Below are 57,671 nucleotides of genomic sequence, written 5' to 3'. Positions count from 1 at the left end.
CCCTGCAACTTAACTGAACATCTAATTTGCAGACATTTGCCGACTTTGCCAGTCACCTATTGAGGTAACCCTGCCTTCAACCAACCTTCACGCCAGTTGTTTGCGGAGGCTGGAACAGTGAAGATTGGTATCTGGGTTTCCTGTGAAGCGGCAGTCAAGCCCGGGCGCAAAATCTGCAGGTCTTTAACCGCTTTGCGAGCGACTTCTTCATCAGTCAGGTGCCCCAGAGAAGCGATCAGCATGAGGTGACTCATGACGAAGCTGGATCGCACTGACAAAGCATCCCGACAAGCTCCAGCCGCTTCCTCATATCGCTCAAGCTGAAAGAGTGCGCTTGCCTGAGCAAGGTAGGCGGCGTGGCGCAACGGATCATGTGGGCTAAGGTCGACAGATTGAACCGCGTGTTTCAGAGCCTCCTCCGGCCTATCAAGCAGGCATAGGTTAATGGATGCTAGCATGTGAACTGTTGCAGCGTTTGGATTTTGCTTGAGCGCTTGTTTGAAAACGTCCCGCGCACGCGGCAGGTCTCGCGCGAGCATTGAGATGGAATGCGCCGCATACGCCATTGCGATCCCGTCTGCACGATCGCTCATGAGGACCCGTTCAGCGGCCGTGACAGCTTCCTTTGGCCCGTCACCAATAGGTTCAAGTCCTTGAACCATTCGTTGAATATGCAACCAAGCCAAAAGCCCGGATGCGGACGTATAGTCTGGATCACGATCCAGTGCGAGTGTTGTGAGTTGTATGGCCTTGCGGTTGTCTTCGTCCGTCAAAAGATGGAAGTGCGATTGCGCCCGAAGGTACAGTTCGTAAGCTTCCAAATTGTCCGTTGGTTTCGCTCGTGCTCGGTTTGTTTCAGCGTGCCTCAGTGATGGCTCAATCGCTGTCACGACCTCAACGGTGACTTTGTCTTGAAGGTCAAAAATATCATCAAGCACGCCGTCAAATCGATCTGCCCAAAGATGGCTGCCGTTTTCTGCATCAATCAGCTGCCCTGTAATGCGGACGCGCTGACCTGCACGTCTGACCGAGCCCTCTAGAACATACCGCACCCCAAGAGTGCGCCCGACTTCACGTATATCCGTGCTTTTGCCTTTGAACGTGAATGACGAGTTTCGGGCCAACACCATAAGCCAGCGGAAACGAGACAGCTCTGTGATGATGTCCTCGGTAATGCCGTCTGCAAAAAACTCCTGTTCAGGGTCACCGGACATGTTGTCGAACGGAAGTACGGCAATCCCGGGTCTGACATCTGTTGTTGTGGAAAGATTGGCCGAAGTGCCTTTGGGCCAGTGCCAAACACCAATGCGGCGTGTGATGTTCTTCAGTTCAGTTTGCTCGCCGCCTTCGAAGTGAGATGCATCACCACGGTCCAAACTGTTGTGCGAGGTGTCTGACATCAGAACTTGATCCGGCTCGGCCAGCGCTTCGAGACGGGAGGCGACATTTATTCCGTCACCAAAAATGTCATCACCATCCGTGACGACCTCTCCGGTATGAATGCCAATTCGAAGTTTGATACCGTCCGGTTTCTGAGCTGACTGTATTGCGATTGCGCAATCTGCGGCATCTGATGTGGATTTGAACTCGGCAATCCAACCATCGCCCATACTTTTGATCAGCGTTCCGTCATGGTCCTCCAACAGACACTGAAGCGTTTCTTCACGAAATGATCTGAGCGCTGCAATCGTGCCCTCCCGATCACGATCCATCAGTGCAGAGTAGCCAACAATATCAGCTGCAAGCACCGTGGTAAGCCTTCTGTCCATTCGTTAACCCCCGTTTCTACGAACTTAACGCGACGCTCAGGTTCTGTCAGCCCGACAAGGTCACCTTGGGGCTCAGTGGCGACCTCGGTGACAGCGCGGCATCCTGTTATGCCCTATCTAGTCAACTTCAGGTCTTCGTTGTGGGCGTGCATAGCGGATCGGAGGATCAGTTGTGGAAACACAAAACTCACCTGCCATTCGTGCTCTTCGTTCCTCTTGGAAAAAGGGACGCATCGTCGGTCAGAAACGACCTTTGAAACCTAAACACGTCTGGGCAATTCGAGTAAGATTAGAACTCGCAACGAACTATCGCCGCTCGCCTCTCTTTAAAATGGCCATCGCCAGCGAGTTGTGCGGCTGTGACGTGGTGAAGATGAAAGTCGTTGACATCATGGCGTCAGGTTAGATCAACGAGCTGTTTTCGGTGCTACAAAGCAAAACTTAGCAACCGGTCCGCTTAGAGATTTCTGAAGCAATTCAGATCTTAGCCGAGAGGTGGATGGAAGGCGAACTGATGGTCGGGTCTGAATACCTTTGGATAGGGCGTTTCCATGAGTCTATACACATTTCAAAGCGCCAGTATACGCTGACCGTGAGCGCTTGCGCGGCTGCCTTTGCTGCACCTTTCGGCTTGAGTTCACGCCAATGACTGGGAGACGTATGTCAGAGGAACGAACACTTCACTCCCGGTGCTTCGATTCGAACAATGCTTCACCTCATTCATAGTGTGCCTCCAGGCTGCGAGAAATGGTGATGCGTGATCCTTGGCTGGTAAATGTTCTTTCAAAACTTGATTGATCAAGGACAACTGGTGCGCGTGGCGAGCAGGAGCGTCCGAACCGAACGGAGATACTTCGCCTTTTTGACCGAGAGAGCTTCGAAATACGCCGCTTAAAAGAAAGTTTGGGAATGGCTGGGCTCCCTGTCCGAAGCCGCACCGTGACAAGGACGAAAACCTAATGAAGGGCAACTTCCGCGGCCCATTAGCTAGGAACAGCCCAAAGCTGTCGTTGATACATTAGTCCTATTGCTGCGCTGCGGTCCGTCAGAGAAGACATTTGCCGCAGGCGCAATATTGCGAACTGATTTAGAGTGCGAAGCGCACTTTCTGCTGTAGTACTGGCGGATCTTACAGTTGAGTTGCTTGATCAATTACCCAACTGCAGAACTTTCTTGTGTCTTCTCTGTCTGCAGCAGCGTTGATTAAATAGAAATAGTCGCGTTCGATTTCCAAGAATCCTTCCAACTTTATCAAAGTTCCGTCAGCGAGATATGGGTCGACCAATGGGTTTCCCGCCAAAGCGATACCTTGTCCCGCGATCGCGGCCTGCAGCATGTTGATATAGGTATTCATAGCCACGCCGCTGGAGTCCGCTGACAGCACCAAATCGTTGGCTTTAAACCAATGTGGCCAACGCGCCCCAGCCCGATAGATACCAGACAGGTAAAGCAAATTCTCCTTCATCAGATCCATGGGTTCTGACAGAGCAGTACTGGGAGAGTATTTTGGGCTCATCACTGGAAAAATGCGCTCGCGCAACAGCGGAATTACGTTGTCTCCGGTTGGCTTTTCCTTGGAATAACGGATCGCAACATCGACGTTTTCCGCGGCAAGGTCCAGCTTACGATCAGTGACTACAAGGTTCAGTTCAACCTCCGGGAACTGATTGCTGAAATCCACCATACGCGGCATGAGCCAGTAGGTCGCAAAGGCAGTCGTCGTGGTTACTGTCAGTGGGGTATCACCTGACGTCTTTGAGACATTCAGAACGGCGTTTGCAATCTGATGCAAAGCCGGAGCCACCTCAGCCTCCAGCATCCTGCCCGCCAGAGTCAAAGATACTTTTCTGTGGTCCCTGACAAACAGCGTCGTACCAAGTGCTTGTTCAAGCTCGGCAATCTGGCGACTAACCGACACGCGCGTGACGCCCAGCTCTTCTGCCGAACGTGTAAAGTTGGAATTTCTGCATGCTGCCTCAAAGGTTATCAGATGCGGCAGCTTAGTAAGTGTTTTGCGAAGATTTACCATAACGTTCTGGTTAACAAACTGGATGGTATTTTGGAACTTCACAACTGCATTCAGATGACAAAAAATTACCCCAAGAGAAGAAACCGGCCAAATAGGCTCTTGTAAATTTCAGGGAGGAAAACATGACAAACTTCTCCAATTTTGCGCGCACCGCAGCGATGACAACCGTGCTTGGACTTCCGGCATTTGCGGCCGATCAGCCCGGCGCAGGTGTTGATGTCTCGCCAATTAAGGGATCGCCCGCCAACGCATGGTTTCAGCATATGGTCGTGCAACAGGGTTTGGAGGCTTTGGGCTACAACGTCGAAGAAACCTTGGAAGCAGATTTCCCGGCTGTGCATCTGGCTGTCGCGTCTGGCGACGCCGACTACACCTTCAATCACTGGAAACCCCTCCATAACGACTTTTTTGACAAGTCCGGCGGCGAAAGCACAATGACGCGTGTAAAGGCCGGGATTACCGGGGCAGGCCAAGGGTTCTTTATCGACAAGAAGACCGCCGAAGCGAACGGCATAACCAGCGTTCAACAGTTTTCCGATCCTGCCGTTGCTGCCCTGTTTGATGCAGATGGCGATGGTCGTGCCAACCTGTCCGGATGCAATCCCGGTTGGGGATGTGAAATCGCAATCGAGGATCATCTGGACAATTTGAACCTGCGCGAAAACGTTCAACATGATCAGGGTAGCTATTTCGCGATCATGGCGGACACTATTACGCGATATAACGAAGGTGGCGCCATCCTGTATTACACATGGACGCCAAACTGGATCAGCGATGTCCTGATCCCCGGTGAAGACGTAGTGCAGATCGGTGTTCAAAGCGACGGCGAGATGGACGCGGGTTTTGCTGTGAACGACGTCTATATTGTCGCGAACAATGAATTCCTTGAAGAGAACCCCGCCGCCGCCAAGTTCTTTGAACTGGTCGATATCCCGATCAGCGCCGTCAACGCGGCGCAAGTAAAACTGCGCGACGGGGAAAATACGCTGGAAGACTTCCAGCGCCACGCCGCCGATTGGATTGCCGAAAACCAAGCGCAATTCGACGGTTGGGTGGCCGAGGCCGCGGCTGCCGCAAACTAACTCTCCCCGAAGACTTTGGGGCGGCTTGTCCGGCCGCTCCGGTTTTTTGAAGGAACAAGACAATGGCTGACGCACAGATCGAATGTCGTGACCTCTGGAAAATCTACGGCAACCGCTCGGACGAAGCCATGAAGGCGGTCCTGGCTGAGGGGCTGTCGAAAGAGGACGTAAGAGACAGATTTGGCTGCGTTCTTGGCGTTCGGGATGCGAGTTTCAGCGTCCGGAAGGGCGAGATTTTCTGCATCATGGGACTGTCCGGGTCAGGCAAGTCCACCCTTGTGCGCCACGTCAACAGGTTGATTGAACCGACGTCTGGCCAAATTCATGTGGCTGGCCAGCGTGTGGACACGATGGGCGAAGAAGAACTTCGCCAATTGCGAGCCGAAACGATTGGCATGGTCTTCCAGCATATGGCGCTGTGGCCGCATCGAACCTTGGGCGAAAATGTCGGATTCGGGCTCGAAGTTCGCGGCATTGATTTGCCAACACGGCGAGAGGCGGCAGTCAAGGCGCTCGAAGCCATGGATCTAGGCGGTTGGATTGATCACTACCCCGATCAGCTTTCGGGCGGCATGCAGCAACGTGTCGGTCTCGCCCGCGCATTGGCAGCCGACCCAGAAATCCTGTTGATGGACGAGCCATTCTCGGCGCTTGATCCTCTGATCCGCCGCCAATTGCAGGACCAGTTCCTGAACCTGTCGGCGCATATGCACAAAACCACGCTGTTCATCACCCATGATCTGGATGAAGCCATCCGGATGGGAGATCACATTGCCATCATGAATGACGGTGAGATCGTGCAGATTGGTACACCCGAAGAAATCGTGACCAGCCCCAAGGACGACTATGTCGCAGAGTTTGTGAAAGGCATCAGCCGTGTCGCGCTGGTCCGGGCGGAAACCATCATGGAGCCGCTGAACGGGCGGGAGACAACGGAAAAGACCGTGCGCGTCGACGCTGAACTGGGTGAGATCATTGATCTGTTCATGGAAGATCAGTCTCCAGTCACCGTCGTTAGTCCGGATCATGCCTCCGTTGGGCAGATCACCATCAAGGACGCGTTGACTGCGTTGCGCGGGTAAGGGGCGAAATCATGGATATCTGGAATGTTTTTGACACCGAATGGGTCCCCGTTGGCACATGGGTTGAATCCTTCCTGCAATGGGTGGTGACCAATTTCCGCTTCATCTTTCAGGCGATCAAGGTGCCGTTTGAAATCGTTCTGACCGGATTGGAGGACGCTCTGACCCAGGCCCCAGACTTGGTGGTTCTGGCATTAATCATTTTGGTGGCCTGGCAGGCAGGCGGTCGCCGTCTGGGCCTGATCTCGGCGGCCTGCATGCTTGCCATCGGTCTGATGGGTGCATGGGAAGAAAGCATGACCACCCTGTCCATCGTTCTGACATGCGTTGTGTTCTGTTCACTGATCGGCATTCCGCTGGGTGTTTACTCGGCCAAGAATGATCGGTTCTGGACGGTTCTGCAGCCCATGCTTGATCTGATGCAAACGATCCCGTCCTTTGTCTACCTGGTGCCAATCGTGATGTTGTTCTCGATCGGCAATGTCTCAGGTGTAATCGTGACATTCATCTACGCCCTGCCGCCAGTGGTGCGCCTGACCAATCTGGGCATCCGACAGGTTCGGGGCGATATGGTCGAGGCCGCGCGCGCCTTTGGTGCTTCGAACCGGCAAACGCTGTATAAGGTCGAGCTACCTTTGGCGATGCCGACCATCATGGCAGGCGTGAACCAGACCATCATGATGGCCTTGAGCATGGTCGTGGTGTCTTCGATGATTTCCGTGACTGGTCTGGGCCAGATGGTTCTGCGGGGCATCGGGCGTCTGGACATGGGTCTGGCGACCGTCGGTGGGCTGGGCATCGTATTTCTGGCCATCGTCATTGACCGTGTATCGCAAAGCTTCGGCATTTCATCGCGTGAGCGTGGTCACAAGAAATGGTACGAAACCGGCCCGGTTGGATATGTCCGCAGCCTGATGGGACGGTGGTAACATGACCGAATCTCGCCCAAATATCCTGTTCTTTCAGGTCGATCAGCTGACGGCGTCTGCCCTGCAAACCTACGGAGACACCATCTGCCACTCCCCGACCATTGATGATTTGGCCGCGCGTGGTGTGGTGTTTGAGAACGCCTATTGCAACTATCCGCTTTGTGCACCATCCCGCTTTTCGATGGCAACAGGGCAGCTGGCGTCGAAAGTTGGCGCTTATGACAATGCAGCAGAGTTTTCGGCCGAAATCCCGACCTATGCGCATTACCTGCGCGCAGCGGGCTATCAAACGGCCCTGTCCGGCAAGATGCATTTCATCGGCCCTGATCAGTTCCACGGGTTTGAAAAGCGCCTGACAGCGGACCTGTATCCGGGTGATTTCGCCTGGGTTCCCAATTGGGAAAACGAGGGCAAGCGCGACACCAACGATCCTCGGGCCGTGCGCATCGCCGGGATCTGCGAGCGATCGGTCCAGATCGACTATGATGAAGAGGTCACGTTCAAGGCAATACAACACATATTCGATATGGCGCGCGGTGACGACAAACGCCCGTTCTTTTTGCAAGTCTCTTACACCCATCCGCATGAACCTTACCTTTGCCGGAAAGAGTTCTGGGATCTCTACGAAGGAAAATACATCCCCATGCCCGCTGTCGGGGCATTGTCGGAAAATGAGCATGATCCTCACTCTGTCCGCCTACTCAAGGATTTTGGTATGTTGGGCATCCAGTTCAGTGACGAGGACGTTGTCCGCGCCATCCGCGCCTACTATGGATCTATAAGCTATATCGATAGCCTGATGACTCGGATCATAGATGCCCTGAGAGCAACCGGCGCGGACCAGAACACCGTAATTGTTTTCACTTCGGATCATGGTGAGATGCTTGGTGAACGTGGCATGTGGTTCAAAAAGCATTTCTTTGAAAAGTCCCTGCGCATTCCCCTTATCATCGCTGGCCCCGGTATCGCGCCGCAACGGGTTCAGGAGTTGACATCTCTTGTCGATGTCGTCCCGACCCTGAACACAATTGCCGAGATTGAGAACGCTGTAGAACCGCTGGAAGGTGTGGATCTGTTGTCACTCGCAGACAGGGGTAATCCGCCACCTGAACGCGCAGTCTATGCCGAGTATCTGGCCGAGGCGACCAAGGTTCCGATGTTCATGATCCGCCGTGGGAACTTCAAATTCATCTCGTCTTCCCATGACGGGATCATGCTCTTTGATCTATCGGACGACCCGAATGAGCGCACAAACCTTGCACATGCCGAGAGCCATCGCGAATTGGTCCACGGATTCATCCAAGAAGTCGAAGAAAAATGGAATGAAGCTGAGTTGATGGAAAGCATCGTTCTCAGTCAGAAACGACGCGCTCTGGTTCGCAGGGCAATGGGGCAAGGCGTCAAGCAGCGTTGGAACCACGGTGAGTCTGAAGCCGACAAAGTTCTATGGTACCGCGGAGAACAGGGCTACAACGAATGGGCGTTCGACTATATCTGACGCCAAACCAATGAGCCGCCATTTGTAACGGCTGTCTGGGCCCAAACCTGCCTTTGTTTAAAGCTTGATGACGCTGCAGTGCGGCCGGCAGAAGGAGACTTTCGCTGCGGTTCAGAGTTGCCCGGGAAGATGGGGTCAGTCCCGCGGAACACAGTGTGTCGCCGCCCTAAGGTTCACAGAAAACCCGAGACAATGTAGGTTTCTTTTGAAAGCTTAACAGCAATGGGAGTGGACTAAAATGGCACGACAGTTCCCACTCGAAGGTCAAAAGACTTATCTGGTTTATGCTGGCACTGGCACCGACCTGATATTTAATCATGGAGTTGAGTTGCCTGGTTTCGCGTCGTTTCCATTGCTGGAAGAGCCTGACACAAGGGCAATACTGGCCGGTCAAATGAAAGCTCTTGTCGATCTCGCGCGTGAAATGAATGTCGGATGCATCCTTGATGCGCCCACATGGATGGCGAACGCCGACCGGGCAGCGCCCTTGGGGTACGATGCAGAACGGCTCGTTGAAGTGAACAAAGATGCGGTCAGTCTAATGGAGGAATTACGCCAAACTTCCGCTCGCGATGATGTACTGGTGTCGGCCTGTATCGGCCCCCGCTATGATCCTTACGCCGATATCCCACCAGTACCCCTCGAAGATGCACGTCAGTATCACGCCGCTCAAATGCGAAGCCTGAAAGACACAAGCGTCGACCTGGTCACCGCTTATACATTCAACCGTCCAAGCGAGGCAGCGGGATGCATCTTCGCCGCCCGAGACGCTGATCTGCCGATCATAATGTCTCTGGCCGTTGAGACAGACGGGTGCTTGGCAGACGGAACCAAACTTGTGGACGGAGTAGACCAGATCGATGCGGCAACCGACTCAGCGGCGCTGTTTTTTATGGTTAACTGCGCCCATCCGACCCATTTCGGCGGAGCGCTTGGCAATCACCCTCGACTTAAAGGACTGGTGGCGAACGCTTCAAGTTGCTCGCATGCGGAGCTGGACGAGGCAGATGAGCTGGACGAAGGCGATCCAATTGAACTTGGTAAGCAGATTGGCGCGATTGCGCGGCAGAATCCTTCGATTAAAGTATTTGGAGGGTGCTGCGGTACCGACATGCGTCACTTGAAGTCAATGGCCCGCGAATTGTTGTAGCCAACATAGTTGAATCTTAGCGTTAGCGTTGAGATCTGCGGTGATACTGTGAATTCTGTTCGTAACTTTCTATGAGCGGCCCAATCCGAACCTTGAGCCAAGGATCGTGGTGCCGCGGTGCGGTCCGTCAGACCGGCCATTCGCTGCACTTTCGAACCCTGGTTGGTGTCGGAAGTGTGCGGACGAAGCGGTCATTTATTCTCCTGCGGCGATATTTATAGATCTAGCCGTGAACGAAGTGCACACTTGCAAAATGACAGCGCCAGTCAGCCACTTCGGCGGCGATATCGTCGCCCTTCAATCCGCGCGCAATCAGAGAAGACAGTCTGTCGGCGTGATCAGACGTCATGCCCCATCTCACCAACTCGGGCGTACCGATGCGCAGACCATTCATGTCACCTTCGATTTCCGTCACCGGCAGGCCAATACCGCAAGCCAGGAACCCGGCTTTGCGCAGGGTCTTGGATGCAGCCTGTCCACCGCCAAAGCGTTCTGCCAGAACAGCGAACTGGTGAGAGGCAGTGAAGCCCTCGCGTCCGGCAAAAACCGGAACACCTCGCGCATCGAGGCCCTGGGCCATTGCGCGGGACATTGCGATCATCTCGGCAGCGTAGTCCTGTCCATAGTCGCGCCAATCAAGCATCGTCACAGCAAGCGCAGCTGACTTCGCAGCATCAAAGTTTGCCGTCATGCCTGGGAATGCTATGGCATCCAAAGCCTTTGCGATCTCCGCATCGTTTGTGACAATCAGCCCCCCAGCAGGACCGCCGAGGCTCTTGTACGTACTCATTGTTATGAAGTGTGCGCCCTCGACCAAGGGATTGCGCCAAGCTCTTCCTGCGATAATACCGCATTGGTGCGCGGCGTCGAACATCACCTTGGCACCGACTTCATCTGCAATGGCTCGTACATCTTTGACCGGGTGCTCAAAAAGGTTGAGACTTCCGCCGATCGTGATCAATTTGGGACGCTCCCTTCGCACAAGCGCGCGCAGCTGGTCGAGATCGACGGTGTAGCCATCGGCATCAGTTGGTGCATCTATTGTTTGCAAACCAAACAAACCGGCGCATCCTGCGATGTGATGTGTTACGTGCCCACCGATCGATGCCGGCGGTGCAATGATCGTATCGCCTGCTTGGCAGGTGGCCATGAAGCCATAGAGGTTCGCAATCGCGCCAGAAGGCACGCGGATTTCTGCGAACTTTGCGTCGAAAACTTCCGCGCAAAGCTCGGCTGAGATGACCTCGATCTCTTCGATGGCTTCAAGTCCCATCTCATATTTTTCGCCCGGATATCCAAGCGACGGGCGCGAGCCGATTCCTGAAGACAGCAGTGCTTCAGCTCTCGGGTTCATTACATTGGTTGCAGGATTCAGGTTGAAGCATTCGTGCTCGTGGATTTCCCGGTTTCGGGTGGCTAAATGGTCAATCTGATCCAGCAGAGCCTTGGATGAGGTGCGAGACGTTTCGGTTGCGATCTTCTGGACTAGTGCTTCGCTGTCGGCCGGCACCCAGTTTCTCATTTCTATGGTCATCGCAATTTCCTCCTTGGCTGCACACAGATTGGACAGATCGGAATGACAACGCAAACTAGTTTTGCTATTTCTGGGCTTAGAAAAACTTAGGCTGAGATCTATGGCTGTCGCTCCACGTCGCCCTAAAGGGCCGCCCCTCAATGCTCTGCGTGCCTTCGAAGCTGCGGCGAGGCTAGAAAGTTTCGTTTCTGCGGCCGAGGAGTTGGGCGTCACGGCAGGCGCGGTCTCACAACATATAAAAGCTTTGGAAGGCTGGGCCGGAACTACCTTGTTTGAAAGAGGTGCTCACGGTGTTTCGCTATCCTCCTCTGGTCGCAAGCTAGCAGTAGAGTTCACGCATGCCTTTGATCTTCTCGCGGCGGCGACGCAGAGTTTACGAACCCTAGCACCCAACCCCGAGATTCATATTGCCGCTTTGCCCTCAATTGCGCAGCTATGGTTGCCAGCGCGATTGGGCAAGCTGCGCGAGAAGCGTCCCGACCTGAATGTCTCGGTGACAGCGATGGAGAGGCCTCCCAGCCTATCGAGAGAACTATTTGATCTGTCGGTTTTCCTTTCCGTCCCGGCTGAAACACCGGATCAGATCGTGCTTGCGGAAGACGAAATCCTTCCCGTTTGTTCAGCAAAGATAGCAGATGGTCTTGATCTAGAGACCGCGCAGTTGCTGCACGACCAGACGTGGCAAGAAGACTGGTCCATGTGGTCAGAGGCGACAGGTGTTTCAGTTGGTGATCCCCAAAGGGGGCCGAGGTATTCGCTATACGCCCTTGCCGTAGAAGAAGCGAAATCCGGTGCGGGTGTACTTATGGGACACAGTTGCCTGGTTGAGCAGGCGCTTCAGTCTGGACAACTCAAAAAAGTTTCATCGGAAAGTATCGGAACGGGTCGGGTGTTGGCCCTCGAGCTTCCACATAGATCGAGACGCCATCCTGCGATTGATGAGGTCGTTAGTCTACTTCGAGAGGAAGGACAGCAATTTACGGATGAAAACTGCTGACATGTCGAGTGTTTCTGCGTTGGGCTCAAAACCGATTTCGGTGAAGACACAGAACCTGGGTTTTTCAGGCGTTGCATCTTCGGTTGAGAACGGGCGTGAGTTGACCTTTGCAGATCATGTGAGCCACTTCGATTCCATCTAGCGTTGCAGCTGCTGATGCTTCGGCGTTTGACCCAAGCATCGGTCGTATTCGCCTCTTAATGGATTGGTGGTCTTGTTCGATGATATTGTTCGAGTTCTTTCGCCTGACAATCTCTATTAGTATAGGGCAACCAAAGCCTTTGAGCATTCTGTTGATTGCTTTGTTACCCGCAGTGTTTGCGCCGCTTTTGTCGATGACAATCTTTCGTAGAAGGCCGTTGATGCTCCTGCATTTTGGCGAAGAACTTTGTGGCTGCCAGTTTGTTTCGACGTTCTGAAAGCATGAAATCAAGCATTTTGCCATGTTTGTCTACGGCGCGGTAATGACAGACCCAAGTTCCTTTCACCTTTATATGTAAGTCTCGTTCATTCTCCAGGAGCGGTCGCATGGCTCTTTCCGCCGAAGTTCTGCTTCAGCGATTGCACCGGAAAATTGCGTACCCCAACTGTTCAGCGTGTTGTGGTCGACCGGAACATCTCGTTCGTACTTGATTTCTTACAAATCGCGGCAGGAAACACCATAGCGAACATAAAAGAAGACCGTGAACTGGATAACGTCTCTCGGATACTTCGCTCCTTTGAATGAAATCATGATTAGGATTTCAACTGGTTAAGACCCGAAGTCATACACTTCGCAGCCGCTACACCGCCAATTGCTAAAAGCTTGCAACAGAGCTCAATAGGCCGCGATTATCTTGGCCTGCGCATATCTAGTCCCTGAAGGAGCAGATTTATAGTAGCAAGACTTACGACCAATTATCTTCGTTTGTAGCAAACCAGGGTTGTAACTATTGGAAGATTCTGGGGATGACTGAAATGTTCCGTGTACTGCTAGTTTTGGCGTACCTGCTCCCTTCGACCATAGTGGCTAACACATTGGCGACGGACGCATTGAATTCACTTCGCGAACGCCAAGGTCTTCACGCCTTGCTATATAGCGAAAAACTGGAGAAAGCTGCGAAATCTCATGCAGAGGACATGGCTAAGAGAGGTTTCTTTTCGCACACCGGATCAAACGGGTCTGATGTAGGAAGGCGGGTTCTCGGGGCAGGCTACAAATGGTGCTTCGTCGCTGAAAACATCGCAAAGGGGCAGCAAGGGTTGGATGCAGTTGTGTCGGCTTGGGCTCGATCACCCGGACATCGAGCGAACATGCTCTCTCGCGAGGCTAGGGAATTCGCGCTCTACGAAGCCGCGGATCGAACTTGGGTAATGGTTTTGGCCGCCCCTTGCTAGTTTCGCGCAGGATCAGCGGGTCAGTTGAAACAATGGTGACGGCCAATCCATTTGTTCGACACGGCCCAATTGAACGCTATGCGCATCTAATCTTCTCAATTTTATCCATATTGGGCATTGAACGGCTAGCGAGCGAGGCGTCTCCAAGGCTGAGGTGCATATGGTAGCATGGCAAGAGTTCGTGTGACGCCGCATACCACTGCGAGTGTTTTCTGCCGCGGCCCGAATTCCAACCTCCATAAAAGCACTGCCGGTGTCATTCTCATTGGCTTTAAACGTCACCAATTGCCTGACACGTACTGGCTCTTGAAGGGTGACCTGATCAACACTCAACCTAGCAGAACACAAGCCCGAAAACCGCGATGCTTAAGACAACGCGATGCGATCCAAAAGGTTGAGAAATGCCCGGCCATGTACTTTCCCAATGAAATTTGCCATTTTGGGTGTTTTAGATACGGTCATTTATACTAGTTGAACAGCCCAGCATCTGGTTTTCTCCTCATTCGAAATGCCAGTAGTCTGCGATGAGGAATCTCCCTTGAAGCCAATGAAAAGCCGTCAATTGAAAGAAGAGTGCTTCCCTCCTACAGCTTTCGAATGCCGTGGACCGTCAGTGTGCTGACCAGATCAGCGTAGTCTTCACGTGCCTTGGTTCCTGCTCCCGTGTTCCACATGTAATACCAGTTCAGCATGCCGAAGACTGACATTGTGGCTCCGCGCAGCTTGGCCTTGTCATCACCCAATGTCTCTGGAGACAGCTCCTGTAGGATATTGTTGATGAAGCTGACCATATCACGCTGGTACTCGCGCAGTTTCTTTTGCTGGTCGTCGGCGAGGGCGTTCATACCGCTGATCTGAACCCGGTGCTCGTCATCAGCACCTTGATAGGCGAACAAGATTTCGCGGACTGCCTTTCGAAGTTTCTCTTCAGGCTCAAGCCCTTCGAAATCAACGTTGCAAATGCGGTCACGTAAATCACGTAGATAGGTCTCAAGGATGTCATACAAGATGGCATCCTTACTGTCGTAATAATGGTATATGTTCGCCTTGGATATCCCGCACTCTTTTGCCAACAGGGTCATCGAGGCGCGGTCGAACCCCTGATCCGCAAAGATTTTCGCAGCTCTTTTGAGAATCTGTTCCCGCTTCTGGTCGTGGTCTTTGGCGATTGTCCGGGCCACGGCTTATTCCTTATCGCGGTTGTCGATGACGCGCTTCGCCTTGCCCTGAGAGCGTTCGACGTCGCCTGGATCACCTACAACAATTTCCGTTGAAACGCCAACAACGTCCTTGATGCGCTTAGTTAGCATTCGGGCTGCGGCTGTCTTTGACATCTCGTCGGTTGAGTCTGCTGACGCTTCGACAAACACCCGCATCGCGTCCATTCGGCCGGATTTGTAAAGTTCGATCTGATAGTAGGGGGCCAGACCGCCCGTCGCCATGACCTGCTCTTCGATCTGGCTGGGGAAAACATTCACGCCCCTCAGGATCATCATGTCGTCGCTGCGGCCGGTAATCTTTGCCATCCGGCGCATCGAGCGCGCCGTTCCAGGCAGCAGACAGGTCAGATCGCGCGTTCGGTAGCGGATCATTGGCAAACCTTCTTTTGTCAAAGTGGTGAAAACCAACTCGCCGGTTTCGCCGTCGGGCAGTACTTCGCCTGTGGCCGGGTCAATGATCTCTGGTAGGAAGTGATCCTCCCAGATCACGGGACCATCTTTTGTTTCGACGCACTCGCTCGCGACGCCGGGACCCATGATTTCAGACAGGCCGTAGATATCAACCGCGTGCATGTCGAACGCGGATTCAACCTCCGTTCGCATCGCGTCTGTCCAGGGCTCTGCTCCGAAAACGCCGACCTTGAGAGAGCTTTTTCTCGGGTCGAGCCCGGATTTGTGGAACTGTTCAAGGATGTTGAGCATGTATGAGGGCGTCACCATGATCCCGTCGGGCTGAAAATCATGTATCAAGCCGACCTGTTTCTCGGTCTGCCCGCCGCTCATGGGGACAACGGTCGCACCCAATCGTTCGATACCGTAGTGGGCGCCCAGACCACCAGTAAACAGGCCATAGCCATAGGCGTTGTGGACCAAATCGCCCTTACGCAAACCTGCCGCCCGCAACGAACGCGCACCCAAATCTGCCCAGTTATCGATATCAGCTTTGGTATAGCCCACCACAGTTGGTTTGCCGGTTGTCCCGGAAGACGCGTGCAGTCGAATAATCTCACTGCGTGGGACCGCGAAAAGGCCGAAAGGGTAGTTGTCGCGCAGATCGTTTTTATACGTGAACGGGAACTTCGAAATATCCGAAAGCTGTTGCAAATCATCCGGATGGACACCCGCCTCATCAAAGCGCTGCTTGTACATCGCCACGTTTTCGTAGGCATGTCGGACCGACCATTTGAGGCGTTCAAGCTGTGTCGCACGGATTTCGTCGATCGATGCGATTTCGATCGGGTCCAATTCAGCTTTGTTGGGGGACAGGGCGTCCATTGCGTTGCTCCTCCAGCGTATTTCTATTCGACAAAATTCTGACCACCAACCGCGCGGGACATACCCCGGAATTCGGCGATAGTGATGCCATCTTGATTTGTGATGCGCACGTCATAGACACCGCTACGACCTGCAACAGCAGTTTCTGTTGCGGTTGCGGTCAGGCGGTCTCCCAGGCGGCCCGGTGCGAGATAGCTCATCATTGTATGTTGGCCGACGGTCGCCACGTTGCGACTGTTGCAGGCAAAGGCAAACGCGCTGTCTGCCAGGGCATGGGTGACGCCGCCGTGGCATATGCCATGGCCGTTGCAGTGATGAGTTGCGACGGTCAGTGCCAGAACGGCGCGGCCTTCGTCGACGTTAACGAGTTCCATGCCGAACCATTTGCTGGCCTCATCATTGGCCCACATAGCAGCGGCAGATTTGGCGGCGCGTTCTTGCGGGGTCATCGTCATTTGCCCTGAAAACTTGGCGCGCGTTTTTCGAGGAAGCTGGACACGCCTTCGGCATAGTCCTCGCTTTCCCCGCAGATTTTCATAGCGTCCGCTTCGATTTCAAGATGATCAGAAAGGCTGGTGGTCGCCGCGGTCTGAATGCACTGCTTGGTCTTACCCAACCCAACGGTCGGACCGTTGGCAATTTGGTTTGCCAAGGCGCGGGCTTCGGCCATCAACTGCTCATCGGGCAGGGCTTTCCAGATCAGGCCCCAGTCTTCTGCTTGTTTTGCTGGCAAGGGTTGCGCCGTAAGCGCCAGTCCTTTGGCTCTGGCCTCTCCCAACAAGCGAGGCAGGTGCCAACTGCCGCCGGTATCAGGGATCAGACCGACCTTGGCGAAACTCTGAATGAACTTGGCGCTTTCACCTGCCAAAACCATGTCGCAGGCCAGTGCCAGATTGGCCCCAGCTCCGGCAGCAACACCGTTCACAGCACAAATAACCGGGAAGTTCAGCGACCGGATCAATCGCACCAAAGGCGCATAGAAGGTCCGCACGGTTTTGCTCAGATCAGGCGGGCCGTCCATTTTCGATGGATCGCGGTCACCAAGATCCTGTCCGGCGCAAAATCCGCGACCTGCACCGGTCAAAAGGACGGCGCGCGCGCCGTTGTCTCGGGCGGATTTCAACGCGTCTTGCAGCGCGTAATGCATCTCATCATTGAATGAGTTCAGTTTGTCGGGACGATTCAGTGTAATCTCAACCCAGGTCCCGTGATCTTCTACAAGAATCGTATCGTTCATGACTGCTCTGCCAGATGTCGTTTCATTTTTATCATTGCATTAACCGAACGGTTGGTCAATATATAAACAAGACTCGAATCCAGAGCGCTTGAAGGGCACACCCATGTCTCAGACCTCACTTGTGAATGTTGAACTCAAAGGCGATGTTGCCTGGGTCACCATTGACAACCCGCCGGTCAATGCGACCTCGCAAGCGGTCCGGCAGGGGCTTGCAGATGCTGTGGACGCGGTCAAAGACGCCCGGGTGGCTGTGCTGCGATGCGCTGGCCGGACCTTTGTCGCGGGCGGGGACATGTCCGAATTCGACAAGCCGCCGGTCGAGCCGCACCTGCCCGAGGTCGTTCAAATGATCGAAGACAGCGAGGTTCCCTTTATTGCCTGTATGCACGGGAACGTTCTTGGTGGCGGGTTCGAAATTGCGATGGCCTGCGCATGGCGCATAGCAGCGGCGGGCACGGGATTTGGTCTGCCAGAGGTCAATGTTGGATTGATCCCGGGCGCGGGCGGCACACAACGTCTGCCACGCCTTGTAGGGATGGAAGCGGCAATCGACCTGGCCTGTAATGGCAAAATGCTGAAAGCCGAGGAGATGCTGCAGCTTGGTGCCGTCGATCTGGTGGCTGACGATCTTGAAAAGGCGGTCGAGAGTTTTGTGGCCGATCTGCCGGACCGTCCTGTGCCGGCCAGCCAACGTATTGTTGCTGATTTTGCGCCTGATCTGATCGAGACCTCTCGGGCATCGCTGAAAAAGCGCGCCAAGGGGCAGCAGTCGCCGTTGGAGAACCTGACCGCGCTAACCTGGTCCCAAATGCCGTTTTCCGAAGCTCAGCCGATGGAGCGGACGCGCCATCTGACGCTTCGCCAAACTGCGGAAAGCCGCGCGCTGCGTCATGCGTTCTTTGCAGAACGCAGTGTCTCCAAGCCCTCTCTGATCAAGGATGTCCAGCCGCGCGATATCAGCCGTATTGCTGTGGTGGGCGGCGGCTTGATGGGGGGCGGAATTGCAACCGCCGCTCTGACGGCTGGCCTGTCTGTCAAGTTGATCGAGCGCGACTCCGAGGCCGCATTGGCAGCCCATGATCGGGTTGAAGACCTGTTGAAGGGCGCGGTCAAACGCGGAAAGATGACCGAGGCTAAATACCTGAATTGCCTGTCCCGATTTCGCGCCGTTGACAGCTATGCCGAAGCAGCCGACGCGGAATTGGCCATAGAAGCCGTGTTCGAGGACCTATCGGTCAAACAGCAGGTCTTTGCCGAATTGGCCAAGAACATGGACGTCGACGCAATTCTTGCCACCAATACATCCTATCTAGACCCGGCTGAAATCTTCTCGGGCATCGAAAACCAGTCACGGTGCATAGGGCTGCATTTCTTCAGCCCGGCTCATGTGATGAAACTGCTCGAGATCGTGCACACCCCCCAAAACACCCCCGAAGTGGTTGCCACGGGATTCGCACTGGGCAAGAAGCTTCGCAAGGTCTCGGTTCTGTCAGGCGTTTGCGACGGTTTCATTGGCAACCGTATGCTGGCCGCTTATCGGCGCGCGGCAGATTATCTGCTGGCAGACGGGGCACTGCCGCATGAAATTGATCAGGCGATGCGGGATTTCGGCATGCCGATGGGGCCCTACGAGTTGCAGGACTTGACCGGGCTGCAGATCGCCTGGGCGAATAGAAAACGCAACGCCGCCAACCGCAACCCGAGTGAACGCTATGTCACCATTGCCGACCAGCTATGTGAGTTGGAGCGGTTTGGTCAGCGATCCGGCAAAGGCTGGTACCGGTACGAAGATGGAAATCGCAAACCGATCCGCGACCCCGAGGTTGAGGCTTTGATCGAAGGGTATTCCGCTGCGCAGGGCATTACCCGCCGGACCTTTACGGCCGAGGAAATATCGTCTCGCCTTCTGGCTGTCATGGCAAATGAGGGCGCTTTGATCATCCAAGAAGGGATCGCCGAAAACGCAGAAGCCGTCGATATGGTTCAGATCCATGGCTATGGCTTTCCGCGTTGGCGCGGGGGGCCGATGAACTATCGCAAGGAAATTGGGAGTGACGTGTCCCAGTCGGTTATGCTGGCTGTGGCTAAAGAAAGTCCGGCGTCTTGGGCCATCGCGGCCTAAACGAAGGCGCTTTAAAAGTGTTGATGGTTACAAAAGCAACCATTAACGCATTCAAAATGCATGTTTCACAGGGAGGAGACAGAACATGAAACTCAGCAACTTGAGCACCTTGCTGGCTTCGGCAGCACTGGCCATTTCGGGTACGGTTGCGATGGCGGCAGACTATACGCTGACCATTTCCAGCTGGGCACCGCCGACTCATGGCATCAACGCCAAGATGTGGCCGAAATTCGTCGAAATGGTTGAAGAAGCCACCGATGGCCAAGTCACCGCCGAACTGAAACTTGGCATCGCACCGCCACCGGCCCAGATGGACCTGATCATGGATGGCGCGGCGGATGCCTCGATCATTTTCCACGGCTACCAGCCGGGCCGCTTTGTCACCACCAAGATGATCGAACTGCCCGGATATGAGGGCTCGGCCGAGGCTGCATCGGTGGCCTATTGGCGCGCCTATGACACGCACCTGAAGGCGGCCGACGAACATCGTGGCGTCAAGGTGATCGCGCTGCATACGCATGGGCCGGCCCAACTGCATTCCAGCAGCCCTGTTACCACGCTGGACGAGGTATCAGGCCTTAAGGTTCGTATCCCCGGTGGCGTGGGTGGCGATGTCGGAACAGCACTGGGCGCAACCGGTATCCAGGTGCCTGCTCCGAAAGTGTACGAAACACTGGCTTCGAAAGCAGCCGATGGTGTCGTGATGCCATTTGAATCCCGCAAGGGCTTCAAGCTGACCGAAGTGGCTCAGAACGTGTACGAAGTTCCGGGCGGCCTGTATCGCGGCTCTTTCGCGTTCATCATGAACGAAGACACATTTGCCGACCTGCCTGCCGAGCTGCAGCAAGCGCTGGAAGAGCAAGTCTTTGGCGAGCCGCTGAGCCGTGAAATCGGTAAAATTTGGGACGAGATTGATGCCATTGGGCGCGAAGCCACCGAAGGCACAGACGGCAACGCGATCAACACTGCATCTGCCGAAGACCTGGAAAAATTCAATGCGATTGCTGTCGATGTCCGCGCCAAGGTCATTGACGAGGTTAACGGCGCCGGGGTCGATGCTCAGGCCGCGTATGACATGATCGTCAGTGAAATGGCCGCGCAATAACGCGAGCTGGTTGGCGGTCTCGCACCGCCAGCCGTTTCGACCGGGCGGGAATTCCTCATGCAATCTCTGGTATCCTTCGCGCGCCGCATCAGTGTTTTTCCGACAGTGATGGCCTGTGTGGCGCTTTTTATCCTCATGGTCATGACGTTTTGCGACGTCATTCTTCGGTCCATGTTCAACGCGCCGATCGAAGCGGCGACCGAGTTGACGCGTATTCTGATGGCGATCCTAGTATTCTCGGTGCTGCCGATGATTTCGGCTGGAAAGGGTCAAATTGCAGTCGACCTGACGGACGGGTTGTTTTCGCGACTGCGCCTAAGCCGCGCCCGGGATGCGATAGTCTATCTGGTCTCGGGCATCATGCTTTTCTGGCCAATACAGCGGGTCTGGATCCTTGCCGAACGGGCGCGGGACTACGGTGACGTGACCGAGTACCTTTCGATCCCCGTTTTCTATGTCGGCTGGTTCATTGCCGCGTCTACGGCGATCACGGCCGTCGCTATGATCACAACTGGTCTGCTACACATCTTCGCCCCCCATACTTTGTCGGAGCACCCTCAATGACTGCCGCACTGATCGGCTTTGGCCTTGTTCTTGTTCTCGTGCTTCTGCGCCTGCCGATTGTCTTTGCAATGGGCCTCGTTGGAACGCTGGGTTTTGCGTATGAACGCGGAGGCAGCACTCTGTCCGAACGCGGCTTGAAAGCGGCGATGTCGATGGTGGGTCGTCAGATTACCGACACGGCACAGGACTACGGCCTTTCGGTTATTCCGCTGTTTATCCTGATGGGTTTGTTCGTGAACAAAGGTGGGCTGGCGCGCGAACTTTACGCCGTATCAAACGCGTTTCTTGGCCATTTCAAAGGCGGGATTGCAATGGCTACGGTTGCGGCCTGTGGTGGGTTCTCGGCCATCTGTGGCTCGTCCCTGGCAACGGCGGCAACGATGTCCAAGGTCGCCATGCCGGAAATGCGCCGCTATCGCTATTCAGATGAGCTGTCGACGGCGTCGATCGCGGCAGGCGGCACGCTCGGCATTCTAATCCCGCCCTCCGTGATCCTTGTAATCTATGGTCTGCTGACCGAGACATCCATCGGCAAGCTGTTTGTTGCCGGTATCATTCCCGGCGTGCTTGGCATCCTTCTGTACCTGTTTGCCGTTCGCTGGACCGTCTGGCGCAAACCCGACTCCGGACCCGCAGGAGAAAAACACGGCTGGGGCGAGAAGCTGAGGGCGTTACGGTCGGTTTGGGCGGTGTTGCTTTTGTTTTTTCTGGTCATCGGCGGGCTTTACGGCGCGTTTGATTTCCATCCGCTGAACCTGACCTTCAGCCCGACCGAAGCCGCCGGCATGGGCGCCATGGGGGCGTTTCTGATCGCCTTGTCCCGCGGTGGGTTGACCCTGAGTTCGACCTTCGAGGTGTTGAAAGAAACAACTTATACCGCTGCCGCCCTGTTCTCGGTCCTGATCGGGGCTCAGATCTTTTCGAACTTCATCAACCTCGCTGGCCTGCCCGAGGCGCTGATCGGCTTGGTCACGGCCTATGACGTGGAACCGTTCGTGGTGATCCTGATGATCCTGGGCATCTACATCATCTTGGGCTGCGTGTTTGAATCGCTGTCGATGCTTTTGCTGACCGTGCCGATCTTTTTTCCGCTGGTGACGTCGCTGGGCTATGACCCGATCTGGTTTGGGATCGTGGTTGTTGTCGTGACCGAGATCAGCCTGATTACCCCGCCGGTTGGTTTGAACGTGTTCATCCTAAAAGGGGTGGTCGGGGACGTTTCGACCGCAACGATCTTCAGGGGTGTTACTCCATTTTGGATCGCCGACATTTTCCGTCTGGCCCTGATCGTGCTGGTGCCCTGGCTGGTACTGGTCCTGCCCGAACATATGGGGGCGATGGGTCACTGATGTTTTCCCTGACGGCGCTTCCCGACGGGTTTCACGAGGACCCTTATCCAGCCTATGCCGCGCTGAGAGAGGATATGCCGGTCTGCCCCCAACCCGATGGCTCTGTGATCCTGTCGCGATACGAGGATCTGGATCTGGTCTATCGGGATACGACGCGCTTCATCTCGGATAAAAAGGCGGTGTTTGGGCCCAAATACGGGGTCGACAGCCCGTTATACGAACATCACACCACAAGTCTGGTGTTCAACGATCCGCCTCTGCACACCCGCGTCCGTAAGGTGATGGTCGGCGCGATGAACCCGCGTGCCTTGGCGCAGATGGAGCCGGGTTTGATCCAGCTCGTCGATGGTTTGCTGGATCAGATGCAGGCCAAAGGTCAGGTCGAATTGATCGAGGATTTCGCCGGAGCGATCCCCATCGAAGTGATCGGCAACCTGTTGGGCATTCCCAGGTCCGAACGCGAACCCCTGCGGGACTGGTCTCTGGCTATTCTTGGGGCTTTGGAACCACAATTGACGCCTGAGCAGGAAGAGTGGGGTAATCGCGCCGTCTCCGAATTCAAAGAATTTCTTCGCCATATCATTGAGGATCGAAAAGCCAACCTGGGCAATCCGGAAACGGATGTTCTGACACGTCTGATGCAAGACGATGCGGATGGCGGCTTGACCGACGTTGAGCTGTATCAGAACTGTATCTTTATCCTGAATGCCGGGCACGAGACCACGACAAACCTGATCGGCAACGCGCTGGATCTGCTGGATCGGCACCGAGATAAACGTTCGGAATTGCTGAACAATCCCGACCTGATTGCCACGGCAGTGGACGAATTCTTGCGCCTCGAAAGCCCAAACCAGTTTGGCAATCGCCTGACCACCGAAGACGTGACACTCCACGGCCATACCATTCCGGCAGGCACGGATGTTCACCTGTGTATCGGCGCCGCCAACCGCGACCCAAGGCAGTTTGACCGGCCCGACGAAATGCTGCTGGACCGCCGCCCGAACAAGCACCACGCCTTTGCCGGTGGCCCGCACACCTGCGTCGGTCTGACTCTTGCTCGGATGGAGGGCAAGATTGCGGTCATTCGGTTTTTGAACCGCTTTTCCAACTATCAGGTCACAGAGGGCGCAAAGCGTGGTGGGCGAATTCGCTTTCGCGGGTTCGCCCAGCTTCCTGCACAGGTTTGACGTGACCGAACAAGAAAATGAGTCAGTCTTTTTATTGACCGACCGTACGGTAAATATTATAGCTACCATAACCGCGTACATAGGTCCGCGTAGATCATCTCAGGACTGAGGAGAGGCACATGACGATCCAACAGATTTCAAGTTTCGCGGCAGGTGAGTGGATCGCGCCGGGCGAAGGGGCCCGCAACATTGCCAGTGCTGTGACCGGAGAGGTGATCGCGACCGCTGGCAACACTGGTTTAGATGTACAGGGCATGTTGGACTATGCGCGCAACGTTGGTGGTCCGGCACTGCGGCAGATGACCTTTCATGAGCGCGCCAAGATGCTCAAGGCATTGTCAGTGCATTTGGGGCAGCACAAGCAGGCCCTGTACGACCTGTCATTCAACACGGGCGCGACCCAATCGGATCATCTGATCGATATCGATGGTGGGATCGGTACGATGTTCGTATTTGCCTCGAAAGGCCGCCGCGAAATGCCCGATGGTCACGTTTATCTGGATGGCGACGTCGAACAGCTGTCGCGGAATGGGACCTTTGTCGGTCAGCACATCTGCACCCCGCTGCAGGGTGTGGCGGTTCATATCAACGCGTTCAACTTTCCGGTTTGGGGCATGTTGGAGAAGCTGGCTCCGACCTTGCTGGCCGGTGTTCCAGCTATCGTCAAACCGGCGACGAATTCCTGCTACGTAACCGAATTGTGCGTGCGGTTGATGCTGGAGTCTGGCATTTTGCCTGCCGGGGTGCTCCAGCTTGTGTCGGGTGGTCTGGGTGACATGTTGGATCGCCTGACCATGCAAGACGTGGTCAGTTTTACCGGCTCGGCCAATACTGCGCTGAAACTACGGTCTAACCCCGTCATTCTGCAAAACTCCGTCCGTTTCGTGGCGGAACAGGACAGTCTGAACTGTTCGGTACTGGGCACTGACGCCCAACCGGGGACACCGGAATTTGACCTGTTCATCAAGGAAGTTCAGCGCGAGATGACCACAAAAGCGGGTCAAAAATGCACCGCGATCCGCCGGATCATCGCGCCCGAGCGGCATGTGCAGGCGGTGATCGAAGCGCTTTCCGCGCGGCTGGCAAAAACGGTTATCGGCGACCCTAGGCTTGAGACAACGCGCATGGGCGCGCTGGTATCGAATGATCAAAAACTGGATGTACTGGAAAAGGCTGCGATCATTTGCCAAGAAGCCGAACGTGTGTTCGGCAACCCGGATGATTTTGCCGTTGATGGCGCAGATGCCGATAAAGGGGCTTTCCTGCCGCCGATGCTGTTCCATTGCGCCGACCCGGACGCGGCACAGCGCGTTCATGACACTGAAGCCTTCGGGCCGGTCAGCACGATCATGGGGTATCGCGACACCGACCACGCGATTGAGCTTGCGAACAGGGGACAGGGGTCTCTGGTCGCGTCGGTCATTACCCACGACCTGGACGTGGCGCGCAAATTCGCCATGGGTGCCGGGGCGTATCACGGGCGTCTCTATTTCAACAACCGAGACTCGATGAAAGAGGCCACGGGCCACGGCTCTCCCTTGCCGCATATGGTCCATGGCGGCCCCGGTCGCGCGGGTGGCGGTGAGGAAATGGGCGGCGTGCGGGGCGTGAAACACTACATGCAGCGCACAGCCATCCAGGGCTCGCCTGACCTGTTGACGGCGATTGGCTCGAAATGGGTCTCGGGCGCGACCGAGATCAAAGGCCCGGCGCATCCTTTCACGCGGCGCTACCACGATCTGGCAATCGGTGAGACAATTCACACGGCGCCGCGCACCGTCACGCTCGAAGATATCGAGCACTTTGCGGAATTCACCGGCGACACCTTCTATGCGCACATGGATGAGGCCGCCGCGGAACGAAATCCGTTCTTCCCGGGTCGTGTCGCGCACGGATACTTGCTGCTGTCCTTCGCTGCCGGGTTATTTGTCGAACCGAACGAAGGCCCTGTCCTGGCCAACACAGGTCTTGACGGATTGCGCTTTATGAAACCGGTTGTGGCGGGCGACAGCATCAAAGTGCGCCTGACCGTTAAGTCAAAGAACAAACGCAACGATCAGTATGGCGAGGTTCGCTGGCATGTTACTATGACTCAACAGGATGATGACCTTGTTGCTGAATACGAACTGCTGACAATGGTGGCCTACTGACGAAACCGGGCCGGATGGTAATTCGATCCGGCCCGCCTATACTGCGGCCATGAAAGACGCTTCCACAGACTGGTTCGACCATTGCGTTCGTCATTTGGCCTCCGAAGGGTCTCTGCGGGTTTGGTCTGTGCTTGTCACGATCTTTGGCGATCTGGCGCAAAACAAATCCGATCAGATAAGCGGATCATTGATCACTGCGTTGACGAGCCTTGTGGGTATCAAGGCCGAAGCGACCCGAGTGGCGTTGCATCGATTGCGCAAAGAAGGCTGGATCGAAAGTACGCGAGTTGGTCGTGCGAGTGTCCATCGGCTTACGGACTATGGCCGCACTCAAAGTGCAGCCGCTGCGCCACGCATTTACGCCCGCGAAACGGCCAAACCAGACGTTTGGCACGTGCTGATGTCGAGCAGTTCGGAAACATCCCGAAAGGAGTTGGCCGATCTGTTGCTGACTGGGGAATATATCTCATTAAACCCTTCCACAGCGATGGCAGCGGGAACCATGCCGCGCAATCTGGAAGAACTGCTGGGTTTTGAGACTACAGCGATTTCAGTGCCAGATTGGCTACGAGAGCTATGCGGACCAGAGTCGCTGAAAACCGCGTATGACGAGTTTTGGACATCAATCCAGGCGATCGACGATCTGCTGCCGACGACCGGAGTGGGTGATCCGATGAAAACGGCAGCTCTGCGTGTCCTCCTTGTGCACAATTGGCGCCGCATCATCTTGCGACACCCGGCTTTGCCCTCGGATTTTCTGCCCAGTGACTGGAAGGAGCCCGCCTGCCGCGAGGCGGTCTCTAGGATTTTGGACAGGCTGCCCCGACCGCAACTCAAAAATTTGGAAGCAGAGTTGAGTACTTAGGTTTTTGGGACAAAGTCCCTCCTGATATCTCAAAGGATGATGGCTTGCTTTAACAGCAAACTGATTTCTTTTTATGTTACGAGAATGTGTAGCTACAAAAAATTCTGTAACATAATGCTTGCTTCGAATCGATGACGGAAATATAAACCGACCATACGGTCTATAATTGAGCGTGAACGCCCAGGAGAATTGACAGATGGATGCATTCATTTGCGACGCGACGCGCACTCCGATAGGGCGCTACGGCGGGGCATTGTCGTCGATCCGTGCGGATGATCTGGCGGCCATCCCGTTGGCTGCCCTGAAAGAGCGAAATCCGCAAGTTGACTGGTCCAGCGTGGATGACGTCATCTATGGTGATGCCAATCAGGCCGGTGAAAGCAACCGGAACGTCGCCCGTATGGCGGCCTTGTTGGCTGGACTACCGATAGATGTTCCGGGGACCACCATAAATCGCCTGTGCGCCAGCGGCATGGATGCTGTTGGAATGGCCGCCCGAGGCATCAAGGCGGGTGACTATGACCTGGCGATCGCGGGTGGGGTTGAAAGCATGTCTCGTGCACCCTTTGTGATGCCCAAGTCGACATCTGCATTCACGCGCAGTAACGCGGTTTACGACACGACCATCGGCTGGCGCTTTGTGAACACGAAGATGCAGCAGGCCTACGGCATCGATTCAATGCCGCAAACCGCTGATAATGTTGCCGATGACTATGGCATCAGCCGCGCGGATCAGGACAGTTTCGCCGCCCGCAGTCAAGCCCGATGGGCCGCTGCGCATGAAGCCGGCCTGTTCACAGACGAAATCACTCCGGTCTCGGTCCCACAACGTAAGGGCGACCCGATAGTGGTTGATACTGATGAGCATCCGCGCCCGGGAACAACGGCCGACAAGCTGTCGGGCCTCAAGGGAGTAAACGGGCCGGACAAAACCGTTACGGCGGGCAATGCTTCTGGCGTTAACGACGGAGCCGCAGCCATTTTGCTGGCGAATGAGGCAGCGGCTGCAAAGAACAGCCTTACTCCGATTGCGCGGGTTGTGGGAATGTCGGTGGCTGGCGTCGCGCCGCGCGTCATGGGCATTGGCCCTGTCCCGGCTAGCCGCAAAGTATTGGCCCGGGCCGGGCTAACCATTGAACAGATGGATGTGGTAGAGTTGAACGAAGCTTTTGCGTCGCAAGGGCTGGCAACACTTCGCGAACTGGGCCTTGCTGACGACGCACCGCATGTGAACCCAAATGGCGGTGCCATTGCCATGGGGCACCCTTTGGGCATGTCCGGAGCGCGGCTGGTTTTAACCGCCGCCTATCAACTGCGGCGGACAGGTGGGCGGTATGCTCTCTGCACGATGTGCGTTGGCGTAGGGCAGGGCGCAGCCTTGATCCTTGAACGGGTTTGATAGGGAGAGCACTGTTTTGACTGAGGCGATCCAAATAATCGACCACAGCGAACGCGTCGAGCGGCTGTTTGAGCCGTATCAAGATGTTCTCGGCGACGACTACAAGGCTTATCGGGGCCATGTTTATCGTGTGATTACCTATGCCATGCACTTCCTTGGCGGCGATGACACGCATCGTGCATTGGTCGAGACGGCCTTCGTCTACCACGATATCGGACTTTGGACGAAACACGATCTGGCATATCTGGAGCCATCCGAAGAACTGGCGCTGCGGGACAACGCTGAAAAGAGTTGGGGACTGGATCCAGAGCTGCTGCGCAATGCCATCCACTGGCACCACAAGGTTACACCCTACCGCGGGCCGCATGCCGATGTGGTCAACGCCTGCCGAAAAGGTGACTGGATCGATGCGACAGGGGGCAAGGTGCGAAAAGGACTGTCACGCGATCAAGTCGCCCAGGTCGAAGCCGCCATTCCCAGCTACGGATTTGCGGATGTTTTACAGCGTTTGGCAAAAGACCTTGGTGGCTCCGCACTAAAAGGAAACATGCGGGTTCTAAGCCACGTATTCAAAATCTGATCCCATCCGAGAGGAGGAAATACGATGTACGCACAAATGGTCAAGTCTGAGGCCACAAACGATGACCCTGAAAAGCTTGCCGAGTTTCAGGCAAAGATTGACGCGGACATCAAGATCGAGCCCAAAGATTGGATGCCGCAAGGCTATCGCAAAACGCTGATCCGCCAAATCGGTCAGCACGCCCATTCCGAAATCGTCGGACAACTGCCCGAAGGCAACTGGATCACCCGCGCGCCCACGCTGGAACGCAAAGCGATCCTGCTGGCCAAGGTGCAGGATGAGGCCGGACACGGGCTATACCTGTATTGCGCGGCGGAGACACTGGGCGTCAGCCGGGACGAACTGACCGAGATGCTGCTGGACGGTCGGATGAAATATTCGTCGATCTTCAACTATCCAACATTGAACTGGGCCGATATCGGAGCGGTTGGTTGGCTGGTCGACGGGGCCGCAATCATGAACCAAGTGCCGCTGCAGCGGACATCCTACGGGCCATATTCGCGTGCCATGATCCGGATCTGCAAGGAAGAGAGCTTTCACCAACGTCAGGGATACGATGCCATTCGCAAGATGGCCGAAGGCACACCTGCGCAGAAGAAGATGGCGCAGGGTGCCCTGAACCGCTTTTGGTACCCGTCGCTGATGATGTTCGGACCCTCGGACAAGGACTCGGTGCATTCGACCCAATCCATGGCTTGGAAGATCAAAATGAACACCAATGATGAGCTGCGTCAGAAGTTCGTCGACCAGACCGTACCGCAGGCCGAATTCCTTGGCCTGACCGTCCCCGACCCGGATCTGAAATGGAATGCAGAACGCGGGCATTACGATTTCTCGGAACCCGATTGGTCCGAGTTCTTTGACGTCATCAAAGGCAACGGCCCTTGCAACACCGACCGCCTGGCCGCGCGCAACAAGGCCTGGGACGACGGACAATGGGTGCGTGATGGCCTGTTGGCGCACGCCAAGAAGAAACGCGCCGGTCAAGTGGCCGCTGAATAAGCCTGACCTGAGGAGGATACCCGATGAAAAACGAATGGCCCCTTTGGGAAGTCTTTATCCGCGGTCAGCACGGTATGAGCCACCGCCATGTCGGCTCACTGCACGCACCGGACGCGGAAATGGCGATCAAGAACGCGCGCGATGTCTACACCCGCCGCAACGAAGGCGTGTCGATCTGGGTGGTCGAAGCGAACAATATCTCGGCCTCATCCCCCAGTGACAAAGGCCCGCTATATAAGCCCAGCGAAAGCAAGGTTTACCGTCACCCGACATTCTTCGACATCCCCGATGAAGTGGGGGCGATGTGATGACCCGCGACGAAGCCTTCCTACAGTTTCTGCTGAGAATGGGTGACAACACGCTCATCCTTGGCCACCGCGTGAGCGAGTGGTGCGGCCATGCGCCCGTGCTTGAAGAAGATATCGCTTTGGCCAATACCGCGCTGGACCTGATCGGCCAAACCCAAATGTGGCTTGGCCTTGCCGGCGAAATCGACGGCGGCCAAAGTGCCGATGATCTGGCGTTCCTGCGCGATGCCTGGGATTTTCGCAATGTTCTGATGGTCGAGGTTCCGAACGAGGATTTCGGCCGGACCCTGATGCGCCAGTTCTTGTTTGATGCGTGGCATTCGATCATGCTGGGGCGTCTGATCAAATCGTCAGACGACCGTGTCGCGGCCATTGCGGCCAAAGCCAGCAAAGAGGTCGCCTATCACCTGGAACGCTCTGGCGACACGGTGGTTGGCTTGGGCGACGGAACGGCGGAAAGCCACGACCGGATGCAAGCGGCGCTGGATTATCTTTGGCCCTACGTGGGTGAGATGTTCGCCAGCGACGATGTGGATACCCAGATGGCAGCTGCTGGTATCGCGCCCAATCCTGCCGATTTGCGCGAAGAATATGACGCTTTGGTTCAGCGGGTCTTGGCGGATGCGACGCTTACGATCCCAGACAGCGATTTCGCGCATAAGGGCGGGCGTACCGGGCAGATGCATACCGAGCACCTGGGGCACTTGCTGACTCAGATGCAGTGGCTGCAACGGGCCTATCCCGGCGCAAGCTGGTAAACCGGTATGGAACAGGTGCCGACAGATCAGATATGGGACTGGCTGGATGCCGTCCCTGACCCTGAAATACCAGTCATTTCCGTGGTTGATCTGGGGATTGTACGCGATGTGTGCTGGGATGCCGGAACCTTGAAGGTGACGGTGACACCGACCTATTCCGGCTGTCCAGCAACGTCGGTCATCAGCATGGACATTGAAACCGCGCTGCGGGATCACGGGATCGAAGATATCCGGATCGAGACCACCATTTCACCCGCCTGGACCACCGATTGGCTCAGCGAAAAGGGCCGCGCCCGGCTGGAAGAATACGGTATCGCCCCGCCACAACCGGCAGGCGGCCCGGAGCGTTGCCCGCATTGTGGCAGTAAGGCGGTTGAGAAGGTCAGCCAGTTCGGCTCGACCCCGTGTAAGGCCCATTGGCGCTGCACCGACTGCCTGGAACCATTTGACTATTTCAAGTGCATCTGAGGAGGAGCACCGGATGGCACGTTTCCACGACCTGAAGGTCACCGATATCCACAAAACGATCCGCGACGCGGTAGTTTTGACGCTGGAGCCCATGAATGGTGCAGCGCAAGAGTTTGACTTTACTGCAGGCCAATACCTAACGTTCCGCCGCGAATTTGACGGCGAGGAACTGCGCCGATCATACTCGATCTGCGCAGGCAAGGACGACGGTGTCCTGCAGGTTGGGATCAAGCGCGTTGATGGCGGGGCGTTCTCGGGCTGGGCGAACTCGGAACTGAATGTCGGGGACATCGTGCAGGCAATGCCGCCGATGGGTAGCTTCCACGCTCCGATCGATGCAGATTCAGAAAAGCAATATCTCGGTTTTGCCGGTGGGTCCGGGGTGACGCCTGTTCTGTCGATCCTCAAAACGACACTCGCCCGTGAACCCCAGTCGCGCTTTACGCTGATCTATGCCAACAAGGGCATCAACACGATCATGTTCCGCGAAGAACTTGAGGACCTCAAGAACCTGTATATGGGGCGCCTTAACGTGATCCATATTCTCGAAACGGATTCCCAGGAAATTGACCTGTTCACCGGGCTGGTGACGCAGGAAAAATGCGCCGAACTATTCAAGCACTGGGTCGATATCGAAAACGTCGATACGGCGTTCATTTGTGGTCCTGAACCCATGATGCTGGGTATTGCGGCTTCCCTGCGCGAACACGGGCTAGACGACAGCCAGATTAAATTCGAACTTTTTGCAAGCGCGCAGCCTGGGCGGGCCAAACGTAAGGCCATTGCGGCAGATGCCGGTCGGACAGACAATCAAACCAACGCGTCCATTACGCTGGATGGGTCAACCCAAACCCTGACCATTCCCAAGGACCTGTCCATTCTGGATGCAGCTTTGGAAAACGCGTTGGACGCCCCCTATGCCTGCAAGGCCGGAGTCTGTTCGACCTGCCGCTGCAAGGTGCTGGAAGGTGAGGTCGAGATGGTCGCAAACCACGCGCTTGAGGATTACGAGGTCGAGAAGGGCTATGTGCTCAGCTGTCAGGCCTATCCGATAACGGACCGTGTGGTCGTGGATTACGATCAGTAGAGGAGAGGTAGACATGACCGATACGATGACTCTCGACAGCTATCTTGCCGCAGGTGGCGTTCTGACCAATCCTTCAAATGTTCCACCGCGCTATCGCGCTGAGTTGCTGAAACTGATGGCAACCTTTGTTGACAGTGAATTGGCAGGCGCAGCCGGTTTTGCTGACGTAATTAACCTCGGGCCGGGAATCAAAGAACGCATCGCTGCCGCGAAGATAGTGCTTGAAAAAACGGATCATGCAAATCGTGTTCTGAACATCATGGGAGAGTTTGGAGCCGACACAGAACGCTACGCAAATCATCATCCGTGGACAGCCCGGTTAAGCCGGGATGCGGACATCGGAGCAACGCGTTCCGAACATGATATGCGCTTGGCTGTGTTCAACTATCCGTTCTCGGGTTGGACGGACGCCGTGATCATGAATCTGCTCATGAGCCGCGCCGTCGCCGAACAACTGGCTGAGTATTCGACGATTTCATACCAACCCCTGGCCGAGGCGTTCCGCTCAATCTCTCCGATTGAAGCACACCATGGTGAACTGGCGATGGAAGGCGCAAATAAGTTGATCGAACGAGGCGAAGCTGAGCAAATGCAAGTCTCGGTCGACTACTGGTGGCCTCGCGTCGCGGTGTCTTTCGGGGGCGACGATCCGAAACGGTTCGAATTGTTGAAATCTCTTGGTCTGCGGCGGAATAAAAACAGTTCCCTGAAAGAGCGCTGGAGCCAGACGATGAATGACACGCTGAAGACTTTGGGACTGAAAACGCCTTTGTGAATCGCTTGACTGGGCCGATTTTGGGTCCGTCCTCTAGTCTGAGGTGAGGCCTAAGTTCCTGGAATGACAAGAAAAATATCAGTGTAGGGCTGGGGTTTGTCGGACGTGGCCTGACGACTGATCGCAATGGGCCATTCGGTAACACTTCAGATCCTCGACTATCCGGGGGTTCAGAAATTCGCTCAATGGGGAATGACAGAACTATTGGACTACGCGAATAAACAGGCTGAAAATCTTGGTTCCTTGCTGTTCACAAGTGAGATCGCGCTGCAACCAATTCGCTAACCCTTGGTTATCGTCGCACCGCCATCAGTTTGGGCCAATTCCTAAAACGAAACACTTTGGAGTGAGTTACATACAGCCCGACGAGTACACGCCAAATCCACCAGTTCTATACATTGCAAAACGTTTTGCTGAAAACTAACATCAGGGGTACTCTTTGCGCTGATCCAATCGCAGCAAATATGACACCCATGAAGCCACAGCTAGACAACGCATATTTTAAACCGCTTGTGCGGACGAATTTGCGTTCACGATCTGTGGAGGGGTTTTCTCAGGATCTGGAAAAGATCTGCGGGCAGTTTGCTGTCGAGTCCAGTGTTGCCACGCGCGGACGCATCGACGGGGATATCTCCACCTTGCCGGTTTCACGCTTTGAGACGGCAATCGTATCGCTCGACGCACAAAGGGTTTTTCGGGACGAGCGTATGATCCGACAAGACCCCGGAGAGCACTTGTTTCTTCTCATCCAGGACAAGGGAAACTGTCGTATCCACCAGAATGATACATCAGTTTTGTTGGGTCCCGGCGACATGTATCTGGTCGACAGCGCGAAACGATCCGAGTTTGTTTATGACGGGATGAACTCGCGTCAGGTCTCGATCCATTTGCCACGCGACGAGATGGTCCACAGATTCGGTGAGATTTGCACTGGTGGTATCGCAGTAGACCGTAACGACCCGCTGTTTTTCGCAATGCGTGCCGTGCTGGCCAAGATATTTACCGAGGAAGCTGCTGTAGCCCCACATTTGGGCGAAGCCTTTCTGAGCTTGTTAGGCGCGTATTTCCGCTGCGTCAGCCATCAGGAAGACCAACGCGGGCGAGAAGCAAACGCGGTCCTCTCGCGCGCTCTTCAACTGATTGAGCAGAACGCGATGGATCCAGCATTTGGACCGCAGGCATTGGCTGAAGCATTGCAGGTTTCGCCTCGGACACTTCAGCGTCATTTTGGAACCATTGGGGAAACCGCAAGCAAACGCCTTATGTCCGTGCGGCTTGAAACAGCGAAAGCCCGGCTAAAAGAGGTGAACTCTGACGTAGGGCGCGACACGATCGCTGCGGTTGCGTATGATTCCGGTTTCAACGACCTGTCTCATTTCTACAAAGTCTTTCGGGAACGATTCGGTGTCTCACCCGGGGCGGTGCGGAAAAATATGTCGTCCTAAGCCACAATTTTTGGCGCAAAACCCCAAGACTCGACCGACCGGTCGGATAATAATACTCCCCAGCCTTGCTGTGTTCGCGCAAGGGCATGCGATTTAGGGAGGACAAGCCGTGATCGAATACGATCTGACTATCGGGGGTGAACCGGTATCTACTGCCGCCAGCTTTGACGTATTGAACCCGTCAACCGGTGAAGTCGCAGGGCGTGCGCCCAATGCGACACGCGCTGATCTGGATACTGCTGTTAAAGCTGCGAAAGCTGCTTTCGAAAGCTGGTCGGCCAAATCGGACGAAGAACTGCAGGCCGCATGCGAGGCCGTAGCGCAGAAGATCGGAGAACATTCCGAGGAGCTTGCACAGATTATCACAGCCGAACAGGGTAAGCCGCTTAACGGGCTTGGATCGCGCTGGGAAATGGGCGGGGCAGGGGCTTGGGCAGGATATACTGCCGGGCTGTCCCTACCAATGAAAGTGCTGCAAGATAACAACGAAGGCCGCGTTGAACTGCACCGCAAGCCGCTGGGCGTTGTGGGTTCTATCACGCCTTGGAATTTCCCGGTGATGATTGCGATCTGGCATATCATGCCAGCGCTGCGCACCGGCAATACCGTTGTCGTCAAACCCTCGCCGCTGACCCCACTGTCAACATTGCGCCTTGTTCAGATCATGAACGACGTGCTGCCCGCTGGTGTGGTTAATGTAATCACCAGCGATGACAAGGGCGACAATATCGGAGGGGCTATGTCGGCCCATCCGGACATTCGCAAAATCGTTTTCACTGGGTCCTGTGCGACAGGGCAGAAGGTCATGGCCTCGGCCGCGGAAACCATGAAACGCCTGACCCTGGAACTGGGGGGCAATGATGCCGGTATCGTTCTGCCCGACGCAGATCCGCAAGCGATCGCCGAAGGTTTGTTCTGGGGTGGTTTCATCAATAACGGCCAGACCTGCGCCGCGATGAAACGTCTTTATGTCCACGAAAGCATCCATGACGAGGTTTGCGACGCGCTGGTGGCCTTCGCCCGAAATATCCCGGTGGGAGATGGCATGGACGACAACGCGATCCTCGGTCCGGTCCAGAACAAGATGCAGTTTGACAAGGTCAGCCGCCTGGTGGCCGATGCGAAAGAACGTGGGCAGGTCTTGCTGGGCGGTGCGCCGGGCGACGGGCTGTTCTTCCCTCCCACGATTATTGCGGGTCTGAATAACGGCGATCCGCTGGTCGATGAAGAACAGTTCGGCCCGGCGCTGCCAATCATCAAGTATTCAGAAGTGGAAGACGCAATTGCGGCCGCCAACGACAGCCCGAACGGGTTGGGTGGCTCGGTTTGGTCGTCCGATATCGACGCCGCCAAGGCCGTTGCCAGCCGCATGGAGTGTGGTTCGGTCTGGATCAACAAACATGGCGCAATTCAACCCAACGCCCCGTTCGGCGGGGTCAAATCATCTGGCGTCGGTGTCGAATTCGCGGACGAAGGTTTGGCCGAATACACCGATATCCAAGTCGTATTCAGCTAAGAACAAGACAGGAGAGGAAAAGATGAAGATCAGAAATATCCTTGCCACAACTGCACTGGGCGCCGTTTTCGCCGGCAGCGCTTTGGCACATCCCCTGGACGGGTTAACGCCAGATGAACTCCAGCAAATCAACACGATCCTGAAAGACAGCGGCACCGTCACCGACGAGACGCTGTACCCTTTGATTGATCTGCACGAGCCGTCGAAAGCCGAAGTTCAGACTTGGAAAGAAGGCGATGCACTGGATCGCAAGGCGATAGTGCAATACACCACCGACGAAGGATTCAGCGAAGCAATCGTGAACATCACGCAAGGCACCGTTGAAGAAAACTTTGCCATCGAAGGCTCGGGTCAGCCGATGGTATTGTTTACGGAGTTCATCGGCGCATTGGAAGGCGCGCTGGGTCACCCGGATATGATCGCGGGGCTCGAAGCGCGTGGGCTGACAAATGAAGACGCGTTCTGCCTGCCGCTGACAGCGGGTAACTTCTTTACCCCCGAATTTAATGGCACCCGCCTGATGAAGGTGCCCTGTTATCAGAACCCGACAGGCTCAAACTTCTACGCAAAGCCGATCGAAGGGTTGTTCGCAATCTACGACATCGGCAAGCAAGAGGTTGTTGAGGTCATCGACACCGGTGCGATCCCCTTGCCGCAAGACGCCTGGGGTTACACGGCCGAAGAGGTTGCCGAACGGGTCGAGCTGCGACCGGAAACCAACAAGGTTCTGCTGACGCAGGAAGGTGGTCCGAATTACACTCTGGATGGCAACCATCTGGAATGGGACATCTGGCGAATGAATCTGCGCGCGGAAAAGCGTGCTGGCCTCGTTGTCTCGAACATTGATGTCAACGATCAGGGCAATTGGCGTTCGGTCATCTATCAGACGCATCTGTCCGAAGTGTTTGTCCCCTATATGGACCCGACCGAGGGGTGGTACTGGCGGACCTATATGGACAGTGGCGAATACGGGTTCGGTCTGTTCCTGACGCCGTTGCGTGCGGGTGTGGATTGCCCTGAATATGCAACCTTCCTGCCTGCCGTAATCGCGGATGACGCAGGTATGCCGCTGGAAATTCCGGATGCGATCTGCATCTTCGAGCGCAACATTGGTGACCCTGCTTGGCGCCACTTTGAGATCTTTGCACAGACGCCCGACAACTTTGTACCTGCGGAAGGCCGTTCGGAAACCGAATTGGTTGTGCGTACTGCGTCAGAGGTCGGTAACTATGACTATCTGATCGACTACCGCTTCAAGCAGGACGGTCAGATGTTCATCAAGATCGGCGCAACCGGTCTGGACGCGGTCAAAGGCGTGGTTTCCACCTCGATGAATGATGCGACCGCTGCGGAAGACACCAAGTATGGCACGCTGATTGCACCGCATCTGGTTGCGGCCAACCACGACCACTACTTCAACTTCCGGATCGACTTTGACATCGACCAGCCGGTCAACCACATGGGTCTGATGGAAATCGTTCCGGCCGAAGTGCCTGCGGACAGCCCGCGCAAATCGATGTGGACCTGGCAGCATGTGATGCCGGACAGTGAGTTGGACGCACGCTATCGCTTCAGCGCCTCCAAACCGCGTCACGTCCATATCTCGAACCCGCAATCGGAAGGGTATCTGGGCCACACTCCGGGTTGGATGATCCACCACGGCTCGATCGCATACGGTCCGTTCGACTTTGAAAGCGACCCGCCGTTCAAGCGCAACGCCTATATCGAGTATTCCTCTTGGACAACTGTCTATGACCAAGAGCAGCGCTATGCGGGTGGTAAATACGCGATGCAAAGCGACGGTTCGGACACGCTGGCGGAATGGGTCAAAGAAGACAAGCCGCTGATGGGTCAGGATATTGTGTCCTGGTTCACCGCAGGGTTCCACCACATCCCGCGGATGGAAGACTGGCCTGTGATGTCGACCGAGTGGAAGACGGTTCACATCATGCCGTTCAATTTCTTCGCGCATAACCCGGCGTTGACGATCCGCGAGTGATTGATGGCAAATGAAATTTTAAAGGGCGGCCTGCAATAGGCCGCCCATTTATTTCTTGTTTTCTTGTTTTCCATTAGTTTTGCTGCATCGAATGCAGACCATCCAGGATCTGATCAGCCTGCTCGATCGATGTACGTTTAGGGGCGGGGGAAGGATGATGTCGTTGGCGTCGATCCGTACCCAACGCCATCATCCTATAGCTATTGATAGATGCGGCGCATTTCGGGCGCGAGTTCCGGGTCTTTCGGGGCGAAATGGTTTCGCTGGTCCCAGTACAGCCGAAAAGTCGACGGGCCGGCAACCAAGAGGTCAGTTTTCCTTCGCGGCCTTCAGTGCCTGGTTAAGTGTTTCTCGATCTCCGATGTGATTGGAGAGGATGAGAATGAGGCGCGCGTTCAGGGCTTCGCTTTCCTCATCCGACAGCCCTTCATGCACTGCGATGAGGTCTGCATAAAAATCATCCGGTGAATACAGGTTTGGTTCGGTAGTCAGGGGCATCAGCTTATTCCTTTCCGCAGGCTTTAAGGACTGCTGAACGCAGTGCGGCCTCGTCGTAGTTCCGCCAGCGCGCCGCGACATGCTGATCGGGGCGGACGAGGTAGACCGCCTGGTTTTCAGACCCAAGGTAACGTTCCGCTAGTGTGTCCGAAGCCGTAAGGGACACGCTTCTGACCGTGATACCGTCGATATCGAGGCTGTTCGGAACTTCGGTGTTGAGTGCCAAAATCACGAAGTCGTTTCCAAGCTGATCGAGAAGGAAGCCGTCGCCAACCGGGGCATCCTTGCATGGAGATCCTACTCTGGACGTGTCAGGACCTCCTGCGAGGTCATCTGCTCCGTTCAGGGACGAGTGATCATAGGTACAGGGCACTGACAGACGCCCCGAGTTCACCAGAGGCCGCGCAAATGTATGGCGTTCCGCCAGGCTAAGCACAGCGTCCCGGAAATTCTTGCTTACCTTCGATTTTGGCGTGATGAAATCAGTTGAGCGGGTCGAATTCAGTATGTTTTCGTCCGCTCCGAAAATCCGTTCGTCATCATAGGTGTCCAGAAGGCTTTCCGGTGCCTTGCCCGACATCACGAGGCCAAGTTTCCAGCCAAGGTTGTCGACGTCCTGAAAGCCGGAATTCGCGCCACGTGCCCCGAAGGGCGACACTTGATGCGCCGCGTCGCCAGCAAAAACAACGCGCCCGTGGCGGAATTTGTTCATACGCCGGCACTGGAAGGTGTAGATGGATGACCAGACCATTTCATATTCGACGTCATCGCCCAACATAGCATCCAGCCGCTTGCGGATGTTTTCCTCTTTCAACTCTTCCTTGCGATCGACATCCCAGCCGATCTGGAAGTCCACGCGCCACACGTCATCAGGCTGTTTGTGCAGCAAAGTCGAGGCGCCGGACTTGAAGTAGGGCTCGAACCAGAACCAGCGTTCTGTCGGGAATGTGTTGTTCTTCATCCGGATATCAGCGATCAGAAAGCTGTCCTGAAAAACCCGGCCTTCAAATCCCAGATCCAACATGTCGCGTGTTGGCGAACTTGCGCCATCGCAGGCGATCATCCAATCCGCCTCAAGCTGGTAAGGCCCGTCCGGAGTTGTGACGGACAGAACAACATGGTCGTCCTTGACGTCTACAGCTTCGACCCGGTTCTTGCCTCGGATTTCAATAGGCGCGCCGCGTTCCTGTTCCGCGCAAATCGCTTCGAAAATGAACTTTTCGAAATAAGGCTGCTGCAAGTTGATGAAGGCCGGGTTGCGATGGCCGGATTCAGGCAGAAGGTTGAACTCAAAGACCTTTCGGTCGTCCTGAAACACCTTCCCAACATTCCAGACGACCCCTTTGTCGAGCATTGGCGCGCCACAGCCATAACGGTCGGCGATTTCCAGTGTTCGCTTGGCAAAGCAGATGGCACGGCTGCCCATGCCGATCCCTTCGTGATCGTCCAGAACCAACGCCGGAATGCCCTGTCGACCAAGGTCCAGCGCGGCGGCCATTCCGATAGGACCGCCTCCGACGATGACAACCGGGTGGCGCACCGCAACGGGCGCGTCTTGATCTTTTGATTTCTCATAAGGGTAAAGCTTGAAGGCGAGGGAATATCGGTCCTGAAGCATCGAAATACCTAGCTTGTTGAGTTCGGAGGAGATGAGTGGGTTCAGCCTTGCAGCTGTTCCCACATTTCCAGATCACGTTTGTCAGTCCAGATGCGAGGGTGGGCGATCCCCCGAGCTTCGTCATAGGCACGGCTGACGTTGAATGGCAGGCAGTGCTCGTAGATCGCGTAGTCCTTGAACTTAGGATCGCAGGCGTCGCGAACGGCATCCCAGGCGTCTTTCAAACTGCCGCCTTTCATCGCCACTTTCTTGGCGGGTTCGTAGGTTGAGTTAACGAAGTCGCGAGTGCTTTCGATGGCCCGTTCGACCGCTTCTTTGCCGATCAGCGCGCCGCCGCGCCCCGGAGCAATGGCGTCGACGTCATAAGCTTTGATATTATCCAGCGTCCGGCCCCAATCGGCAAAGTGACCATCTCCGCAATAGCAGGCCGAGTGGTCCTCGACGATGTCGCCGGTGAACATGACGTTCTGATCAGCTACATGGATCACAGCATCGCCTGCCGTATGGGCGCGGCCGATCTGTTTGATATCTACGCGACGGTTGCCCAGATAGACCGTCATGCTGTCGCTGAATGTGGTGGTGGGCCAGGTCAGGCCAGGGATGCTTTCATGACCTTCGAACAGGCGCGGGAAACGCTGGAACTCGCTGTCCCAGTCCTCTTGCCCGCGTTCCACGACCATCGAGCGTGCCACATCCGACATGATCACCTGCGGCGCGTTGAAGGCCGAGGCGCCCAGAACGCGTACCGCGTGATAGTGCGTGAGCACAACATGGCTGATCGGCTTTTCGGTGACTTCACGCACCTTCTCGATCACTTTGTTCGCAAGACGCGGGGTGGCCTGTGCCTCGACAATCATGACGCTGTCGTCACCGATGATGACGCCCGAATTCGGGTCACCTTCGGCAGTAAAGGCCCACAGGCCCTCGCCGATCTCATCGAAGGTGATTTTCTTTTCTGTCATATCGCCTTGCGATGCGAATGCTTTAGCCATGTGAGTCCTCCGGTGCCCGAGCGGGCGATGTTACGTGTCAGTTGCGTTTGTAAGGATCGTCGAGCGCCGCAAGGACTTGCCCCGCGCAATCTCCGAATCCGATCTGATAGCCGTCGCCTATAGCCGCGCCCGTCAGGGTTAAAGTGTCTCCGTCTTCAACAAAGCTGCGGGTCTCACCGGTGTCGAGCGTAAATGGCTCCTTGGCACCCCAGCTGAGTTCCAAAAGGGACCCGCGATTGTGTTTTTCGGGGCCGGAAATTGTGCCCGAGCCCAGAAGATCGCCGGTATTCATCGGGCACCCGGACGTGGTGTGATGGGCCAGTTGCTGAGCCGCCGAATAATACATTTCGTTGTAATTGGTGCGGGCAATAGTTGTAGCCGCTTTGCCCTTGGGAGCCAACGTGACCGACAGGTCGATGTCGTACAGCATCGGGCCACAATCCTTCAGGTGGTCCAGCAATTCGAACTCTCGCGCTGGGGTGTTGCAGCGGAATGGCTCAAGCGCAGCTTTTGTTACGATCCAGGGACTGATCGAGGTTGCCGTGGCCTTGGCCTGAAATGGCCCCAGCGGCTGGTATTCCCAAGCCTGAATGTCGCGCGCAGACCAGTCGTTCAGCAATACGTAGCCAAAAATGTGGTTATCCGCCTCTTGCACGGAGATCGGACCATCCGAAGGGGTTCCAACGACGGCGCCCATCTCAAGCTCGACGTCGAACCGTTGAGACGGGGCAAACCGGGGCAGGGTGTCGTTTGGACCTTTCAGTTGCCCCCAGGGGCGTCGAATGTCCGTGCCCGAAACGACCACTGATGAGGCACGACCGTTGTAACCGATTGGGATGTGCAGCCAGTTCGGGGGCAGCGCTTTCTCCGGCCCGCGGAACATGGTGCCAACATTAAAAGCATGGTGCCGACCCGCGTAGAAATCGGTGTATTCGCTTACGGCCAAAGGCATATGCATCTCGGCATCGTCTTGCGCGACGAGCAGCGGTTCGATTTTATCTCGTTCTTCGGCGCCTTCGGCCAACAGGCTTGTCAGCCGGTCCCGCAATGCCGCCCACACAGCCGGGCCCTCTTCCATCAATGGATTCCAGAAAGGCAGATCGAACAGGGGTTCTTCGCTCAGCGAAATCAGGCCTTCGGCCTCGGCGGCGGAGACGTCCAGGATCATATCGCCGATGGCCACGCCACAACGGGGTTCGCCGCCTTCGGTCGAAAAAACTCCATAGGGCAGGTTGTTCAAGGGAAAGGGATGGGCTTCATCATTGGCCGATATCACCCAGGAGTTCATCAAAGGCATTTTGTATCCAGACTTTGTCACGAGTGGATTTGTTGCTTCACTTTTTGCCGGGCGTGCCGTCGAATTTCTTTTCGATGTCTGCCCAGCAGTCGATATAGTCGTCCTGCAAGGGGGCCTCGGTCGCGGCAAACGCCGTGAGGTGCTGCGGGAAGCGGGTTTCGAACATGAAGGACATGGTGTGATCCAGCTTGTCCGGCCCCAGATTGGCGTTTGAGGCTTTTTCGAACGCTTCGCGGTCCGGGCCGTGCGGGATCATCATGTTGTGAAGGCTCATGCCGCCGGGAACAAAGCCCTGAGGTTTGGCGTCATACTGGCCGTAGATATTGCCCATCAGCTCGGACATGATGTTCTTGTGGTACCACGGCGGGCGGAAGGTGTCTTCGGCCACCATCCAACGCTCGCGGAACAGGACGAAGTCGATATTGGCTGTGCCGGGCTGGCCCGAAGGGGCCGTCAGGACGGTGAAGATTGACGGATCCGGGTGGTCGAACAAGATTGCGCCGACCGGGCAATAGGTGCGCAGGTCGTATTTGTAAGGCGCATAGTTGCCGTGCCAGGCTACCACGTCCAGCGGGCTATGACCGATATGAGTGACGTGGAACTGCCCGCACCATTTGATCGTCACGGTTGAAGGCACCTCTCGGTCCTCGAACGCCGCGACGGGCGCTTTGAAATCGCGCGGATTGGCCATGCAATTGGCACCGATCGGTCCGCGCCCGGGCAGTTCGAATTTCTGCCCGTAATTCTCGCAGACAAATCCGCGTGCCGGACCTTCCAGCACTTCAACACGGTAGAGCAACCCGCGTGGCAGGATTGCGATTTCCTGCGGCTCCAGATCAATGATCCCCAGCTCAGTCACAAACCGCAGGCGGCCGTCTTGCGGCACCACCAGAAGCTCGGAATCGGCCGAGAAGAAATAGTCGTCCACCATCGAGTCGGTGACAAGATAGACATGGCTGGCCATACCGACCTGTGTGTTCACATCCCCCGCCGTCGTCATGGTGCGCATACCGGTCAGCCAGGTCAAAGAGGTATCAGAATGCGGAACCGGGTCCCAGCGATACTGGCCCAGGCTGATCACATCCGGGTCGATACAGGGCGCGGATTTCCAGTAGGGCAGGTCGATTTTCTCATAGCGATGCGAATGCTTGACCGAAGGGCGAATGCGGTAGCACCACGTCCGCTCGGGCGGATTGGCGGTGAAGGCCGTGCCGCTGAGCTGTTCGCCATAGAGGCCATAGTTACAGCGCTGCGGGCTGTTCATGCCCTGCGGTAGCGCGCCATGCAAAGCCTCGGTCTCAAAATCATTGGCCCAACCGGGCATGTAACCCTTTGAAATGGCGTTCCCATCTTCTGCAACGGTCAATCCGCTATGTTTAACGAGTGCATTCATCTGGATCTCCTTATCACTCGATTCGAGAAGATTTTGGGTTCACAGTAAATATTTGTTGCATTTGCAACGTTGTCAATATTTTTGTTGCAGATGCAATGAAAATCTGAATTTAATAACGCCGAAAGGAAATCCCTGCATGAGCACCAAAAACTTGCCTGAGTTCGATTTGGAAGGGTTCTTGCCATACCGGCTTACGGTGCTGGCCGCGCGACTGAGCGCAGAAATGGCGCAGCAGTACAAACATGAGTTTGGCGTTTCGAACCCGGAATGGCGCGTTCTTGTGAATGTCGGATATGCCGAAAACCCGTCGGTTCGGGACATCGAAAAGCGGGTCAGTCTAGAGAAGTCAAAGGTCAGCCGGGCGGCCGCACGGCTCGAATCCCGCGGACTGATCACTAAGGTTGAGGATCCTGCCGACAGACGACTTGTCAAACTCGACCTTACGGAAAAAGGCGCGGATCTTCTCAGCCAATTGGTTCCTATTGCACTGTCGTTTCAATCCAGCCTGGAAACCAAACTTGGTGAGTCTGAGGAAGCGCTGAATGCCGCCCTCGATCTGCTTTCGGAAGAATAAATGATTAAACTTTATGACTATTGGCGCTCTTCAGCCAGCTACCGCGTGCGGATCGCGTTGGGCCTTGCCGGGGAAAGCTGGGAAACCGTCATCGTGAACCTGCTGGAAGCTGAGCAGCAGTCCGACGCGCATCTGATGAGAAACCCTCAGGGTCTGGTGCCGGTGTTGGAGATAGACGGGAATAGGTTCACCCAGTCGCTAGCGCAGATCGAGTATATTGACGAAACAAGAGGTCTTGGCCTTTTGCCCTCGGACCCCGTGGGCCGCGCCGAAGTGCGTGCGTTGTCTTATGCTGTGGCAATGGATATCCATCCGGTTTGCAACCTTCGAGTGGTGAAATGGGCTGTAGAACACTCAGGGAACCAGATTTCGAACGAAGGCTGGATGCAGCATTTTATCGGCGAAGGTCTGGCGGCTTACGAGGAGATGGCGCAGGGCGGTCCGTTTTCCTACGGTGACCGTGTAACGCTTGCCGACGTTTGCCTGATGCCTCAGCTTTACAACGCGCAAAGATGGGGTGTTGAATTGGCTGACCTGCCCAAGATTTCTCGGATCAAGGACAGCTTGGATCAGATCCCGGCCTTTCAGAACGCCCATCCGGACAACAGCCCTCATTAACTGTTTTCGTTCTCGCGACTCTGCCCATAGTCAGCCACAGCCTTTTCAAGGGCGCGAAGTCCATCCTTAAGCTTGTCTATGTCCTCATCGCTCATGCGTTCCAAAATCGAGTCAGCACAGTTCTGCACGGCTGGAAAAACTTCGTTGAATAGGGACTTTCCAGCCTCGGTACAGGAGTATTGGCGCAGCCTCCGGTCACTGTCCGCGACGGCGCGGCCAATTAGGCCCTTTTTCTCTAAACTGGTCGCAGCACGGCTTACCTGAACTTTGTCCAACGTGGTGCGCTGCGCCAGTTGGAGCGAGTTCGACTGACCCGCGCTGGCCAATAGAAACAACAGACGCCATTCCTCTCGCGAGAGGCCGTAGGTTCGACCATAGACCTGAACAAGCTGGCGAGAAAACGCCTCGGCGGTCGATGCAAGCTGATAAGGAAAGTATGTTTCAAGATTCACAAGAGCTCCTCACCAGCGGTCAATGCACACCATTGGATATGCAGGGAACTTATCTGAATTAAAGCAAATTCGCACGATCAGTGTTTTGCATTCTAACCAGAGGACTCTAGCTTTCCGACTAAAGAGCGCATTATCGACCAAAAACTTACCTCACTACTGAGGTAAGGGAACAATTTAGACCGCTTTGTTGAGCACATTTGCTTGCGCACGGGCCTTAGCGTAGCGCAAGCTTTGACTTCCGTGGCATTCTCTTAGTCTCAGAGTCCGCTAACTACTCTGAACACTAGGTTTTCTTTGTTGAACTGCCAATGGGCGTTTAGTGCAGTTTGCTATTCAGGGCAGCGCGCAGTCGAATCGCATTCTTGGTGAGACTACGGCTCCAACAAAATCAACTATTTAGAACATTGAATTTTTGAGACTCCAGAATCCGAGATTGATATCCAAACAAATAATAAGCAGACATTCATTTAACACGCAGTGAACGACTGCATTGAGCCCGAAGCGGACGTTGCTTTCTCGAAGATGTCAGGGTCACCCTGCACAGTCGCAAGTAGCGCTGCACCTTCCAGCGTTGCGAGCATAGTTAGTGCGTCAGAAAGCGGATCGGCGCTGTCCGGAAATGCGCTGACAAGCCGATCGACCAATGCTGCAAAGAACATTTTTGCCGCCTCCACGACCGGTTCAGGCAGGCCTCCGCTTTCAGCTGCGAGCAGTCCACAAAGGCACATCTTTCCGTCCTGGCGCAAGCTTTCCGCGAAAAGCTCGCGTAGGCGCGCGACACGCGTATGAGACGGGCATTCATCCAAAGCGTCTAGGAAACGGGACGTGTAATTTCTGGCCAGTCGAGCGACCAGATCGGTCTTGGTCGGGAAGTAATGATGTACGCCTGCGCTAGTCAGCCCTGCGTCGCGCGCAATGTCTCGGAACGAAAAGCCGTTGTAGCCGCCAGTGCGGACCCGCGCCTCGGCGGCGGCAAGGATTTTCTCTTCTGATGTCATACCATCACCCTCGACAATTCATGCCGCGCTGCATCCATGGCTTCAAGAGCGCCTTCGAGGAAACCCCCGTGCGACGGTGCGGTTTCAGTTCCTGCAAAAATCACCCTCTGAGTAGGAGTGAGTGTACTATACATAGGATGGGCGTTAAGCGGCTTTAGGTCGGCCGAGGTGGCGGTAGCCATGTCGGCGCTCCAATCTTTGACGACTACACCGCGCGGCTCGGCTGCTTTGGGGCCAAACAGGCGAACCAGTTGCGCCACCGCTTGCGCTTCGAACCCGGATTGTCGGGCCGTGCCGGGCATTGCAAAGCCGAACAGAGCACCCTCGGTGCCGTCCATGGGTGACGCGTCATGGATTTCAGCCAGGGGACCTTGATGAGAGATTGCGTCACCATTCAGGCCCGCGTCGCGCCAGAATGGGGTGTCGTAAAGAGCAACGAGTTTGGCGTGCCCGGCCATCCATGTTGGAACATCCGGAACGACCACACCCATCTGTGCAGCGAGGCGCGGGGGCAACGCCAAAACAACGAAGTCGGCACGCAATGAAAACCCGTTTCCACTCAATGTCACGAATTCGTCTTCTTCGATCACATGCCGAACTGAGTGGCCAAGACACAGCGTATCATCAAGCTTTTGGGCGAGGGCGTCGGTTATCTGAGCGAGTCCGCCCGAAACGCGAAGCGCGTCACCCATGGGGGCGAAATCGAAGTCACGACGCACATTGCCCTGAGCATCCTCGAACGCCAATCGTCCATCGCTGTATTGTGGAAATGTTCGCAGCCCAAGCTTGTTTACGAGGGCCAGCATGCGGTGGTTGTGCGGCCAAATCCAAGCAGGGCCGAGATCATAGCCGCTCTGTGAGAGAATGCGACCGCCTACGCGGTCGCGCGCCTCCAGCAAAAGCGCGTCGCGTCCTTCAAGCTTCAGCGCATGCGCCAAAGCGAGGCCGGACAACCCTGCGCCGACGATGACAATCTCAGCGTTCGGCTTCATGTCGCGCTCTCTGCGACGTGACTAAGGTGGCCGGTCTTGATCCAGACTCGCGCCCCGTTAGCGCCAGCGGTCGCCTCGAAACTCGCCCCGACGGGTAGGCGTAACCAATCCCAGCGGGACAGGGTATCGCCGTCCTCGTTCAGGCTCCCATCAATCACAAAGACCTCAAGCCCGCCTGAGGCATGTAGAGAGCGCACTGTACCTGCATCCCAGTGTTCCATCGCTACAGTTTCATGTATATCTGTGTGAAGGGGCAACCTGGAAACACCATCTGCTGCTTCAATCCAGCTTGCCTTACCGCTGTCGATCTGGACCTGATTGCGGTCGCTAGCGTCGAATTGGTGGAGCTTTACCAGAATTGTCGCGCCGTCCTGTGCGGCAGGTGTATGAGACGAGGTCGGTGGGTTCCGCACGTAGGAACCAGTTGGAAAATCACCGTCCTCGTCCTGAAATGTACCGTCGAGTACCAGGTATTCTTCGCCACCGTCATGCGTGTGGGCAGAGAAGGCGCTGCCAGGCGCGAAACGTACGATGGTGGTGGCACGAGCTACTTCCTCTCCAATTCGGTCAAGCATCTTCCGCTCAACTCCAGGCATCGGGGATGCGACCCAATCGTTCTCACTAAAACGTACAAGAACACGTTCATTAAAGTCGGCATTCACGCGCATGGTTTGGTCTCCTTCTATCGTCACTGTACTTGTGCAAATTGGCTATACTTACCTACTGATAGGTAGGTTGTTTCTCAATATCGCTATCGCAACAGTGATCACGCGTTCGTGATCCACTGGTTGAACCGCAGCGGCTGCCGGTCCCATCCTTCGAGTTAAGCAAGCAGCCGTGAAAGTCAGCAATGCAACCCAAACCTGACGAATGCAAATGCAGCGACCTTATGGATCAGGAAAACCGGTGGCGGTTCGTTCGACCAATCGAGATAAGTCTTGTTAAACGTCGGTAGTGGGCCCAGATCTACCACGTTAAGTTAAAGGCATACTGGACATGCATTAGGCAGGGCGCAGCCCCTGAGCAGACTTTCAAAGCCGGACTTTGCTGTTTCAGATTTGCTGACAAACCTGCCAATTGACCAATATCTGCTTTTCGCACTCGCTCTGAGTTCGAACAACCGTTCTTTGTCTGGCAAAGGCCGGACTATAGACAAATTAGCAAAACCGAACGGTTTAATCCTCTCGAAAGCTGCTTCCATCTCGGCCGAGGCGGCGTTTGTGAGCCCAGCAATTCCTAGTAAGTCGAAGTCACAGTGCTAGTGGCAACCGATACCATAAGAGTTCGACTGGACCCACGTGCATTCAGATCCAACAAAACGAAAGTGCTCAACCCGAGAATGAATTGAACAGAGAATTGTAACTAAATACGCCATTGCCGCGTTGCGAAGGGCTGATTGTTCCATGTCGCATTCAACTCAGCATCCGCCGTGGTGCGGTCGCCTGTGGTTCTGGCAGTCAATGCGACCGAAACCTCGGCAGTTCCGTCAGGCCGTTCGAAAACCATCCTGTGAAGTACGTTTGTCTGTTTCTCAACGCCATCTGAAGCATCCAGACTGTGCGTCATGCTTGTTTCATAGCTGAAAGCGGTTTCTGTTTGGGCGAAGGTTGTTTTCAAAAGCGGCTGATGCCATCCCATCTCAATCCTGTCTCCGGTGGTCTGTGTCCAGCGAGACAAAGGGTCAGGCGCATAGGTGGAATGCCGCTTCTGCACGGGCATGTCTTGTGCGGGGGGCAGTGGTTTAGACAAGTCTTCGAGCTCATGGAGTAAAACAGGCAAACGCAGCGTTGCGTGGTTTATTTGCATATCCAAGACCGGTGATTTCGCGTGAAAGAGAGGCCAGAAAGATGAGGACAAAGCCAGTCGTAGGGTGTGTCCCTTGCGCACGCGATAGGCAGTCGAATGAAGTAGGATCTTCCCATAGAATTCGCCTGTTTTCGCCGCTGACGGGGTACGATCCAAATTTTCGTCAAGCGAAAGGTTTCGAACACCATAGCTTACACGCGCAGCGACCCCATCCGGGGCCACATCGCTAAGTCTTGCGATGATCTGCCCCGGTTTGCCTCCGGACTTGCCGCGCACAGTCAGTGTAACCGAACCATAGATAATGAGGTCTTGAGCCAAAGGAGCCGTTTCGAACACCAATGAACGGGCATCGTCTGCGGTTTGATCAAGTGGCAGCCCGCCGGGGCGGCCAAAATACCCCGTGTCCCCGGCGGTTTTCCCGACGGTCGGGTCTGCGGGAACCCTCCATGGTGCAGGGCCGTCGCTGGATTTAAGCGTGGACAAGTCCCAGTCCTGCGTCTCGCTTTCCTGCGAGGCTGGCCCGCTTTGCACCCATACCCCGGATCTTTGGGCCAAACTGTCGCCCGGTGTATCGAATTCGCGCATCCAGACCCTCAAGCGCGGCCATTCCGGCGTGTCGGGCTGATCCGATTTCAACCAATGATCCCACCACTCCAGCGCCAGCTTTTGAAATCCGATGGCAGGCCCCGGGCTCCCGCGGTCGGGATAATGATGCCCCCACGGACCAACGACCCCCCAGACCAGGTCGGGGCGGGCATCAACCAAAGACATGACAGAATTGGAGTAGCGATCACTCCACCCTCCGACTGACAGGATCGGAACCGAAAGGGCATCTGCCGTGTGGACTACCGAGCCGTGACGCCAATAGTCACCACGCCCCTCCTCGCGCAGCCAGTTTTCCAAGGGAAATGTCAGGGTGTCGATCCGCTCTTTCCAAATCACTTTCCAATCTCGCCCGCGCGTCATTGTCGCCGCCAAAGGATACCACTAATCCTCCAACGAAGCCGCTATACGCGCTAGCTTACGTATCGGGCATTGCACAAAAAGGCATGCTGACCGGATGCTCATGTTGTACTTCGCCCGTATCTCAGTCCTGCACGCCTTCTCTGGCGGCACAAGTTTCGGCAGTCAGCTGTTGCGGGACCAACGCATTGGGTTGGGCGGTCGTGACCGAATGAGCCTCGAAAGCATAGACTGTGCCTCACTGAGCGCAGAATTCAAACGTTCGCATTGTTGCGCAGCTTGGGAATTGCGAGTCTCAGTATCGAATGTGCTGTTTGGGCGGCCTGCGTTTATCCAGTTCCAACAGGCGATAGCAGCGAACGGCAGCTGCGTGGCCTTGGAGGATAGATCAGCGATAGAGGCTGCATTTGCAGCGAGTTTCCGGAAAACGGGCAGCAACCGCAGCATCGAGGCTCGGGTGTGTGCGTCCGCTTTGGGCCAAACTTCTAGCTCGCTCACAGCTACAAAATTGGTCGCAGTTCGCTGAATGTGGTCCGGAAATGGAGCAGAATGATCGCTAGCATCAAATCAACTGGATCCTTTGTGCTAGAACACTCTATAGTGTTTGATGGCAGATTTCACCTTCAGTCATCGTCAATCGCGGGGGCATGAGCATGATCAGCAGGATTTTTCCTATCGCCACTGTTTTTTTGATCGCCATCTCCGGCGCTCTTGTGGCGCAGCAGGGCCCTCCACCCGTGACGGTGGCAAAACCGGTTGTGAAATCCATAGTTGAAGATGATGAATTTGTCGGTCGCTTCGGCGCCGCGGCTGACGTGGACGTTCGAGCGCGGGTTTCCGGTTTTCTGGACCAGGTGCATTTCAAGGACGGAACTCTCGTTGAACAGGGCGATTTGCTCTTTACGATCGACCAGCGTCAGTTTCGCACCGCATTAAGACAAGCCCGGGCACAGATCAGCATTGCTGAAGCAACAAGTGCCTTTACGACCGATCAGCTTGAACGTGCCGAGGCTTTGATCCGAAACGGCAACATCGCGGAAAGCGTGGTGGATCAACGTCGCGAAGCTTTTCTCGCGGCGCAAGGCGCACTGGAACAAGCACGAGCTGCCCTGGAATTGGCCGAGCTTGATCTGGAGTACTCGGAAATCCGAGCGCCAATGTCAGGACGTATCGACCAGGCCCGGGTTGATCCTGGGAACCTAGTCATCGCCCAAGACACACTGTTGACATCGATCGTTTCGACCGACCCGATTTATTTCTATTTCGACATAGATGAACGCTATTTTCTGGCATACGCGCGAGACGCGCGTGCCCGAGGATCCGTTTTGCAAGAAGGCGCCGACAATCTTCAAGTTCAGGTAACTGTGGCTGACCGAAGTATACCACCTCAGGGCGGAATACTGGATTTCTCGGAAAACCGCATTGACGATGAAACCGGCACGATGCGTGTACGTGCAGTTCTGCGCAACCCGGATGAGCTTTTGACACCCGGACTGTTCGGACGCGTCAATGTTCCGGGGTCGCTTCCCTATGAGGGCATTCTGATCCCGGATGAGGCGATTGCTTCCGATCAGAACCGAAGACTTGTCATGACAGTGGATGCTGAGGGCAATGTCACACCGAAGGAAATCCGACCGGGCCCCAGAATAGATGGCTACAGGGTCGTGCGTGAAGGTTTGGATGGGTCGGAGACGCTGGTGATCGAAGGTCTTGTTCGCGCCCGCCCGGGCACCGTCGTTGCTGCGGAAATAATCGAACTGCCACTGGTCGCAGAAAACTGATATGGGTCGTTTTTTTGTCACTCGCCCCATCTTTGCGATCGTTGTCGCGGTTGTGACAACGATCGTTGGGTTGCTGGCGTATTTCGAACTGCCCGTTGAGCAGTACCCGGAAATCGCCCCGCCATCGATTGTGGTTAGGGCGAGTTACCCCGGAGCAGACGCTGAAACGATTGCCGCTACGGTCGCGACCCCGTTGGAGCAAGAAATCAACGGTGTTGAGGGCATGCTCTACATGTCTTCCTATTCGACGGCTGACGGGTCTATGTCGCTGACGATAACGTTTGAACTGGGCACCAATCTCGACGCTGCTCAGGTTCTTGTCCAAAACCGCGTTTCTATCGCTGAACCGCGCCTTCCGCAGGAGGTCAGGGCGCTCGGCGTCACGACGAACAAGTCGTCACCCGATCTCATGATGGTCATACATATGCTCTCACCCGATGAGACTTTTGACCAACTTTATGTATCCAACTACGCCCGTTCGCGTGTCAGAGATCGCCTTGTGCGTCTTGATGGTGTTGGCGATCTGATTATTTTCGGTGAACGGGAGTTTTCGGCGCGCGTGTGGTTGGACCCGGACCGGCTTGGCTCGCTAGGATTGACGTCCGGAGATGTCGTCGCGGCGCTGCGCGAACAAAACGTTCAGGTTTCGGGCGGTTCCTTGGGATCACCGCCCAATGCGACCGACAGTGCCTTTCAAGTGACGCTCACAACGCAAGGTCGATTGGAAGATCCACGCCAATTCGGTCGGGTTATCGTCAAGTCGACTGACGACGGGCGCGTCGTACGAGTTAGGGATGTGGCGCGGGTTGAAATCGGAGCACGCTCCTACGTGACAAACTCGTACCTTAACAACAAACCGGCTGTGGCCCTTGGCATTTTCCAACGACCAGGTTCGAACGCATTGGCGTCGGCGGATGAGATTTTGGCGGTTGTAGAAGAGCTGTCACAGGATTTCCCATCCGGGCTTGAGTATCAGGTGGTCTACAACCCCACAGAATTCATCGAAGCCTCGGTGAACGCGGTCTATCGAACTTTGTTCGAAGCCGTATTGCTGGTTGTTATTGTGATCGTTGTTTTCCTTCAGAGCTGGCGAACGGCCATCATACCGTTGATCGCCATTCCCGTGTCACTTATCGGGACATTTGCCGTGATGCTGGCGCTTGGATACTCTCTGAATTTGCTAACGCTGTTCGGGCTTATTCTGGCGATCGGGATCGTCGTGGATGATGCCATCGTTGTGGTCGAAAACGTTGAGCGAAACATCAAAAACGGCATGTCTCCGAAGGATGCGTCCGCCCGCACCATGGACGAAGTCCAAAACGCGATCATCGGGACGACACTGGTTCTGATAGCTGTCTTTGTGCCAGCCGCTTTGGTTCCCGGAATTACCGGCCAATTCTACAGGCAATTTGCTGTGACGATTTCCGTCGCAACAGTTATTTCAACCATCAATTCACTTAGCCTGTCGCCGGCGATGGCTGCGGTGATCTTGAAGCCAAACTCCAGTGCACCAACACGAAATCCGCTGGCCTTTGTCACAGACCCACTTAGCAACGGGTTCAACAGGGGGTTTGACGCAATGGCGTCCGCTTATGGTCGGACCGTGCGCGCATTGTCTGGTTCAACCGGGATGCGCAGCATCGTCCTTTTGGTTTTTGCCGGATTGATGGGCGGAACATATTGGATCACGACAAAAGTACCGACCGGTTTCATCCCTGAAATGGACCAGGGGTACGCCATCGTTGTGGTGCAACTGCCAGATGGTGCAGCACTGGACCGGACCGACGATATCATCAAGCAAGCGACTGAGATAGCATTGGAAACACCCGGGGTCACAAATGCTGTGGCATTTGCGGGTTTCTCGGGGGCGACGTTTACCAATGCAAGCAATCAAGGTGTTATTTTTACCACCTTCGAGAGCTTCGAAAGCCGTCAGGAAAACGGGCTGACTGCAGGTGCTATTGTGGGCCAGCTTTTTGGCCGGATGCAGGCCCTGCGCGAAGCCTTTATCATCGCCATTGCACCTCCGGCGGTCCGCGGGGTCGGCACTGGTGGCGGTTTCAAGCTTCAGCTTCAGGAACTTGAAAGTGCAGACATGTCACGCGTGTTGCAATCTGCCTATGCTGTCATGGGCAGTGCAAGCCAGTCGGACAAGGTTCAGGGCGTGTTCACAACCTTTTCGTCCGGCTCACCGCAGCTGTACCTTGAGATCAATCGCGTTCGGGCACAAATGCTCAACGTCCCGATCGGCGAAATATTCGAAGCACTCTCAATCAACCTCGGGTCGGCCTATGTGAACGACTTTAATGCTTTCGGGCGTCTTTTTCAGGTACGCGCGCAGGCGGATGAGCCTTTCCGTCTGAACCAGAGTGATATTCGAAGTCTGCGAGTCCGTTCCGCAACAGGAGCTTTGGTTCCATTGGGCACCTTGGTTACAGTCCGCGAAACCGCGGGGCCCGCCTTGGTTCAGCGCTATAATCAACAGGTGTCTGTGCCGGTTCAGGGCTCGCCAGCACCCGGTGTGTCAACGGGTCAGGCATTGCTGGAGATGGAAGCACTCGCAGAAGCAGTCATGCCGCCAGGGTTGGATTTTGAATGGACCGAGCTTGCTTTGCAGGAACGAAATCAGGGCAACACGGCAGCATACATCTTTGCATTTTCAGTGCTGTTTGCCTTTCTGTTTCTTGCGGCGCTCTACGAAAGCTGGACACTTCCGATGGTCATTATTTTGATCGTTCCTCTCGCCGTCTTAGGCGCGATGCTGGGGGTGATGTTTCGAGGTATGGACAACAATATTCTGACGCAGGTTGGATTGATTGTTCTTGTGGGGCTTGCCGCAAAGAATGCCATTCTGATCGTGGAGTTCGCCAAACAAGCGCAGGAAGAACGTGGGTTGTCAGCGATTGATGCCGCTGTCGAAGCCAGCCAATTGCGCTTGCGGCCAATACTGATGACCGCATTCGCGTTTATACTCGGCGTTGTGCCCTTGATGATTGCAGTCGGCCCCGGTTCAGAGATGCGACAGGCTCTTGGTACGGCAGTATTCTTTGGCATGTCGGGCGTAACTCTGCTTGGGCTGTTTTTCACACCTGTTTTCTATGTGGCCATGCGCAAGGTTTTCCCGATGCGACAAGCCACAACGTAAGCCAATGGTGCAGTGATAGATGCCTTCGCGAGGCTCGCTGCGCAGGAAGCAGCATGCAAAACGTCGGTAGGTCTATTGCGGCGGCCCTAGTGCCAAGTGAATAGGTGAAAACCTCGAAATAGCCGCTAGGTCTTTTTATAGCGCTGAACGTCAGGAGAACTGCACATGGAGAGCCTTGCTGCCAATCTTCGCGAAATGACGCGAACGCCTTTGCATCAGAGCCATGTCGAGACCTTGAAAGCGTTGGGCACTGAAGTGAGTTTTGAGGCAGGCCAAATGATCGCTGAGGTTGGCGATCCAATGGACCGGTTTGTCTACATAGTCACAGGTCGTGTTGAGGTAATTGATCCACAAACGCGTGAGGCTTATCTACCCACGTCCCTTGGGCCGACGCAGTTCCTGGGAGAGATCGCATTTCTCAGCGGCGGGGTCTATTCGCTGCCGATGCGTGCGCGAGAGGACACGCACGTTATCTCTGTCCCGCGCGAGAAGATGCTGGACGCAATGTCGCGCATTCCGGAGATGTCAGATATCGTCATCACTGTCTTTTCCGCGCGCCGCCGCCGTCAAATCGAAGACAACGACAGTTCTCTGAAACTGATTGGCGCTGACCTGGATCGCAACATCCGTCAAGTCGAAGAGTTTGCTATCCGAAACAAAATCCCATTCCAAACGATGAATCTGGGTTCTAAGAATGCATGTGAGGTCGCGCAGGCCTGTCACCTGACAGGCCATCAACCGGCGGTAATCTTTGGCGACAGTCTTGTGGTCGACAACCCGACCCCAGCCAAGGTCGCCCGATTGCTCGGGCTTGAACAGTCTTACGATTGTCGAGAGGTCATAGATGTTTTGATTGTGGGAGGTGGCCCGGCCGGGGTCGCGGCGGCGGTCTACGCTGGTGCGGAAGGGCTGTCTGCGATTGTTGTGGAGGACCTCGCGGTTGGGGGGCAGGCTGGGACATCCAGTCGGATCGAGAATTACATGGGCTTTCCAACGGGCATTTCGGGTGCCGACCTTGTATGGCGAGGCGAAGTCCAAGCCATGAAATTTGGCACCCGATTTGTTCGCCCAAAACGGGCCACTCAATTGCAACGGCAATCTGATGGCGTGTTTTGTGTAACGCTGGATGATGGGCAAAAGCTAAGGGCACGTTCGATCGTAGTCGCCACGGGAGTGCAGTACCGGCGCCTGCCGTTGGACAGGTTGAAAGACTTTGAAGGTTTGGGCATCTACTATGCTGCGACAGAAATGGAAGCGCGTTATTGCAAGGGCGCAGAAGTCGTCGTCGTTGGGGGCGGAAACTCCGCGGGGCAGGCGGCGATGTACCTGTCGCGATCCGCAAAACATGTCCATGTACTGGTGCGAGGAGACAGCTTGGCTGCATCGATGTCCGATTACCTGCTGTCAAGGTTAGAGGCGGATTCGGCGGTCACCATCCACTACAAGTCCCAGCTAAAGACACTCCTCGGGGACAAATCCATGTCCAGGGTTATCATTGAGCGTGACGGATCAGACTGGCCACTCGATTGCAGCGCCGCTTTTGTAATGGTTGGGGCTGCACCCAACACCGAATGGCTTTCGCAGAGCTGCCAGCTGGACGCGCGCGGCTTTGTGGTCACGGGCAATGAGGCCAATGCCGGATCATCTTTCGCAACGTCTTGTCCCGGGATTTTTGCCGTGGGCGATGTGCGCGCAGGATCGGTCAAGCGCGTTGCCTCTGCGGTGGGTGAAGGGTCAGTTGTCATATCCCAAGCTTGGGAATACCTGCAAAACTGAATGTTTTTATCCGTATAAGAGCTACTTGGCTGTCCTGCCTAGGCTAGCCCGGTTACACCCAAACAGAGATTTTTCTTTGTCAACGCGGTCTCCAGTTGGGCCTTTATTGCTAGGCTGTTTTGGTCCTCAGCGGAGCCTGGGTCAAAAATAGATGCGCTTCATCCGCGTTTTGGCTCGTTGGTCAAGAAGGCATGAATGTCAGTCACGAGACACTTTGATATTGTGCAAATTAGAAGCAAAAGCCCCTGCGACCTGCGACGGCAGTGTTTGACTTAATTCCAATTCGGCGGAGCCAGTTTTGACCGAAATCGACGCGCAACAATTCGCAACGGAGGCCGAAAGAAGACTCACAAAGGCCGAGCAGCGCGGACTACGCTTGGCGATTGCCTGTCGCACCTTCATTACCGCTGCAGCATTTTTCTGGTATTTGGGTTCAACATTGTTGTTTCCTGAGTTCAGTGCGCGCCAAGTTACGACCTTCGCATTGTTCGCGTTCACTGCAATCGGCGTCGCCCATCTCTTATTGATTGGCACCAGCTATGACAGGGCCTGGATCAAGTACGTCGTTTACGCACTGGATTCATTGGCGATCTGTTCACTTTTTGCGCTCGTCCCCATCAGCAGGGCCGACGACGTACCGCAGATCATCGCGTTCCGTGCTTACGGAATATACTACCTTTTTCCAATAGTCGCTTTGTCGTGCCTCAGCCTTTCCTGGCGTCTTGTACTCTGGACTGGAGGCCTTTGCGTAGTTGGATGGTGGGCGGCATTCATTTGGGTCACGTTGCCGATGGAGCGGACACTGTCATGGGCAGATATGTCAGCGATGGCCACCCGCGAAACCTATGAGGCTGTGTTTCTTTCCATTGATTTCATCGGTCGCGGCAATCGCATCGAAGAAACCGGGATG

49 protein-coding genes and 1 pseudogene (1 of these 50 running past the window's edge) are annotated in these 57,671 nt (G+C 55.4%); 32 read left to right on the top strand and 18 right to left on the bottom strand.

The window, feature by feature from the left end; all coding sequences use genetic code 11:
* Nucleotides 1-56: 56 nt before the first annotated feature.
* On the bottom strand, nt 57-1,769 hold the full coding sequence (locus tag ACRZ95_RS19355; RefSeq protein ID WP_170681202.1) for an adenylate/guanylate cyclase domain-containing protein: 1,713 nt from the start codon (nt 1,767-1,769) through the stop codon (nt 57-59).
* Nucleotides 1,770-1,941: 172 nt separating this feature from the next.
* Here ACRZ95_RS19355 and ACRZ95_RS19350 point away from each other — a divergent pair, with 172 nt between their 5' ends.
* Nucleotides 1,942-2,175, top strand: coding sequence for a site-specific integrase (locus ACRZ95_RS19350; RefSeq protein WP_480555428.1), 234 nt, complete (start codon nt 1,942-1,944; stop codon nt 2,173-2,175).
* A gap of 723 nt (nt 2,176-2,898) precedes the next feature.
* Here the strand turns inward: ACRZ95_RS19350 and ACRZ95_RS19345 are convergent.
* Entirely contained in the window at nt 2,899-3,840 is a 942-nt protein-coding gene (locus tag ACRZ95_RS19345; RefSeq protein WP_480555426.1) for a LysR substrate-binding domain-containing protein, read from the bottom strand.
* A gap of 80 nt (nt 3,841-3,920) precedes the next feature.
* Between ACRZ95_RS19345 and proX the strand changes: the two genes are divergently transcribed.
* The 5 genes from proX to ACRZ95_RS19320 all read left to right on the top strand — a co-directional run bounded on the left by proX (nt 3,921) and on the right by ACRZ95_RS19320 (nt 9,539).
* Nucleotides 3,921-4,880 (top strand): glycine betaine/L-proline ABC transporter substrate-binding protein ProX, encoded by a 960-nt coding sequence (gene proX, locus ACRZ95_RS19340; RefSeq protein WP_170549615.1) that lies wholly within the window; start codon nt 3,921-3,923, stop codon nt 4,878-4,880.
* A gap of 62 nt (nt 4,881-4,942) precedes the next feature.
* On the top strand, nt 4,943-5,962 hold the full coding sequence (locus tag ACRZ95_RS19335) for a glycine betaine/L-proline ABC transporter ATP-binding protein (protein ID WP_170549618.1): 1,020 nt from the start codon (nt 4,943-4,945) through the stop codon (nt 5,960-5,962).
* An 11-nt stretch (nt 5,963-5,973) separates the two neighbouring features.
* Nucleotides 5,974-6,891 (top strand): ABC transporter permease subunit, encoded by a 918-nt coding sequence (locus ACRZ95_RS19330; RefSeq protein ID WP_170681200.1) that lies wholly within the window; start codon nt 5,974-5,976, stop codon nt 6,889-6,891.
* A gap of 1 nt (nt 6,892) precedes the next feature.
* The gene (gene betC / locus ACRZ95_RS19325) at nt 6,893-8,389 is read left to right on the top strand and encodes a choline-sulfatase (RefSeq protein WP_170681198.1); all 1,497 of its coding nucleotides are present in this window, start codon (nt 6,893-6,895) and stop codon (nt 8,387-8,389) included.
* A gap of 238 nt (nt 8,390-8,627) precedes the next feature.
* Nucleotides 8,628-9,539 carry a homocysteine S-methyltransferase family protein gene (locus ACRZ95_RS19320; protein ID WP_170681196.1) on the top strand — a complete coding sequence of 304 codons (912 nt, stop codon included), beginning with the start codon at nt 8,628-8,630 and terminating at the stop codon, nt 9,537-9,539.
* Between the two features lie 223 nt (nt 9,540-9,762).
* On the opposite strand, the gene ACRZ95_RS19315 is transcribed toward ACRZ95_RS19320, so the two are convergent.
* The gene (locus ACRZ95_RS19315; protein ID WP_170681193.1) at nt 9,763-11,073 is read right to left on the bottom strand and encodes an aminotransferase class I/II-fold pyridoxal phosphate-dependent enzyme; all 1,311 of its coding nucleotides are present in this window, start codon (nt 11,071-11,073) and stop codon (nt 9,763-9,765) included.
* 100 nt (nt 11,074-11,173) lie between these two features.
* Here ACRZ95_RS19315 and ACRZ95_RS19310 point away from each other — a divergent pair, with 100 nt between their 5' ends.
* Nucleotides 11,174-12,070 (top strand): LysR family transcriptional regulator, encoded by an 897-nt coding sequence (locus tag ACRZ95_RS19310; RefSeq protein ID WP_170681192.1) that lies wholly within the window; start codon nt 11,174-11,176, stop codon nt 12,068-12,070.
* Nucleotides 12,071-12,134: 64 nt separating this feature from the next.
* Here the strand turns inward: ACRZ95_RS19310 and ACRZ95_RS19305 are convergent.
* Nucleotides 12,135-12,803 (bottom strand): annotated as a pseudogene (locus ACRZ95_RS19305) (IS6 family transposase).
* Nucleotides 12,804-13,018: 215 nt separating this feature from the next.
* Between ACRZ95_RS19305 and ACRZ95_RS19300 the strand changes: the two are divergent.
* The gene (locus ACRZ95_RS19300; protein ID WP_480555423.1) at nt 13,019-13,447 is read left to right on the top strand and encodes a CAP domain-containing protein; all 429 of its coding nucleotides are present in this window, start codon (nt 13,019-13,021) and stop codon (nt 13,445-13,447) included.
* A 584-nt stretch (nt 13,448-14,031) separates the two neighbouring features.
* Here the strand turns inward: ACRZ95_RS19300 and ACRZ95_RS19295 are convergent.
* From ACRZ95_RS19295 to paaG, 4 genes are read right to left on the bottom strand one after another with little or no spacing between them, the layout of a single operon-like run.
* The gene (locus ACRZ95_RS19295) at nt 14,032-14,628 is read right to left on the bottom strand and encodes a TetR/AcrR family transcriptional regulator (protein WP_170681191.1); all 597 of its coding nucleotides are present in this window, start codon (nt 14,626-14,628) and stop codon (nt 14,032-14,034) included.
* 3 nt (nt 14,629-14,631) lie between these two features.
* Entirely contained in the window at nt 14,632-15,942 is a 1,311-nt protein-coding gene (paaK, locus tag ACRZ95_RS19290; protein WP_170681190.1) for a phenylacetate--CoA ligase PaaK, read from the bottom strand.
* Nucleotides 15,943-15,965: 23 nt separating this feature from the next.
* Nucleotides 15,966-16,391 (bottom strand): hydroxyphenylacetyl-CoA thioesterase PaaI, encoded by a 426-nt coding sequence (gene paaI / locus ACRZ95_RS19285; protein WP_170668388.1) that lies wholly within the window; start codon nt 16,389-16,391, stop codon nt 15,966-15,968.
* Between the two features lie 2 nt (nt 16,392-16,393).
* Nucleotides 16,394-17,179 (bottom strand): 2-(1,2-epoxy-1,2-dihydrophenyl)acetyl-CoA isomerase PaaG, encoded by a 786-nt coding sequence (gene paaG, locus ACRZ95_RS19280; RefSeq protein WP_170681189.1) that lies wholly within the window; start codon nt 17,177-17,179, stop codon nt 16,394-16,396.
* A gap of 103 nt (nt 17,180-17,282) precedes the next feature.
* On the opposite strand from paaG, the gene ACRZ95_RS19275 reads away from it, so the two are divergent.
* The 18 genes from ACRZ95_RS19275 to ACRZ95_RS19190 all read left to right on the top strand — a co-directional run bounded on the left by ACRZ95_RS19275 (nt 17,283) and on the right by ACRZ95_RS19190 (nt 37,858).
* The gene (locus ACRZ95_RS19275) at nt 17,283-19,301 is read left to right on the top strand and encodes a 3-hydroxyacyl-CoA dehydrogenase NAD-binding domain-containing protein (RefSeq protein WP_480555421.1); all 2,019 of its coding nucleotides are present in this window, start codon (nt 17,283-17,285) and stop codon (nt 19,299-19,301) included.
* A gap of 85 nt (nt 19,302-19,386) precedes the next feature.
* On the top strand, nt 19,387-20,406 hold the full coding sequence (locus ACRZ95_RS19270; protein ID WP_170681187.1) for a TRAP transporter substrate-binding protein: 1,020 nt from the start codon (nt 19,387-19,389) through the stop codon (nt 20,404-20,406).
* A gap of 57 nt (nt 20,407-20,463) precedes the next feature.
* Complete coding sequence (locus tag ACRZ95_RS19265) at nt 20,464-20,970, top strand: TRAP transporter small permease subunit (protein ID WP_170681186.1); 507 nt, start codon at nt 20,464-20,466, stop codon at nt 20,968-20,970.
* On the top strand, nt 20,967-22,319 hold the full coding sequence (locus ACRZ95_RS19260) for a TRAP transporter large permease (RefSeq protein ID WP_170681183.1): 1,353 nt from the start codon (nt 20,967-20,969) through the stop codon (nt 22,317-22,319). Before ACRZ95_RS19265 ends, ACRZ95_RS19260 begins: the two co-directional genes overlap by 4 nt.
* Nucleotides 22,319-23,506: a cytochrome P450 gene (locus tag ACRZ95_RS19255; RefSeq protein WP_480555418.1), complete on the top strand. Its 1,188-nt coding sequence runs from the start codon at nt 22,319-22,321 to the stop codon at nt 23,504-23,506. The genes ACRZ95_RS19260 and ACRZ95_RS19255 overlap by 1 nt, the downstream gene beginning before the upstream one ends.
* A gap of 119 nt (nt 23,507-23,625) precedes the next feature.
* Nucleotides 23,626-25,656 carry a phenylacetic acid degradation bifunctional protein PaaZ gene (gene paaZ, locus ACRZ95_RS19250; protein WP_170681179.1) on the top strand — a complete coding sequence of 677 codons (2,031 nt, stop codon included), beginning with the start codon at nt 23,626-23,628 and terminating at the stop codon, nt 25,654-25,656.
* Nucleotides 25,657-25,705: 49 nt separating this feature from the next.
* Nucleotides 25,706-26,521, top strand: a complete 816-nt coding sequence (locus ACRZ95_RS19245; protein ID WP_170681177.1) for a PaaX family transcriptional regulator C-terminal domain-containing protein — start codon at nt 25,706-25,708, stop codon at nt 26,519-26,521.
* A 196-nt stretch (nt 26,522-26,717) separates the two neighbouring features.
* Nucleotides 26,718-27,920 carry a 3-oxoadipyl-CoA thiolase gene (pcaF, locus tag ACRZ95_RS19240; protein ID WP_170681175.1) on the top strand — a complete coding sequence of 401 codons (1,203 nt, stop codon included), beginning with the start codon at nt 26,718-26,720 and terminating at the stop codon, nt 27,918-27,920.
* Nucleotides 27,907-28,500, top strand: a complete 594-nt coding sequence (locus ACRZ95_RS19235; protein WP_480555416.1) for a hypothetical protein — start codon at nt 27,907-27,909, stop codon at nt 28,498-28,500. The genes pcaF and ACRZ95_RS19235 overlap by 14 nt, the downstream gene beginning before the upstream one ends.
* Before the next feature lie 24 nt (nt 28,501-28,524).
* Entirely contained in the window at nt 28,525-29,502 is a 978-nt protein-coding gene (gene paaA / locus ACRZ95_RS19230) for a 1,2-phenylacetyl-CoA epoxidase subunit PaaA (RefSeq protein ID WP_170681172.1), read from the top strand.
* 23 nt (nt 29,503-29,525) lie between these two features.
* The gene (gene paaB / locus ACRZ95_RS19225) at nt 29,526-29,810 is read left to right on the top strand and encodes a 1,2-phenylacetyl-CoA epoxidase subunit PaaB (protein ID WP_170681170.1); all 285 of its coding nucleotides are present in this window, start codon (nt 29,526-29,528) and stop codon (nt 29,808-29,810) included.
* Nucleotides 29,810-30,568 carry a 1,2-phenylacetyl-CoA epoxidase subunit PaaC gene (gene paaC, locus ACRZ95_RS19220; RefSeq protein WP_170643813.1) on the top strand — a complete coding sequence of 253 codons (759 nt, stop codon included), beginning with the start codon at nt 29,810-29,812 and terminating at the stop codon, nt 30,566-30,568. The genes paaB and paaC overlap by 1 nt, the downstream gene beginning before the upstream one ends.
* Nucleotides 30,569-30,574: 6 nt before the next feature.
* On the top strand, nt 30,575-31,036 hold the full coding sequence (paaD, locus tag ACRZ95_RS19215; RefSeq protein ID WP_170681168.1) for a 1,2-phenylacetyl-CoA epoxidase subunit PaaD: 462 nt from the start codon (nt 30,575-30,577) through the stop codon (nt 31,034-31,036).
* 13 nt (nt 31,037-31,049) lie between these two features.
* Nucleotides 31,050-32,123, top strand: coding sequence for a 2Fe-2S iron-sulfur cluster-binding protein (locus ACRZ95_RS19210; RefSeq protein ID WP_170681166.1), 1,074 nt, complete (start codon nt 31,050-31,052; stop codon nt 32,121-32,123).
* Nucleotides 32,124-32,136: 13 nt separating this feature from the next.
* The gene (locus tag ACRZ95_RS19205; protein WP_170681164.1) at nt 32,137-32,898 is read left to right on the top strand and encodes a Phenylacetic acid catabolic protein; all 762 of its coding nucleotides are present in this window, start codon (nt 32,137-32,139) and stop codon (nt 32,896-32,898) included.
* 464 nt (nt 32,899-33,362) lie between these two features.
* Nucleotides 33,363-34,343 carry a helix-turn-helix domain-containing protein gene (locus tag ACRZ95_RS19200; protein WP_480555413.1) on the top strand — a complete coding sequence of 327 codons (981 nt, stop codon included), beginning with the start codon at nt 33,363-33,365 and terminating at the stop codon, nt 34,341-34,343.
* A 109-nt stretch (nt 34,344-34,452) separates the two neighbouring features.
* Nucleotides 34,453-35,859, top strand: a complete 1,407-nt coding sequence (locus ACRZ95_RS19195; protein ID WP_480555411.1) for an aldehyde dehydrogenase family protein — start codon at nt 34,453-34,455, stop codon at nt 35,857-35,859.
* 22 nt (nt 35,860-35,881) lie between these two features.
* The gene (locus ACRZ95_RS19190) at nt 35,882-37,858 is read left to right on the top strand and encodes a copper amine oxidase (protein WP_170681160.1); all 1,977 of its coding nucleotides are present in this window, start codon (nt 35,882-35,884) and stop codon (nt 37,856-37,858) included.
* A 309-nt stretch (nt 37,859-38,167) separates the two neighbouring features.
* Here the strand turns inward: ACRZ95_RS19190 and ACRZ95_RS19185 are convergent, their stop codons facing one another.
* Genes ACRZ95_RS19185 through hmgA form a run of 5 tightly spaced genes read right to left on the bottom strand, consistent with a single transcriptional unit; the run spans nt 38,168 to nt 43,656 of the window.
* A complete protein-coding gene (locus ACRZ95_RS19185) occupies nt 38,168-38,356 on the bottom strand; it encodes a DUF2783 domain-containing protein (RefSeq protein WP_170681158.1) in 189 nt (62 codons plus the stop codon).
* 4 nt (nt 38,357-38,360) lie between these two features.
* Complete coding sequence (locus ACRZ95_RS19180) at nt 38,361-39,974, bottom strand: FAD-dependent oxidoreductase (RefSeq protein ID WP_170681156.1); 1,614 nt, start codon at nt 39,972-39,974, stop codon at nt 38,361-38,363.
* Nucleotides 39,975-40,015: 41 nt separating this feature from the next.
* Nucleotides 40,016-40,966: an MBL fold metallo-hydrolase gene (locus ACRZ95_RS19175; RefSeq protein ID WP_170681154.1), complete on the bottom strand. Its 951-nt coding sequence runs from the start codon at nt 40,964-40,966 to the stop codon at nt 40,016-40,018.
* A 37-nt stretch (nt 40,967-41,003) separates the two neighbouring features.
* Nucleotides 41,004-42,263, bottom strand: a complete 1,260-nt coding sequence (gene fahA, locus ACRZ95_RS19170) for a fumarylacetoacetase (RefSeq protein ID WP_170681152.1) — start codon at nt 42,261-42,263, stop codon at nt 41,004-41,006.
* A gap of 37 nt (nt 42,264-42,300) precedes the next feature.
* On the bottom strand, nt 42,301-43,656 hold the full coding sequence (hmgA, locus tag ACRZ95_RS19165; RefSeq protein ID WP_170681150.1) for a homogentisate 1,2-dioxygenase: 1,356 nt from the start codon (nt 43,654-43,656) through the stop codon (nt 42,301-42,303).
* 136 nt (nt 43,657-43,792) lie between these two features.
* Here hmgA and ACRZ95_RS19160 point away from each other — a divergent pair, with 136 nt between their 5' ends.
* Together ACRZ95_RS19160 and maiA are read left to right on the top strand one after the other, a co-directional pair.
* On the top strand, nt 43,793-44,230 hold the full coding sequence (locus ACRZ95_RS19160) for a MarR family winged helix-turn-helix transcriptional regulator (protein ID WP_170380928.1): 438 nt from the start codon (nt 43,793-43,795) through the stop codon (nt 44,228-44,230).
* Nucleotides 44,231-44,848: a maleylacetoacetate isomerase gene (gene maiA, locus ACRZ95_RS19155; RefSeq protein ID WP_170549712.1), complete on the top strand. Its 618-nt coding sequence runs from the start codon at nt 44,231-44,233 to the stop codon at nt 44,846-44,848. It begins immediately after the preceding gene.
* Here maiA and ACRZ95_RS19150 read toward each other — a convergent pair.
* The 5 genes from ACRZ95_RS19150 to ACRZ95_RS19130 form a co-directional block, all read right to left on the bottom strand.
* On the bottom strand, nt 44,845-45,300 hold the full coding sequence (locus ACRZ95_RS19150; protein ID WP_170681149.1) for a MarR family transcriptional regulator: 456 nt from the start codon (nt 45,298-45,300) through the stop codon (nt 44,845-44,847). The genes maiA and ACRZ95_RS19150 overlap by 4 nt on opposite strands.
* 467 nt (nt 45,301-45,767) lie before the next feature.
* Nucleotides 45,768-46,298 carry a TetR/AcrR family transcriptional regulator gene (locus tag ACRZ95_RS19145; RefSeq protein ID WP_170549719.1) on the bottom strand — a complete coding sequence of 177 codons (531 nt, stop codon included), beginning with the start codon at nt 46,296-46,298 and terminating at the stop codon, nt 45,768-45,770.
* The gene (locus ACRZ95_RS19140; RefSeq protein ID WP_170681147.1) at nt 46,295-47,290 is read right to left on the bottom strand and encodes an FAD-dependent oxidoreductase; all 996 of its coding nucleotides are present in this window, start codon (nt 47,288-47,290) and stop codon (nt 46,295-46,297) included. Before ACRZ95_RS19140 ends, ACRZ95_RS19145 begins: the two co-directional genes overlap by 4 nt.
* The gene (locus ACRZ95_RS19135) at nt 47,287-47,958 is read right to left on the bottom strand and encodes a cupin domain-containing protein (RefSeq protein ID WP_170681145.1); all 672 of its coding nucleotides are present in this window, start codon (nt 47,956-47,958) and stop codon (nt 47,287-47,289) included. The genes ACRZ95_RS19140 and ACRZ95_RS19135 overlap by 4 nt, the downstream gene beginning before the upstream one ends.
* Before the next feature lie 694 nt (nt 47,959-48,652).
* A complete protein-coding gene (locus ACRZ95_RS19130; protein ID WP_170681143.1) occupies nt 48,653-50,062 on the bottom strand; it encodes a CocE/NonD family hydrolase in 1,410 nt (469 codons plus the stop codon).
* A gap of 650 nt (nt 50,063-50,712) precedes the next feature.
* On the opposite strand from ACRZ95_RS19130, the gene ACRZ95_RS19125 reads away from it, so the two are divergent.
* The 4 genes from ACRZ95_RS19125 to ACRZ95_RS19110 all read left to right on the top strand — a co-directional run.
* Nucleotides 50,713-51,840 (top strand): efflux RND transporter periplasmic adaptor subunit, encoded by a 1,128-nt coding sequence (locus ACRZ95_RS19125; protein WP_480555407.1) that lies wholly within the window; start codon nt 50,713-50,715, stop codon nt 51,838-51,840.
* Nucleotide 51,841: 1 nt separating this feature from the next.
* Complete coding sequence (locus ACRZ95_RS19120) at nt 51,842-54,985, top strand: efflux RND transporter permease subunit (protein WP_170681139.1); 3,144 nt, start codon at nt 51,842-51,844, stop codon at nt 54,983-54,985.
* 165 nt (nt 54,986-55,150) lie between these two features.
* Nucleotides 55,151-56,761 carry an FAD-dependent oxidoreductase gene (locus ACRZ95_RS19115; RefSeq protein ID WP_170681137.1) on the top strand — a complete coding sequence of 537 codons (1,611 nt, stop codon included), beginning with the start codon at nt 55,151-55,153 and terminating at the stop codon, nt 56,759-56,761.
* A gap of 298 nt (nt 56,762-57,059) precedes the next feature.
* A protein-coding gene (locus ACRZ95_RS19110) for an adenylate/guanylate cyclase domain-containing protein (protein WP_170681135.1) crosses the window boundary here: on the top strand, nt 57,060-57,671 show its 5' portion. The gene runs 723 nt beyond the window's last position; the window shows 612 of its 1,335 coding nt (coding positions 1-612); it begins with the start codon at nt 57,060-57,062; its stop codon lies off the right edge, out of view.

The organism is Ruegeria sp. AI3 (assembly GCF_056541245.1).
The sequence above is the reverse complement of the archived record's forward strand: the minus strand, read 5'-3'. Positions and strand labels throughout refer to the sequence as shown.

Coding starts and splice junctions, on each gene's coding strand:
- ACRZ95_RS19355 (WP_170681202.1), bottom strand. CDS start 1,769: ATGGACAGAAGGCTTACCACGGTGCTTGCAGCTGATATTGTTGGCTAC.
- proX (WP_170549615.1), top strand. CDS start 3,921: ATGACAAACTTCTCCAATTTTGCGCGCACCGCAGCGATGACAACCGTG.
- ACRZ95_RS19335 (WP_170549618.1), top strand. CDS start 4,943: ATGGCTGACGCACAGATCGAATGTCGTGACCTCTGGAAAATCTACGGC.
- ACRZ95_RS19330 (WP_170681200.1), top strand. CDS start 5,974: ATGGATATCTGGAATGTTTTTGACACCGAATGGGTCCCCGTTGGCACA.
- betC (WP_170681198.1), top strand. CDS start 6,893: ATGACCGAATCTCGCCCAAATATCCTGTTCTTTCAGGTCGATCAGCTG.
- ACRZ95_RS19320 (WP_170681196.1), top strand. CDS start 8,628: ATGGCACGACAGTTCCCACTCGAAGGTCAAAAGACTTATCTGGTTTAT.
- ACRZ95_RS19315 (WP_170681193.1), bottom strand. CDS start 11,073: ATGACCATAGAAATGAGAAACTGGGTGCCGGCCGACAGCGAAGCACTA.
- ACRZ95_RS19310 (WP_170681192.1), top strand. CDS start 11,174: ATGGCTGTCGCTCCACGTCGCCCTAAAGGGCCGCCCCTCAATGCTCTG.
- ACRZ95_RS19300 (WP_480555423.1), top strand. CDS start 13,019: ATGACTGAAATGTTCCGTGTACTGCTAGTTTTGGCGTACCTGCTCCCT.
- paaK (WP_170681190.1), bottom strand. CDS start 15,942: ATGGACGCCCTGTCCCCCAACAAAGCTGAATTGGACCCGATCGAAATC.
- paaI (WP_170668388.1), bottom strand. CDS start 16,391: ATGACCCCGCAAGAACGCGCCGCCAAATCTGCCGCTGCTATGTGGGCC.
- paaG (WP_170681189.1), bottom strand. CDS start 17,179: ATGAACGATACGATTCTTGTAGAAGATCACGGGACCTGGGTTGAGATT.
- ACRZ95_RS19275 (WP_480555421.1), top strand. CDS start 17,283: ATGTCTCAGACCTCACTTGTGAATGTTGAACTCAAAGGCGATGTTGCC.
- ACRZ95_RS19270 (WP_170681187.1), top strand. CDS start 19,387: ATGAAACTCAGCAACTTGAGCACCTTGCTGGCTTCGGCAGCACTGGCC.
- ACRZ95_RS19265 (WP_170681186.1), top strand. CDS start 20,464: ATGCAATCTCTGGTATCCTTCGCGCGCCGCATCAGTGTTTTTCCGACA.
- ACRZ95_RS19260 (WP_170681183.1), top strand. CDS start 20,967: ATGACTGCCGCACTGATCGGCTTTGGCCTTGTTCTTGTTCTCGTGCTT.
- ACRZ95_RS19255 (WP_480555418.1), top strand. CDS start 22,319: ATGTTTTCCCTGACGGCGCTTCCCGACGGGTTTCACGAGGACCCTTAT.
- paaZ (WP_170681179.1), top strand. CDS start 23,626: ATGACGATCCAACAGATTTCAAGTTTCGCGGCAGGTGAGTGGATCGCG.
- ACRZ95_RS19245 (WP_170681177.1), top strand. CDS start 25,706: ATGAAAGACGCTTCCACAGACTGGTTCGACCATTGCGTTCGTCATTTG.
- pcaF (WP_170681175.1), top strand. CDS start 26,718: ATGGATGCATTCATTTGCGACGCGACGCGCACTCCGATAGGGCGCTAC.
- paaA (WP_170681172.1), top strand. CDS start 28,525: ATGTACGCACAAATGGTCAAGTCTGAGGCCACAAACGATGACCCTGAA.
- paaB (WP_170681170.1), top strand. CDS start 29,526: ATGAAAAACGAATGGCCCCTTTGGGAAGTCTTTATCCGCGGTCAGCAC.
- paaC (WP_170643813.1), top strand. CDS start 29,810: ATGACCCGCGACGAAGCCTTCCTACAGTTTCTGCTGAGAATGGGTGAC.
- paaD (WP_170681168.1), top strand. CDS start 30,575: ATGGAACAGGTGCCGACAGATCAGATATGGGACTGGCTGGATGCCGTC.
- ACRZ95_RS19210 (WP_170681166.1), top strand. CDS start 31,050: ATGGCACGTTTCCACGACCTGAAGGTCACCGATATCCACAAAACGATC.
- ACRZ95_RS19205 (WP_170681164.1), top strand. CDS start 32,137: ATGACCGATACGATGACTCTCGACAGCTATCTTGCCGCAGGTGGCGTT.
- ACRZ95_RS19200 (WP_480555413.1), top strand. CDS start 33,363: ATGACACCCATGAAGCCACAGCTAGACAACGCATATTTTAAACCGCTT.
- ACRZ95_RS19190 (WP_170681160.1), top strand. CDS start 35,882: ATGAAGATCAGAAATATCCTTGCCACAACTGCACTGGGCGCCGTTTTC.
- ACRZ95_RS19185 (WP_170681158.1), bottom strand. CDS start 38,356: ATGCCCCTGACTACCGAACCAAACCTGTATTCACCGGATGATTTTTAT.
- ACRZ95_RS19180 (WP_170681156.1), bottom strand. CDS start 39,974: ATGCTTCAGGACCGATATTCCCTCGCCTTCAAGCTTTACCCTTATGAG.
- ACRZ95_RS19175 (WP_170681154.1), bottom strand. CDS start 40,966: ATGGCTAAAGCATTCGCATCGCAAGGCGATATGACAGAAAAGAAAATC.
- fahA (WP_170681152.1), bottom strand. CDS start 42,263: ATGCCTTTGATGAACTCCTGGGTGATATCGGCCAATGATGAAGCCCAT.
- hmgA (WP_170681150.1), bottom strand. CDS start 43,656: ATGAATGCACTCGTTAAACATAGCGGATTGACCGTTGCAGAAGATGGG.
- ACRZ95_RS19160 (WP_170380928.1), top strand. CDS start 43,793: ATGAGCACCAAAAACTTGCCTGAGTTCGATTTGGAAGGGTTCTTGCCA.
- maiA (WP_170549712.1), top strand. CDS start 44,231: ATGATTAAACTTTATGACTATTGGCGCTCTTCAGCCAGCTACCGCGTG.
- ACRZ95_RS19145 (WP_170549719.1), bottom strand. CDS start 46,298: ATGACATCAGAAGAGAAAATCCTTGCCGCCGCCGAGGCGCGGGTCCGC.
- ACRZ95_RS19140 (WP_170681147.1), bottom strand. CDS start 47,290: ATGAAGCCGAACGCTGAGATTGTCATCGTCGGCGCAGGGTTGTCCGGC.
- ACRZ95_RS19135 (WP_170681145.1), bottom strand. CDS start 47,958: ATGCGCGTGAATGCCGACTTTAATGAACGTGTTCTTGTACGTTTTAGT.
- ACRZ95_RS19130 (WP_170681143.1), bottom strand. CDS start 50,062: ATGACGCGCGGGCGAGATTGGAAAGTGATTTGGAAAGAGCGGATCGAC.
- ACRZ95_RS19125 (WP_480555407.1), top strand. CDS start 50,713: ATGATCAGCAGGATTTTTCCTATCGCCACTGTTTTTTTGATCGCCATC.
- ACRZ95_RS19120 (WP_170681139.1), top strand. CDS start 51,842: ATGGGTCGTTTTTTTGTCACTCGCCCCATCTTTGCGATCGTTGTCGCG.
- ACRZ95_RS19115 (WP_170681137.1), top strand. CDS start 55,151: ATGGAGAGCCTTGCTGCCAATCTTCGCGAAATGACGCGAACGCCTTTG.